This is a genomic window from Streptomyces sp. NPDC040622 (assembly GCF_055593965.1).
This window is the reverse complement of the sequence record NZ_JBVIXD010000030.1, coordinates 1-41,803: the sequence shown is the minus strand read 5'-3', so window position 1 is coordinate 41,803 and position 41,803 is coordinate 1. Positions and strand designations below refer to the sequence as shown.

Sequence of the window (41,803 nt, the reverse complement as noted above, 5' to 3'; positions counted from 1 at the left end):
CCCCCCCCCCCCCCCCCCTCCCCCCCCCCCCCCCCCCCCCCCCCCCCCCCCCCCCCCCCCCCCCCCCCCCCCCCCCCCCCCCCCCCCCCCCCCCCGCGGCCGGAATCACGTCACGCCGCGGAGCGGCGGCCTCCCTGCGCACCGCCACCGGGGCGCCCGCGACGGGCACGACCGCCACCGCTGCCACCGGCCCCTGCGGAGCCGCTCCTGGCCTGGCCGCCCTGGGCCTGGCCGCCCTGGCCCTGCCGCGGGACCTTGCGCTGCCCCTGACCCTGGCCCTGCGCCTGGCCGCCCTGCCCGGTGGCGGAACCGCCGCCACGGGGCCGCCGGCGTCGCTGCTGCTGCGAGGGTCGCGCGGCGGGCTGCTGCGGCTGCGGCGTCTCGATGACCACCGGCACCCCCGACGGCTCGCGCGCGCCGGTGATCCGCGTCAGCTCCTCGTCGGAGGAGGAGACGCGCGCCATGTTCGGCCGGATCTCCGCGTCCGACATGAGGCGCGTCATCTCGCGCTTCTCCTCGGGGAGGACGAGGGTGACGACGCTGCCCGACTCGCCCGCCCGCGCGGTGCGCCCGCCACGGTGGAGGTAGTCCTTGTGGTCGGTGGGCGGGTCGACGTTCACGACCAGGTCGAGGTCGTCGACGTGGATGCCGCGCGCCGCGACGTTCGTCGCGATCAACGCGGTGACCTGGCCGTTCTTGAACTGGTCGAGCGTGCGGTTGCGCTGCGGCTGCGAGCGTCCGCCGTGCAGCCCGGAGGCGCGCACGCCGTTGGCGAGCAGCCGCTTGGTGAAGCGGTCCACCGCCCGCTTGGTGTCCAGGAACATGATCACGCGGCCCTCGCGGGCGGCGATCCGCATGGCCACGGCCTTCTTGTCCGTCTCGTCGGCGACGTAGAGCACGTGGTGCTCCATCGTCGTCACCGCGCCCGCCGACGGGTCCACGGAGTGCACGACGGGGTCGGTCAGGAACATCCGGACGAGCCGGTCGATGTTCTTGTCGAGCGTCGCCGAGAAGAGCATCGTCTGGCCGCCCTGCTCGACCTGCTTGAGCAGCGCCGTGACCTGCGGCATGAAGCCCATGTCGGCCATCTGGTCGGCCTCGTCGAGGACCGTCGTACGCACCCGCGACAGGTCGCACTCGCCGCGCTCGATCAGGTCCTTGAGGCGGCCGGGGGTGGCCACGATGACCTCGGCGCCGCGGCGCAGCGTGCCCGCCTGCCTGCTGATCGAGAGGCCGCCGACGACCGTGGCGAGGCGCAGGTTCACCGACGTCGCGTACGGCGTGAGGGCGTCCGTCACCTGCTGGGCCAGCTCGCGCGTGGGGACGAGGACCATGGCGAGCGGCGACTTCGACTCGGCGCGCTGCCCGGCCGTGCGGGCCAGGAGGGCGAGGCCGAAGGCGAGGGTCTTGCCGGAGCCGGTGCGTCCGCGGCCGAGGATGTCGCGGCCCGCGAGGGAGTTGGGGAGGGTGGCTGCCTGAATCGGGAAGGGGTCGGTGACGCCCTGGGCGGCCAGCGTCTTCAGGAGGGCCTCGGGCATGTCCAGATCGCCGAAGGCCTCGACGGCCGGCAGCGCCGGCGTGAGGCTCTCGGGCAGTGCGAACTCTCCGCCCTGGACCGGCCTCGGCTTACGGCCTCCGGATTTCCGCGCGGAATGCGGGGAATGCGCGGAGCCCTTCGCCTGGCCGTTCGGCCGGCCCTTTCCGGCTGCGTTGACGGGACGCTTGCGGGCGGGACGGGCCGGGCGTTCGGGGCGGTTCATTCAGTAATGCCTTCCTGGTCGCTGGACTTCCGGACCTCTGAGCCGGTGCGGCTTAGGGCCCGGTCGGGCCCGATGACAGCGCAAGCCGAGGCCCGCACCTTCCGGTGCGGGCCTCGGCTGTGAGGTTCGCGCGCTGCGACGATCAGGCAGGAACGATGTTCTCGGCCTGCAGGCCCTTCTGGCCCTGGGTCACCTCGAAGGAGACCTTCTGGCCCTCGAGGAGCTCACGGAAGCCGGAGGACGCGATGTTCGAGTAGTGGGCGAAGACGTCGGGGCCGCCGCCGTCCTGCTCGATGAAGCCGAAGCCCTTTTCCGAGTTGAACCACTTAACGGTGCCGGTTGCCATGTCAATCTCCTCAACAGGGGCAGAGTATGGAGAACCACCGAATTGTGAATCTCCAGCGCTGCAATGACCCCCATCCGGAGAGAACCGGAAAAACAATAATGCGCCCTCGGAGCATTCCCGTCAGGCGCACATAATGTTCATGGGTACCAAAACTGCAACACATAACCCTAACACGCTCGCGCCGACCCTTGTTCCCGCCCCCGGCGGCGACCACCCACCGCACCCACGCGCACACCCTCCGCCACGCGGCCCGCCCCCAGGCCCCCGCTCTACATATTTGACTAATCGTCAGCTTCTGGCGCGCACCCCTTCCTCCCGCGCGGGCGCGTCGCTACCTTCGACCAAACAATCGCTTGGTTGGGACCGAAGAGCGTCCAGCAGGCACCGCACCGCCACCGAAGCGACCACCTGGCACCGCTGCCGATGGGAAGGCGGACCGATGCGCACCTCTCGCACCCGTACCTGTACCCGGACTCGCACCCGTACCCGGACTCGCACCCGTACCCGTACCGCGACCGGACTCGTGATCTCCGCGCTCGCCCTGGGCACCCTGCCCGCCTGGGCCGCCCCCGCGGAACCCGTCGCACCCACCTCACCCACCGTGCTCACCGCGCCCCGGCACGCGTCGCACGCCCCCGCGTCCGACACCGTCCGCCAGATCCCGCTCCAGGGCGCGGTCAACGTACGCGATGTCGGCGGGTACCGGACCTACGACGGCGAGTACGTCCGGTACGGGCGGGTCTACCGCGCCGATGCCCTCAGCAAGCTCACCGACGCCGATCTGAGCGCGGTCTCGAAGCTCGGCCTGAAGAAGGTCATCGACTTCCGCGTGCCCGCCGAGGTGCAGTACGACGGCGCGGACCGGCTGCCCGACGGGCTCACCCCGGTCTCCAGGACCATCACCGACAACGGGCTCTTCACCCAGCTCCTCACCGCGATCGGCTCCAAGGACCCGGTCAAGCAGGAGGAGATGCTGGGCAACGGCAAGGCGGCCGCGTTCATGCGGGACGTCTACCGCACGTTCGTCACCGACACGGCCAACCGCGGGCAGTTCGCGGCCACCCTGCACGACATCGCCAACAGCCGCTCGCCGCTGCTGTACCACTGCACGTCCGGCAAGGACCGCACCGGCTGGACCACGTATCTGCTGCTGCGGCTCGTGGGCGTGCCGGAGCGGACCGCCGTCGGCGACTACCTGGCGTCCAACACCTACCGGGCCGCGTACGACGCGCGGCTGCGCGAGGCGCTCAAGCAGGGCGGGCTCATGCAGAACCCGGACCTGATCATCCCGCTCCAGGAGGTCCGCACCGACTACCTCGACACGGCGCTGGCCGAGGCCACGCAGCGGTACGGCGGTCTGCAGAGGTATCTGACCAAGGGGCTCGGCCTCGACGCGGGCACGGTCCTGAAGCTGCGCGAGCGCCTGGTCGGCTGAGCGGGACCTCCTCGACCAGGCGGCCGTCCACGGACGTCAGGCCACGATCCCCTGGCCCCGCGCCGCCGCGAGCCACGCGGGGAACTCCCCCACCAACCGGTCGTACAGCCGGTCGTCGGGTACGGCCAGGGGGTCGTTCCCCGCGTGGAAGAAGCCCGCGTTGTCGACCGCACGCTTGGCGGGGACGGCGAGTTCGTCGAGCTTCCTGAGGTAGTCGAACTGCTTGCTCCCCGGGTCGCCGAAGCCGATGAACTGCCAGAACATCGGCAGTTTCGCGGCCTTGCACAGATAGCGCTCGGCGGCGAGCTTGTTGATGGGGCCGCCGTCGGTCTGGAAGACGACGAGGGCGGGCGCGGTGGAGCCGCTGTCACGGCTGTCGAGATAGTGGTCGATGACGGCGTCCATCGCCAGGTGATAGCTGGTCCTGCCCATGTGCCCGAGCCCGGCGACGATCTCGTCGATCCGGCCGCGGTGGTTGTCCAGGGCGATGTCCGTCTCCGCGTCGATGTCCGTGGAGAAGAAGACGGTGGGCACGGTCCCGTCGTCGTCGAGGTGCGCGGAGAGTCCGAGCACGCGGTCGGCGAGGGCCTGCACGCTGCCGTCCTGGTAGTAGGGCCGCATGGAGCCGGAGTAGTCGACGACGAGGTAGACGGCCGCCCGCTCCCCGTCCAGGCCGTGTTTGCGCAGGGACACCCCGGCGCTCTTGTAGAGGCTGACCAGCGCGGGCGCCGAGTCCTCCACCTTGCGCAGACTGATGGCCGGTCCCATGCGCGACTCCGTTCCTCCGTGCCGGACCACCACCGTGCGGGCCCGTCAGCGGCCGAGGGTACGCGCCGCACCGCTCCTTCCACCCCGCCGAGGTCTTCTTCCTTGCACGTATGACTGCTAGAGATGTGCCGATCAGTCACAGGGCAGCGCGAAGCACGCACGGGAGGCACGGCATGGGTTCCCGGGAGATCTCCTACGGCCTGGACGGCAGGACCGTCCTGATCACCGGCGCGGGCCGCGGCCAGGGCGCGGCGGAGGCGCGGCTCTTCGCCGGGGCCGGGGCGCGGGTCGTGGTCACGGACGTGCGGGAGGAGGAGGGCCGGGAGGTCGCCGGTTCCCTGGGCGGGCAAGGGGTGTTCGTACGGCACGACGTCACCGACGCGGGCAGCTGGGCGTCGGCCGTGGCGGGCGCACTCGACGCCTTCGGGCGGCTCGACGTCCTGGTGAACAACGCCGCGCTGTGGCGCACGGCGTCCGTGGAGGACGAGACGTACGAGAATTTCGAGGCCCTGGTCCGGGTCAATCTCCTGGGGCCCTTCCTGGGCATCCAGGCGGTGCTGCCCGCGCTGAAGGAGGCGGGCGGCGGTTCGGTCGTGAACGTGTCGTCGACGGCGGGCCTGATCGGCATCCCGGGCCACGCGGCGTACGGCTCGACGAAGTTCGGCCTGCGGGGGCTGACCCGCTCCTCGGCGCTGGATCTGGCGAAGTACCGGGTGCGGGTCAACTCGGTGCACCCGGGGGCGGTGGACACCCCGATGATCTCCGCGGCCTCCGCCGGGCGGGACTGGTCGCACCTGCCGCTGGGCAGGATGGGCCGCCCGGAGGAGGTCGGCGAACTGGTGCTCTTCCTGGCATCCGACGCGTCGTCGTACATCACGGGAGCGGAGTTCACCGTGGACGGCGGGTCGACGACGGGATGACCGCCGCGGGGGTCAGTGGCGGTCGGTGAAGAACACCGAGCGGAGCTTGAGGCGGTCCGTGGCGGGGTGCCCGTGCGGGCGCAGCGTCCAGGAGTCGCCGGTGCAGTCCTCCTCGGTGAACACCATCACCCAGGTGTCCGTGTCGTTGTGCGGGGCGAACGCGGGCTCGGAGGCGTCCGGGTCGGCGACCTCGGGGAGCGTGACGCAGGCGGGGCTCTGCGGGTCGTGCAGCGTGGCCGACCGGGGCGTGCCGTCCAGGCCGACGAACTTGTAGGAGAAGTCGCCGGTGGCGGCGCTCGCGGAGGTCGGCAGGGTGACGACGAGGGCGAGCGCGCCGAGGGCGGCGGCGACGGTGTGGCGAAGGCGCATGGAGTCCTTTTCCTTCGGGTTCCTTCGGGCGCGCCGGACGTGGGTCGTCCGGCACACGGGCTGGGCGGACCCGTCCGGGAGTCGACGGGCCCTGCTGCGCCCTGCCCCGCCCGGGACCCGTGGATGCGCGGGGTCACCCGTGCGGGGCTGCCGCATCGATCCTGCATACGCCGTGTGGGCTACCCGCCTCCCCGCACCGGCCCGCTCCGGACACGCCCCAGGCTCCACCTCCGGGCGAGCCCCAGGCTCCACCTCCGGGCGCGCCCGCCACAGCCCCCTACCCCGCCTGGTCCTGGAACGCCGGCAGGGCGAAGATCCGGGTCTTCGCCTCGTCGTCCATCAACTCGACCAGCGGCATGACCGGTTCCCAGAGGTCCTGCTTGTCGACCGCACGGGCGAGCGCGTCCAGGTCGGGCTCGGGCAGCGATCCCGCGGTGTCGGCGACGACCTTGCGGGAGGCGTCCGGCAGGACGCCCACGAGCGGCAGGAACTCCGCCCACAGGCCGGTGGCCACGACCGCGCGCACCACGCCGCCGAGCACGTCGGCGCCGCGCAGCGAGGGCAGTTCGGCCACCGCCCGCCGTTCGTCCTCGCCCAGCAGGGCGACCAGGGGCAGCAGGGACTCCCAGAGGTCCTGCTCGGCCACGGTCACCACCAGCGTGTCGAGCCGGTCCTGGGGCTGCCCCGCGGTGAGCGAGGCGATGCGGCCGCGCTGTTCCCCGGTGACCATGCCGGCGACGGCCAGCGCCTCGGGCCACAGTCCGCAGGCGGAGGCCGACCCGATGACGGAGGCGAGCCGTTCGGGTCCCATCAACTCGATGAGGTGGCCGAGCCGTTCGGGCTCGTCGATCGCGAACCCCGTCCGCAGGACGGCGGCGTCGTCGACCTGGGGCAGGATGCGGCGCAGCGCGGCGTCGGGCAGGTGGCCCACGAAGCGGCCCATGGTGAGGTGGTCGCCCCGTTCGGCGAGGGCCACGGCGATGCGGACGACCAGGTTCTCGTCGAGGCGGTCGACGATGCCGCGGATGCGGCGCGGGTCGAGGTGGGCGCAGGACTCGGCGGTGAAGGGCACCGGGAGCTTTTCGATGATGTCGGCGGCGCGTGCGGGTTCGAGCCGTCCCGCGACGGCGGCGGCCAGGCGCGGGCCGAGGGCCTTCTGGGAGATGGCGGCGGCGACCCCGGCCGGCACCAGTCTGGTCGCGGACGCGATCCGGTCGAGCATGTCGGGGGCCCGGTCGAAGAGCGCCGCGACGCTCTGCGTACGGAAGCGGCGTACGTCCTCGACGGGCAGCGCCCCGAGGAAGGCGAGCGTGTCCGGTTCGACGTCGAGCAGGTGGGCGATCTTGAGGGTCTCGGCCCTGCCGCGCAGTTGGTCCATGCTGAACTCCTCGCTCGTCTCGGAAGGGCTGGGCTGGGCTGGGCTAGCGGAAGAGGATCCGGCGGACGGGGCCTCGGGCCAGTGCGGGGACGAGCTTGAGCGCTTCCTCGGCGGCCTCGTTGAGGCCCGCGGCCCGGCTCTCGCGCTGCCGCTCCAGGGCGTCGGCGAGCGTCGCGAGCTGCGGGGACGTCAGCCGGCCGAAGGACTCTGGCGGTTCGTCGCGCAGTTCCGTGGCGAGTCGTTCGCGCTGTCCGCGCGCTTCGGGTTCCCGTGCTTCGGTGGTCACGTCGCCTCCCGGGGCCGGTTCCACGGCTGGATACGGGTCCCGAGACTGGCGCCGAATTGACTTTTAGTCAATACAGGATGCAGAGGTGCCCGCATGACGGAAGGGAGGCGTTCGAGGAGCCGTGGCTCCCCGAACGCCTCCCTTCCGTGCGACCGGTGAACAGCCGCGTGCCGGCCGGTGACCGGTCCCGCGCTCAGCCCTTGACGGCGCCCGCCGCCAGGCCCGAGCCCAGCTTCCGGTGGACGATCACGAAGAAGATCATGACCGGCACGGTGACCAGCGTGGAGCTGGCCATGACCGGACCCCAGGCCGTGGAGTTCTCACCGAAGAACTGGTAGATGCCCACGGCCGCCGTGTACTTGTCGCTGCCCTTCATGAAGGTGTACGCGAAGACGAACTCGTTCCACGCCGTGATGAAGGCGAAGATCGACGTGGCGACCAGGCCGGGCGCGACCAGCGGGAGCAGCACCGACCAGAACATCCGCGGCCAGGACGCCCCGTCGATGTACGCGGCCTCCTCGACCTCCTTGGGGATGGTGGCGACGAAGCCGCGCAGCGTCCAGATGGCGAACGGCAGCGAGAGGGCGATGTAGACGATGCTCAGGCCCAGCAGGGAGTTGAGCATGTCGTAGTCCCGCATCTGGATGAAGAGCGGGATGACCAGCGCCTCCAGCGGCACCATCTGCACGATCAGGATCATGATCAGCACGGAGGTGCGGAAGCGGAACTTGAACCGTGCCACCGCGATGGCCGCGAAGAGCGAGAGCAGCGCGGCCGCCGCGATCGTGGCGAGGCCCACGATCGCCGAGTTCAGCAGGTACGTGCCGAAGTTGCCCTTGTCGAAGACGTACGTGAAGTGTTCGAAGGTGATTCCGCTCGGCAGCACGTCCGAGCCGCGCAGGGCGGCCTTCGGGTCGAGCGCCGTGGAGATCATCCAGTACACGGGGAAGAGCGTGAAGACGAGGAGCGCGACGACCGCGGCCGGCAGTCCGATGCGCGAGGCGAGAGTGGTGCGACGGGTGCTCACAGGTCCTCCTCCCCCTGGCGGAACAGCGTGCGGATGTAGACGACGGTGATGATGAGGAGCAGCACGGTCAGCAGCACCGCGGCCGCGGCGCCCGTGCCGTAGTCGTTCTTGGCGAAGGCCTGGATGTAGGAGAAGACGCCGAGGTTGTAGACCTCTTCGTTGGAGCCGTCGCCGCCGGGTTGCAGGTACACCTGGGTGAAGACCTTGAAGTCCCAGATGGTGGAGAGGATGGTCACCACGAGGAAGACGGGCTTGATCGTCGGCACGGTGATGTTCCAGAACCGCTGCCAGGCGTTGGCGCCGTCCAGTTCCCCCGCCTCGTACAGCTCCTTGGGGATCGTCATGAGTCCCGCGAGGACGGTGATGGCGACGAACGGGAAGCCGTGGTGGATGACGTTGAGCGTGGCGATCGCGTAGAACGGGCCCCGCTCGGTGAACCAGTTGGTGGTCTCGGGGTCGATCAGGCCGATCGAGCCCGCGATCTGGCTGACCATGCCGTCCTGCGGCTGGAAGAGCCAGATCCACACGTACGTGCCCGTCACCGCCGGCATGGCCCAGGCGGCGAGGATCGCGATGGAGCAGATCAGCCGCCAGGTGCCGCCGAGGCGGTTGAGCAGCAGCGCCACCAGGGTGCCGAGCGCGACGGTGAGGCCGACGCAGGCGAGGGCGAAGAAGACGGTGTTGGGCAGGACCGTCTTCCACAGCAGGCCGCTGGAGAGCAGGTCGCTGTAGTGGTCGAAGCCGGTGAACGTCCCTACGCCGCCGCCGAACTTCACCTCGTAGTCCTGCAGGGAGAGCTTGCCGACCTGGATCAGAGGCCAGAGCAGCAGTCCCGCCAGGACCACGAGGGAGGGCGCGAGCAGGAGCCAGGGACGGGTGAGGGTGATGAGTTTCTTCCGACGGCGGGCCGCCTCGGCGGCGCCGTCCGGCTGCCGGGGGCCGCGGCGGACCGGGGACTCCGGTCCGCCGCTGACGAGCGTGTCTTTCACGGTGTCGTGTCTTTCACGGAGTCGTGGCTTTCGGAGACGCGGCCCCCGGTCGCGGGGGTCGCGTCCTGCACAGTGCCGAACTCGCCCTCGGCTACTCGTCCTTGGCGAAGATCGCGTCCATGTCCTTGGCGGCCTTGTCCGCCGCCTCCTTCACGGACGACTTGCCGGTGAGGATCGACTGGACCATGCCGGGGATGACCTTGGAGGCCTGGATCTCGCCGTAGGACTTGGTCTTGGGAACCGTCGCACCGGCTTCCAGCATCTGCTTGGCGAAGGGCTCGACCAGCGGGTCCTTCTTCGCCTCGATCTTCTTCAGCTCGGAGTTCTGGCCGGGGAAGTAGTTGGTCTGCTCGGCCCACTCGGCGGCGAACTTACCGGTGGTCACCAGCTTCACGAACTCCCACGCGAGGTCCTTCTTGTCCGTGTTGAACGTGGACAGGTAGGACCCGCCGAGGAAGGACTTGCTCATGCCGCCCTTCTCCCCCGGGATCGGGATCGCGCCGAGCTTGCCCTTGAGGTCCGGGTTGTTGTCGACGATGGCCTTCGGGGTCCAGTTGCCGCCGACGGCCATGGCGATCTCGCCCTTGTTCCAGGCGTCGCCGACCTCCTTCTCCGTCCAGGTGTTGACCTTGGCCGGGGAGACCTTGTCCTTGGTGGCGAGGTCCGTGTAGAACTCGATGCCCTTGATGGCCTCGGGCGAGTTGACGCCGGACTTCCACTTGCCGCCGGACTCGGTGGCGAGTTCGCCGCCCGCGCCCCAGATGAAGGGGGCCGCGAACATCTCCGCGCCGCCCGCCACCGGGAAGGAGACCATCTTCGGCTCCTTCTCCTTGAGCTTCTTGGCGGTCGCCCGGAGCTCGTTCCACGTGGTCGGGGGCTTCAGGCCGTGCTTCTCGAAGACGTCCTTGCGGTAGACGATGGAGCGGACGCCCGCGTACCAGGGCATGCCGTACTGCTTGCCGTCCAGCGTCCCCGCGTCCTTGAGACCCTCGACCAGGTCGCCGCCGAGGCCCGACTCCTTGACCTTGTCGGTGACGTCGACGAGCGCGTCGGTCTCGGCGAACTGCGGCACCCAGGTGGTGCCGACCTCCGCCACGTCGGGCACCTGGTCCTCGCCGCCCTCGATGGCGGTCGTGAACTTCTTCTGGGCGGTGGCCCACTGCTGGTACTCGACGTGGATCTTGGCGCCGGTCTTCTTCTGGAAGGCCTTCTCGGCCTCCTTGAAGAAGGGACGGGCGTCGGGGTTGGTCCCCTCCATGATCCATACGGTCAGGGTCTTGCCCTTGCCGTCGGCGGCCTTGTCGCCCGAGTCGCCGTCATCCCCACCGCACGCCGTGGCGGTCAGTCCGATACTCATGGCGATACAACCAGCGGCGATGACACGTCGATTCATGCCGGCCCCCTCCAGGTTCCGATTGGTGGGAGCGATTGTGGTCACACCAGACCGAGGCGGTCTAGACCCATTGGGATAAGCGGCCGAACCGTAATGACGGTTGCGGGTGACGCAACATGCGCTCACGCCATTGCGCCCCATGCAACGCAGGCGTAACGGTGAGGGGCGCCGAAGGCCCCGGAACGCGACGACGCCCGCCTCCGTCCGGTCGGGGACAAAGCGGGCGCCGCGTCAGTTCCGTACTCCGTTGTACGGGACGTATGAGGGGTGGTACGAACCGGTGTGCGGACCGGGTCGTACCGGAATCAGACCGTGAGGGAGCGGTCGGTCGGGCGGATCGGGGACGGAAGATCACTCGCACCGGTGAGGAAACGGTCCACGCCGCGTGCCGCCGAACGGCCCTCGGCGATCGCCCACACGATGAGGGACTGACCGCGGCCCGCGTCGCCGGCCACGAAGACGCCGGGGACGTTGGTCTGGAACTCGGTGTCCCGCGCGACGTTGCCGCGCTCGTCGAGCTCCAGGGAGAACTGGTCCACCAGGCCGTTCTCGCGGTCCGTGCCCGTGAAGCCCATCGCCAGGGTGACGAGCTGGGCGGGGATCTTCCGCTCCGTGCCCGGCTTCTGGGTCAGCTTGCCGTCGACGAACTCCACCTCGATGAGGTGCAGGAACTGGACGTTGCCGGCCTCGTCGCCCTCGAAGTGCGTGGTCGAGACGGAGTAGACCCGCTCGCCGCCCTCCTCGTGCGCCGAGGTGACCTTGTACAGCATCGGGAAGGTCGGCCACGGCTGGCCCGGCGCGCGGTCCTCGCCCGGCTTCGGCATGATCTCCAGCTGCGTCACGGACGCGGCGCCCTGGCGGTGCGCGGTGCCGACGCAGTCCGCGCCGGTGTCGCCGCCGCCGATGACCACGACGTGCTTGCCCTCGGCGGAGACGGGCGTGGTGACGTAGTCACCCTCCTGGACCTTGTTGGCCAGGGGCAGGTACTCCATCGCCTGGTACACGCCCCCCAGTTCACGGCCGGGCACCGGAAGGTCACGGGCCATCGTGGCGCCCGCGGCGATGACCACCGCGTCGTAGCGCCTGCGCAGCTTCGCCGCGTCGATGTCGCGGCCGATCTCCACGCCCGTGCGGAACTTGGTGCCCTCCGCGCGCATCTGCTCGATGCGGCGGTTGATGTGCCGCTTCTCCATCTTGAACTCGGGGATGCCGTAGCGCAGCAGGCCGCCGATGCGGTCGGCGCGCTCGTAGACGGCGACCGTGTGGCCGGCCCGGGTCAGCTGCTGGGCGGCGGCCAGGCCCGCCGGGCCCGAGCCGATGACGGCGACGGTCTTGCCGGAGAGCCGCTCGGGCGCCTGCGGCTTGACGTCGTTGGCGTCCCACGCCTTGTCGATGATGGAGACTTCGACGTTCTTGATGGTGACGGCCGGCTGGTTGATGCCGAGCACGCACGCCGACTCGCACGGGGCCGGGCACAGGCGGCCCGTGAACTCCGGGAAGTTGTTCGTGGCGTGCAGGCGCTCGGAGGCCGCCGACCAGTCCTCGCGGTAGGCGAAGTCGTTCCACTCCGGGATCAGGTTCCCCAGCGGACAGCCCTGGTGGCAGAACGGGATGCCGCAGTCCATGCAGCGCGAGGCCTGCTTGGAGATGATCGGCAGCAGCGAACCGGGAACGTAGACCTCGTTCCAGTCCTGGACGCGCTCGCCGACCGGGCGGGTCTGCGCGACCTCACGGCCGTGGTTCAGAAAGCCCTTGGGATCAGCCATTGGTCGCCGCCTCCATCATCTTCTCGGTGATCTCGGTCTCGGAGAGACCGGCTCGCTCGGCGGCGTCCTTGGCGGCGAGCACTGCCTTGTACGTGCTGGGGATGATCCTGCTGAAGCGCTGCACGGACGTGTCCCACTCCGCAAGCAGCTTCTCGGCCACCGTCGAGGCGGTCTCCTCCTGGTGGCGGCGCACGACGTCGTGCAGCCACTGCTTGTCGGAGTCGTCCAGCGGCTCGACGGCCGCCAGGTTTCCGGCGTTGACGTTGTCGCGGTCGAGGTCGATCACGTACGCGATGCCACCCGACATGCCGGCCGCGAAGTTGCGGCCCGTCTCGCCGAGGATCACCGCGTGGCCGCCGGTCATGTACTCGCAGCCGTGGTCGCCCACGCCCTCGGACACCACCGTCGCGCCGGAGTTGCGGACGCAGAAGCGCTCGCCGGTGCGGCCGCGCAGGAACAGCTCGCCGCCGGTCGCGCCGTACGCGATGGTGTTGCCCGCGATCGTCGAGTACTCGGCGAGGTGGTCGGCGCCGCGGTCCGGGCGGACGACGATGCGGCCGCCGGAGAGGCCCTTGCCGACGTAGTCGTTGGCGTCGCCCTCCAGGCGCAGCGTCACGCCGCGCGGCACGAAGGCGCCGAAGGACTGGCCCGCCGAGCCGGTGAAGGTGATGTCGATGGTGTCGTCGGGCAGGCCCGCGCCGCCGAACTTCTTCGTCACCTCGTGGCCGAGCATGGTGCCGACCGTGCGGTTGATGTTGCGGATGGCGACCTGCGCGCGGACCGGGTGGGCGTCCGTGGCGCTGGGCGCGGCGAGGGCGTCGGCGGCGAGCTTGACCAGCTCGTTGTCGAGCGCCTTCTCCAGGCCGTGGTCCTGGATCGCGATCTGGTGCCGCACGGCGCCCGCGGGCAGCGCGGGCACGTGGAAGAGCGGCTCCAGGTCCAGGCCCTGCGCCTTCCAGTGGGTGACGGCCTTCTCGGTGTCGAGGAGCTCGGCGTGGCCGACGGCCTCCTCGATGGAGCGGAAGCCCAGCTCGGCGAGGAGCTCACGGACCTCCTCGGCGATGAACTCGAAGAAGTTCACCACGTACTCGGCCTTGCCGGAGAAGCGCTCGCGCAGCGCCGGGTTCTGGGTGGCGATGCCGACCGGGCAGGTGTCCAGGTGGCAGACGCGCATCATGACGCAGCCGGAGACGACGAGCGGCGCGGTCGCGAAACCGAACTCCTCGGCGCCGAGCAGCGCGGCGATGATGACGTCGCGGCCGGTCTTGAGCTGGCCGTCGGTCTGCACGACGATGCGGTCGCGCAGGCCGTTGAGCAGCAGGGTCTGCTGGGTCTCGGCGAGGCCGAGCTCCCAGGGGCCGCCCGCGTGCTTCAGGGACGTCAGCGGGGAGGCGCCGGTGCCGCCGTCGTGGCCGGAGATCAGGACGACGTCCGCGTGCGCCTTGGAGACGCCCGCGGCGACCGTGCCGACGCCGACCTCGGAGACCAGCTTCACGTGGATCCGCGCCTGCGGATTCGCGTTCTTCAGGTCGTGGATCAGCTGGGCGAGGTCCTCGATGGAGTAGATGTCGTGGTGCGGCGGCGGGGAGATCAGGCCCACGCCCGGCGTCGAGTGACGCGTCTTGGCGACCCACGGGTAGACCTTGTGGCCGGGCAGCTGGCCGCCCTCGCCGGGCTTGGCGCCCTGGGCCATCTTGATCTGGATGTCGTCGGCGTTGACCAGGTACTCGGAGGTCACACCGAAGCGGCCGGACGCGACCTGCTTGATGGCGGAGCGGCGCGCCGGGTCGTACAGGCGGTCCGCGTCCTCGCCGCCCTCACCGGTGTTGGACTTGCCGCCCAGCTGGTTCATGGCGATGGCGAGGGTCTCGTGCGCCTCGCGGGAGATCGAGCCGTACGACATCGCGCCGGTCGAGAACCGCTTGACGATGTCGGCGGCCGGCTCGACCTCGTCGACGGAGATCGCGGGGCGGTCGCTCTTGAAGCCGAAGAGTCCGCGCAGCGTCATCAGGCGCTCGGACTGCTCGTTCACGCGGTCCGTGTACTGCTTGAAGACGTCGTAGCGGCGGCTGCGCGTGGAGTGCTGGAGGCGGAAGACCGTCTCGGGGTCAAACAGGTGCGGCTCGCCCTCGCGGCGCCACTGGTACTCGCCGCCGATGTCCAGGGCGCGGTGCGCCGAGGGGATGCCGGTGGCCGGGTACGCCTTGGCGTGCCGGGCGGCGACCTCCTGGGCGATGACGTCGAGGCCGGCGCCGCCGATCTTCGTCGTCGTGCCGCTGAAGTACCGCTCCACGAAGGCCTGGTCGAGACCGACGGCCTCGAAGACCTGCGCGCCTCGGTAGGAGGCGACGGTCGAGATGCCCATCTTGGACATGACCTTCAGGACGCCCTTGCCGAGGGCGTAGATCAGGTTGCGGATGGCCTGCTCGGCCTCCATGCCGGGCAGGAACGTTCCCGCGCGGACGAGGTCCTCGACGGACTCCATCGCCAGGTAGGGGTTGACGGCCGCGGCGCCGAAGCCGATGAGGAGGGCCACGTGGTGGACCTCGCGCACGTCGCCCGCCTCGACCAGCAGGCCCACCTCGGTGCGCTGCTTGGTGCGGATGAGGTGGTGGTGGACGGCCGCGGTGAGCAGCAGCGAGGGGATCGGCGCGTGCTCGGCGTCGGAGTGCCGGTCGGAGAGCACGATCAGGCGGGCGCCGGCCTCGATGACGCCGTCGACCTCGGAGCAGATCTCCTCGATGCGGGCGGCGAGGGCGTCGCCGCCGTCGCTGACGCGGTAGAGGCCGGAGAGCGTGGCGGCCTTCATGCCGGGCATGTCGCCGTCGGCGTTGATGTGTATGAGCTTGGCCAGCTCGTCGTTGTCGATCACCGGGAAGGGCAGGGTGACCGAGCGACAGGAGGCCGCCGTCGGGTCGAGCAGGTTGCCCTGCGGGCCCAGCGAGCTGTGCAGCGAGGTGACGAGCTCTTCACGGATGGCGTCCAGCGGCGGGTTGGTGACCTGCGCGAACAGCTGCGTGAAGTAGTCGAAGATCAGCCGCGGGCGCTCGGAGAGGGCCGCGATCGGCGTGTCCGTGCCCATGGAGCCGAGCGGCTCGCCGCCGGTCTTGGCCATCGGCGCGAGGATGATGCGCAGCTCTTCCTCGGTGTAGCCGAAGGTCTGCTGGCGGCGCGTGACGGAGGCGTGCGTGTGCACGATGTGCTCGCGCTCGGGCAGGTCGGAGAGCTCGATCTCGCCGGCTTCCAGCCACTCCTGGTACGGCTTCTCGGCGGCGAGCCCGGCCTTGATCTCGTCGTCCTCGACGATGCGGTGCTCGGCGGTGTCGACGAGGAACATCCGGCCGGGCTGCAGGCGGCCCTTGCGGACGACCTTCGCGGGGTCGATGTCGAGGACGCCGACCTCGGAGCCGAGGACGACGAGGCCGTCGTCGGTGACCCAGTAGCGGCCGGGGCGCAGGCCGTTGCGGTCGAGAACGGCGCCGACCTGGGTGCCGTCGGTGAAGGTGACGCAGGCGGGGCCGTCCCAGGGCTCCATCATCGTGGAGTGGAACTGGTAGAAGGCGCGCCGGGCCGGCTCCATGGAGGCGTGGTTCTCCCAGGCCTCCGGGATCATCATCAGCACGGAGTGCGGCAGCGAACGCCCGCCGAGGTGCAGGAGCTCCAGGACCTCGTCGAAGGAGGCGGAGTCGGAGGCGTCCGGCGTGCAGATCGGGAAGATCCGCTCCAGCTGCTCGGAACCGAAGAGGTCGGAGGCGAGCTGCGATTCGCGGGCCCGCATCCAGTTGCGGTTGCCCTTGACCGTGTTGATCTCGCCGTTGTGCGCGACGAAGCGGTAGGGGTGCGCCAGCGGCCAGCTCGGGAACGTGTTCGTCGAGAAGCGGGAGTGCACGAGCGCGACGGCCGTGGCGAAGCGGCGGTCGGACAGGTCGGGGAAGAAGGGCTCCAGCTGGCCGGTGGTCAGCATGCCCTTGTAGACGATCGTGCGGGACGAGAGCGAGGGGAAGTACGTCCCGGCCTCGCGCTCGGCGCGCTTGCGCAGGACGAAGGCCTTGCGGTCCAGCTCCAGGCCCTCGGTGTCGCCGTCGGCGACGAAGATCTGCCGGAAGACGGGCATCGTCGAGCGGGCGGTGGCGCCGAGCAGCTCGGGGGCGACGGGCACGTCGCGCCAGCCGAGGACCGTCAGGCCCTCCTGGGAGGCGATCGTCTCGATCTGTGAGACGGCGGCGTCGGTCGTACCGGCGGTGTCCACGGGCAGGAAGGCGATGCCGACGGCGTAGGCGCCGGCCGCGGGCAGCTGGAATCCGGCCACCTCGCGCAGGAAGGCGTCCGGCACCTGGAGCAGGATGCCCGCACCGTCGCCCGAGTCCGGCTCGGAGCCGGTGGCGCCGCGGTGCTCGAGATTGCGCAGTACGGTCAGCGCCTGTTCGACCAGTTCATGGCTGGCTACACCGGTCAGGGTGGCAACGAAGCCGACACCGCAGGCGTCGTGCTCGTTACGGGGGTCGTACATCCCCTGGGGGGCGGGGCGGCCATCCATGGGCGACCAGGCGTGGGTACGCATCGGCACTCCCGTCGTCGTCGTGGCATATGCAGTGGGCGAGGGACGACGTTGGCCCTGGCAAAATTTCGTGCAGGTTACATGATGGAGCGCTTCTCGGAAAGCGGATAGCTCATTCCACCATGTGGACACCGCCCGCTGAGGTGAGGAGCGGCTCGGAGGGGACCTTTGCGGACAGATCGGTGACCGGAGGTCCGGCGCGACACAGGCCTCATTGCCCGCAGCGCTTACGGCTCATGCCCGGTGGTTAACGACTCGAAACCGCCGAGTAACGGCTACTTATGCAAGGTCCCGCATAGGCCTGCACCGCCCTATCCTACGGCGGTCCCGAACACGCTGCCCAGGGCGTACGTCACACCGGCCGCCGCGCCGCCGAGCGCGAGCTGCCGCAGACCGCTGAACCACCAGGAACGCGCGGTCACCTTCGCCACCACCGCACCGCAGGCGAAGAGCCCGACGAGCGCGAGCAGCAGGGCCGGCCAGAGCGCGGTGGCGCCGAGCAGGTAGGGCAGCAGGGGAAGCAGCGCGCCGAGCGCGAACGCACCGAAGGACGAGACCGCGGCGACGGCCGGCGAGGGCAGGTCGCCCGGGTCGATGCCGAGCTCCTCGCGGGCGTGGATCTCCAGGGCCTGCTCGGGGTCCTTCGAGAGCTGCCTGGCGACCTCGCGGGCCAGCCCGGGCTCGACGCCGCGCGACGCGTACAGCTCGGCGAGCTCCCGCTCCTCGTCGGCGGGGTGCTTGCGCAGCTCGTGGCGCTCGACGTCCAGTTCGGCCTGGACGAGCTCGCGCTGCGAGGCCACCGAGGTGTACTCGCCCGCCGCCATGGAGAAGGCACCGGCGGCAAGGCCGACCAGGCCGGTGATGACGATGGTCTCCCGCGAGACCGCGCCGCCCGCCACACCGGTCATCAGCGCGAGGTTGGAGACGAGGCCGTCCATCGCCCCGAAGACCGCGGGGCGCAGCCAGCCGCCGTTCACGTCGCGGTGGGTGTGGTTGTCGCGGTGCGCCTCGTGCAGTGTCGCTTCGGTCTCGATGATCGCCATGGTGGGCCCCCTCTTGCGTGGTTGGACGACGTCGAAAGTACGCGCGAAAAAAATCTCCCGCCAGCAAGGAAGGCCGTACTTACCTGCGAAAACGCGCCGGGCGAAGGGTCCTCGCGGCCCCGGATCCGCACCGCACGACGCGGGCGAAGGGGTGATCTGAGCCCCTGCATGCTCGATTGAGCGCTCCGGCGTGGCAGGGATGCACCAAGCACCGCATCCAGCGGTCCGCGCACCTTCGCGCACGAGGGAGGCCTGTCATGGCATCCACAGCATGCGTTCCCCCGGTCCCGGCGCCCGGCGACGCCGACGACCTCCGCGAGCGGGCGCGCGGCGCACTGCTCGGCCTCGCGGTCGGCGACGCGCTCGGCGCACCCGCCGAGAACATGAAACCGTCCGAGATCCGCCGCCGTTGGGGCCGGATCACCGGATACGTCGCCGAACACCCCGCCGGCACGGACGACACCGAGTACGCGATCTTCTCCGGCCTGCTGCTCGCCCGGCACGGTTCCGCGCTGACGATCGCGCACGTCGAGACGGCCTGGCACCAGTGGATCGCCGACCTGGACGAGGGCCCGTTCCGGGGCGCGGGCTTCAGCGAGCGCGGCACCCTGGAGAACCTCCGCAGGGGCCTCGCCGCGCCCATCTCCGCCCAGCACCGGCACGCGTGGAGCGACGGCCTGGCCATGCGGGCCGCGCCCTTCGGCGTCTTCGCCGCGGGCCGCCCCGCGGAGGCGGCCCGGCTCGTCGCCGTCGACGGCTCCGTCAGCCACGACGGCGAGGGCATCTACGGCGGCCAGGCGGTGGCGGCAGGCGTCGCGGCGGCGATGGCGGGCGCCCGGGTGGACGCCGTCGTGGCGGCGGCGCTCGCCGTCATCCCCGAGGACTGCTGGACCTCCCGCTCGCTGCGCCGCGCGGTGGCGGTCGCGCACCGCGGCGAACGCGCGGTGCGCTCCGCCGTGGTGATCGGCGGATACCCCTGGACGGACCTCGCGCCGGAGGCGGTGGGCCTCGCGTTCGGGGCGTACGCGGTGGCCCGCGGCACCTTCTCCGCGGCGGTGCTCACGGCCGTCAACATGGGCCGCGACGCGGACACGACGGCGGCGGTGGCGGGCGCGCTCTCGGGCGCCACCTGCGGCGCCTCGGCGATCCCCCCGCCCTGGTCGGCGGCGATCGGCCCGGCCCGGGGCAGCTGCCTGCCGTCGATGCGGGGCCACCACGTCCTGGACGTGGCCGACCTCCTGACCCCGGCCACCCCCGACGCGAAGGAGGCGCCATGACCGCGCGCATCGCAGAAGACCGGCAGCGACGCCCCGCACCGGACACCCAAGACACACCCCCGACCGAAGAACACCCGCCCCACCCCGCCGCCGAACAACCCGCCGCACGCCTCCCGACACCACACCCCGACACGCAGGAGGCGCCATGACCGCACGCATCGCGGAACGTGGGGGCCGGCGCCCCACGCCCGGCGCCCCACGCCCGGACTCCCGCCCACAGCAGGCGCCCCCGGCCGAAGAACTCCACCTCAGCCTCGCCGCGGAACGGTCCACCGGCCTCCTGACACCACACCCCGACGCGCAGGAGGCGTCATGACCACGAAGCGCACCGGAAGTGGCGCGGACCGCGGAGGAGGCCAACGGCGACACCCCGCGCCCGGCGGCCAGTACCCGGCCCCCCGCCCACCGCAGCCGCCCCCGGCCGAAGGGCTCCTGCTCGGGCTTGCCGCGGGGGACGCCGCGGGGTGGCCCGCGGCACGGCACCGGGCGGCCCGCATGCCCGAGTGGACGCGGCGGCTCACGCGTGAGCTCGACACCTTCGCCGAGCAGAACGCCACGACCACCCTGCCCGTCCCCATCGCCCTGAACCAGCCTCCCGAACCGCTGCTCCTCGGCCCTTCGGACGACGCCGAATGGGCGGCCTTTACCGCGGAGTCCGTGCTGCGCGCGGCGGACGGCACCCTCAGCGGCGCGCTGGGACGGGACCGCCGCGTGCGCGCCGCGCTGGATCTCGCCTGGAACGCCCTCGCCGCCGAGATCGCCGCCGCGTCGGACCGCGCCCCCGAGGTCGAGTCCGCGGTCCTCCCGCTGCGCGCCCGCATCTCCGTGCGCGCGGGCCTCGGCAACCTCGCTGCGGGCCTGCGCCCGCCCGCCACCGGCCACGACAACCCGCACTACTTCGACGACGCGGCCTGCGTACGCGCCTGCGTGCTCGCCCTGGTCCACCCGGGCGATCCCGAACGGGCCGCCGATCTCGCGGAGTTCGACGCCCGCTACACCCAGGACGGCGACGGCACGCACGGCGCCCGCGCGATGGCCGCGGCACTGGCGGCCGCCCTCGGCGGGGCCGACGTCGACACCGCGGTGGACCGCGCGCTGGACCAGCTCCCCGGGCACACGGAGATCGGCCGCAACGCCCGGCACGCCGTGAAGATGGCCCGTGCCGAACCGGACGACGGCGCCTTCGCCCTCGTACCCCTTCTCGAACACCAGATCGTCGACCACGTCTACAGCTACGGCATCGCCGCCGCGGAGACCGTGCCGGTCGCCCTCGCCCTGGCCACCGCCGCGCGCGGCCGCATCCGCGAGGCGGTGCCCGCCGCCGCGTGCCTGTCGCGCGTCGCGGACTCCGCCCCCGCCCTGGCCGGGGCGCTCACCGGCGTCCTCGGCACCTCGGCCGCGATCCCCACGTCCTGGCGCGACGCCTGCCGGACCCTGTCCGGCTGCGCGCTGCCCCGCCTCGCGGGCACCGACCTGGTGGAACTCGCCGGACACCTGGCAGCCACGGAACTCGACCCACCGGATGGACAATCCCGACATGACGACCATGACGCCCCCCAGTGAGCCGTCCCTGTCCGACCGCATCGCGGGCAGCCTCGTCGGAGCCGCGGTCGGCGACGCGCTCGGCGGTCCCGTCGAGGGATACGCGCCCGAGCAGATCGCCGAGCGGCACGGCGGCCGCGTCCGGGGCATCGTCGGCCCCTGGAACGGCGACCGCTGGCGCACCGCCCGCCCCATCGCGCCGTACCACAAGGGCGACGGGCACGTCACCGACGACACCTTGCTGACCCACGCGCTCATCCGCGTGTACGCCACCGTCCGCGACCACCTCGACGCCTACTCCGTAGCCGACCACCTGGTCCCCGACCTGATGACGGTCCCGCGCTGGATCCCGGAGCTGGAGGCCGAGGCGATCCCCCTGCACCGCGTCTTCCTCGCCGAGAAGTGGCTCGCCGCCCGGCTGCACTACGGGCACGTCGACCCGCGCGAGGCCGGCAACGGCAACATCGTCAACTGCGGGGCGGCGATGTACATGGCGCCCGTCGGCCTGGTCAACGCGGCCAACCCCGAGGGCGCCTACGCCGAGGCCCTCGACGTCGCGGGCGCCCACCAGTCCTCCTACGGCCGGGAGGCGGCGGGCGTGTTCGCGGCGGCGGTGGCGGCGGCCTGCACACCGGGCGCCACCGCGGACTCGGTGGTCCAGGTCTGCCTCTCGCTGGCCAAGGACGGCACGCGCGCGGCGATCGAGGCGGTCGCCGAAGTCGCCGCGCGCCACCGGGACTTCGAGACGGCCCTCGCCCCGCTCCGCGCCGCGGTCGCGCCCTTCGACACGGTCGGCCCCGACTACCGTGCCCCCTCCCTCGGCGCCCGCCGCCCCTCCCGCCTGCACGCGATCGAGGAGCTCCCCGTCGCCATCGGCATGCTCCTGACCGGTGAGGCCGACTACCGCCGCACGGTGCTCGGCTCGGTCAACTACGGCCGGGACTGCGACTCCATCGCCACGATGAGCGGCGCCATCGTGGGCGCGCTGCGCGGTACGGCGGCGGTGCCCGCCGAGTGGGCCAAGCAGGTCGCCGAGGCCAGCCGGCTCGACCTGGACGCCCCCGCACAGGTTCTGACGGAGGTGGCGCGGGAGATCTTCGCCCGTGACGTGCGGCGCCGCCGCGCCCACGAGTCAGCGTTCGCCTCCCTCGACTCCCTCGCCTCCCTCACTCCTCTCACGCCACTCGCGGCCGAGCGGTGACGCGCCTGACGTGGGTGCAACCGGAGGACCTGGTGGGCCACGAGCTGCGCCAGGCACGGGAGGAGGGCCGCGACGTCACCGCCGTACGCGCGCGCTGGCTCGCGGCGGGCGGCCACGAGGCCCCGCCCCGCGCGGGCGCGTCCCCCACCCCGGCACCGGCCCGCCTCCGCGCCCTGGCGGAGCTGCTCCTGGACGAACTGGCGCCCCCGCCGTGGCACGACAGGCCCGGCCCCCCGGCCCCTGACCCGCTCCGGGCCACCGCGCACGTGAGCCCGGACGCCCTGCGCCACCGTCTGCACGCCGCCTGGCTCGGCCGGGCCGCCGGCTGCCTGCTCGGCAAACCCGTGGAGAAGCTGCCCCTCGCCGGTATCCGCGCCCTCGCCCGGGCGACCGGAAACTGGCCGCTCACCACGTGGTTCACCCAGCGCGGCCTCTCCCCCGAGCTCACGGCGGCGTACCCCTGGAACAGGCGCTCCGCGACGACCTCCCTCGCCGAGAACATCGACGGCATGCCCGAGGACGACGACCTCAACTACCCGCTGCTCAACCTGCTCCTCCTCCAGCGCCACGGGAAGAGCTTCACCACCGCGGACGTGGCGGGGCTCTGGCTCGACGAGCTGCCCGCCGGCCGCACCTTCACCGCCGAACGCATCGCCTACCGCAACCTCCTCCAGGGCATCGAGCCCCCGCACACCGCCACCCACCGCAACCCGTTCCGCGAGTGGATCGGCGCCCTGATCCGCGCCGACGTGCACGGCTGGACCAACCCCGGCGCCCCGCGAGCGGCGGCCGGACAGGCCCACCGCGACGCCGCCCTGACGCACACGGCGAACGGCGTGTACGGGGCCATGTTCGCGGCGGCCACGATCGCCGAGGCGGCGGGCGGCGCCGCCGACGTGCACGGCTGTCTGCGCGCGGGCCTGGCCGCCGTCCCGCCCGACTCCCGGCTGGCCCGCGCCGTCCTGCACGGCATCCGACTCGCCTGCGACACCAGGGACTTCGACGTGGTCGTGGACACCCTCCACGCCACCTACGGGCACCACCACTGGGTCCACGCGGTCCCCAACACCGCGCTCCTCGCCGCCGCCCTCACCCACGCCGACGGCGACTTCACCGGCTCCATCACGCGGGCCGTCTCCGGCGGCTGGGACACCGACTCGAACGGCGCGAGCGCGGGATCGGTCGCGGGCCTGCTCGCCGCCCGCGCCGACGCGCTCCCCGCCCGCTGGACGGCGCCCCTGAAGAACCGGCTCGCCACCTCCGTCGGCGACTTCGACGGCATCGGCTTCGACACCCTCGCAGAACTCACCGCCCGGGAGGCATCCCCCTCATGACCGCACCGACCCGCACGCCCCACATCGCCGTGCTCGGCAGCGCGAACATGGACCTCGTCGCGTACGTCGCGGAGGCACCGCGGCGCGGCGAGACCGTCACGGGCCGCGACTTCCGCACCGTCCCCGGCGGCAAGGGCGCGAACCAAGCCGTCGCGGCGGCCCGCGCGGGCGCCACCGTCTCCATGATCGGCGCGGTCGGCACCGACACGTTCGGCAGCCGCCTGCGCTCCGCCCTGGAACACTCCGGCGTCGACACGGACCTGCTGCGCACCGTCGAGACACCCACCGGCACCGCGCACATCGTCGTCGACGACGACGGCGGCAACGCGATCGTCGTCGTCCCCGGCGCCAACGGCACCCTCACCGATCTCGCCCCCGGCGACGAGGGCCTGATCGCCTCCGCCGACGCCCTGCTGCTCCAGCTCGAGGTGCCGCTCCCCGCAGTGATCGCCGCCGCGGAGGCCGCCCGCAGGCACGGTGTGCGCACCGTCCTCACCCCGGCCCCCGCACAGCCGCTGCCGCCCGAACTCCTCGCCGCCACCGACCTGTTGCTGCCCAACGAGCACGAGGCTGCCACCCTCACCGGCATCGCCGACGACCCACCGGCCGCCGCCCGCTCGCTGCTCTGTCAGGTCCCCGAGGTCGTCATCACCCTCGGTTCGCGCGGCAGCCTGTACGCGACGCGCGGCGCCGAGCCGGTCACGGTACCGGCCCAGCCGGTCACGGCGGTCGACACGACGGGCGCGGGCGACACCTTCGCGGGCACCCTCGCCGTGGCCCTGGCCGAGGGCAGCTCCGTACCGGACGCCCTGACCTGGGCGTCGTCGGCGGCCGCGCTCTCCGTGCAACGGGTGGGGGCGTCGTCGTCCATGCCGTACCGCAAGGAGATCGACGAAGCGCGGCCGCAGTCATGACCGGCCGGCCCGCTCCGGACCCCCAGAGTCCCCCGGCGCCCCTGACCGGCCTGCGCGTCCTGGACCTCGCCACCCTCTTCGCGGGCCCCCTCGCCGCCACGATGCTCGGCGACTTCGGCGCGGAGGTCGTCAAGGTCGAGCACCCCACGCGCCCCGACCCCTCCCGCGGCCACGGCCCGTCGAAGAACGGCGTCGGCCTCTGGTGGAAGCTGCTGGGCCGCAACAAGCGCACCATGACCCTCGACCTGTCCACGCCGGGCGGCCGCGCCACCCTGCTGCGCCTGGCCGCGAGCGCCGACGTCGTCATCGAGAACTTCCGCCCCGGAACCCTGGAGAAGTGGGACCTGGGCTGGCCCGAGCTGAGCGCGGCCAACCCCCGCCTGGTCCTCGCCCGCGTCACCGGCTTCGGCCAGTTCGGCCCCTACTCCCGCCGCCCGGGATTCGGCACGCTCGCCGAGGCGATGAGCGGTTTCGCCGCGATCACCGGTGATCCGGACGGCCCTCCGACGCTGCCCCCGTTCGGCCTCGCCGACTCGATCGCGGGCCTGGCGACGGCGTACGCGGTGATGGCGGCGCTCGCGGGCCGCGACCGCACGGGCGAGGGCCAGGTGGTGGACATGGCGATCATCGAGCCGATCCTCACGGTCCTCGGCCCGCAGCCGCTCTGGTACGACCAGTTGGGCCATGTACAGCCCCGCACCGGCAACCGCTCCACGAACAACGCGCCCCGCAACACCTACCGCACCGCCGACGGCACCTGGGTCGCCGTCTCGACCTCCGCCCAGTCCGTCGCGGAGCGCCTGATGCGCCTGGTCGGCCGCCCCGACCTGATCGCCGAGCCGTGGTTCGCCACCGGCGCGGACCGGGCCCGCCACGCGGACGTCCTCGACGCGGCGGTCGGCGACTGGATCGCCCGGCACACCCGCGCCGAGGTGATCGCGTCCTTCGAGAAGGCGGAGGCGGCGGTGGCACCCGTCCAGGACGTACGGGACGTCATGACGGACCCGCAGTACGCGGCGCTCTCCACGCTCACCACGGTCGACGACCCGGAACTCGGCCCCCTGCGCATGCAGAACGTCCTCTTCCGGCTCTCCGGAACGCCCGGCGCGATCCACTGGGCGGGCCGCCCGCACGGCGCCGACACCGACACGGTCCTGGCCGAACTCGGCCTGACGGAAGCGGAGATCACCACCCTGCGCGAGGAGGGCGCACTGTGACCGCCCCCTCCCCCCTGACCTGGCTGTACGTCCCCGGGGACCGGCCAGAGGTGGTCACCAAGGCCCTCCACGCGGGCGCCGACGTGGTGATCGTCGACCTGGAGGACGCGGTCGCCCCCGACCGCAAGGAGTACGCGCGGGCGGCCACGGCGGAGCTCCTCTCGCAGCCCCAGCCGCTCCCCGTGCACGTCCGCGTGAACGCCCTGGACGGCCCGCTGGCCGAGGCCGACCTCCGTGCCCTCGCCGCGCTCCCCGGCGTGGCGGGCCTGCGCCTGCCCAAGGTCACCTCCCGCGCCGAGGTCATCCACGTCGCCGAGCGCGCGGCCCCCGCCGACGGCGGCGCCGTCGCCCTGCACGCCCTCGTCGAGTCGGCGCTCGGCCTGGAGCACGCCTTCGCCATCGCCACCGCGCACCCCGCCCTGCACGGCATCTCCCTCGGCGAGGCCGATCTCCGCGCGGACCTCGGGGTGCGTGAGGAGGCGGGCCTGGACTGGGCGCGCTCCCGCCTCGTGGTGGCGGCGCGGGCGGCCGGTCTGGCCCCGCCCGCCCAGTCGGTGCACCCGGACATCCGTGACCTGGCCGGCCTCACCGCGTCCTGCGCCCGGGGCCGCGCCCTCGGCTTCCTCGGCCGCGCCGCGATCCACCCCCGTCAGCTCCCGGTGATCGAGCGGGCCTACCTCCCCACGCCCGAGGAGGTCGAGGAGGCGGAGGAGATCACCAAGGCCGCCGCGACGGACGAGGGCGCGCTGGCCCTGCCGGACGGCCGCTTCGTGGACCGGGCGGTGGTGGAGGGGGCGCAGCGGACGCTGGCGCTGGCGGCGCGGAGGCGGTGAGACGGACGGCCCCGCCCACGGGGAAGGGGCCGCCGGATCGGTGATCCGGCGGCCCCTTCCCCGTACGGCCCGAGGGCCTCAGCTCTTCTTCGCCGACTCGGCCTCGTCGGCCACGTCCGCCTTGTCAGGCTTCTCGGCTCTGTCGGCCTTCTCGGACTTCTCGGCCTTCTCAGACTTCTCAGACTTCTCAGTCTTCTCGGTCTCGTCGGCCTTGTCCTTGGCGGGCTTCGCCTGCGCGGACTTCGCGTCGCCCGGTGACTTCGTGTCGCCCGCCTCCGCGGCGTCCTCGTCCGCGCCCGGCTCGACGATCTCCTCGCGCCCGGGGCGGATCCGCGCGGAGATCACGAGGTAGGCGACGGCGAGCAGGAAGACCACGATGGCCGTCCACACGTTCAGCCGCAGGCCGAGGACGTGGTGCGCGTCGTCGACCCGCATGTACTCGATCCAGCCGCGCCCTGCGCAGTACGAGGCGACGTACAGGGCGAACGCCCGGCCGTGTCCGAGCTTGAAGCGGCGGTCGGCCCAGATGACCAGGACGGCGACGCCGATGCACCACAGCGACTCGTAGAGGAAGGTCGGGTGGTAGGTGCCGGGGACCCGGCCGTCGTCGGCCGAGGTGATCTTCAGGGCCCAGGGCAGGTCCGTGGGCTTGCCGTACAGCTCCTGGTTGAACCAGTTGCCCCAGCGGCCGATGGCCTGGGCGAGCGCGATGCCGGGGGCCAGCGCGTCGGCCCAGGCGGGCAGCGGGATGCCGCGGCGGCGGCAGCCGATCCACGCGCCGACGGCACCGAGCGCGATCGCGCCCCAGATGCCGAGGCCGCCCTCCCAGATCTTGAAGGCGTCCACCCAGTCGCGGCCGTCGCTGAAGTACAGCTGGTAGTCCGTGATCACGTGGTAGAGACGCCCGCCGACGAGGCCGAACGGCACGGCCCACACAGCGATGTCCGCCACGGTGCCGGACCGGCCCCCGCGGTCGATCCACCGCTTGTTGCCGAGCCAGACGGCTACGAAGACGCCGATGATGATGCAGAACGCGTAGCCGCGCAACGGAATGGGTCCGAGTTCAACCACACCGCGCGACGGACTGGGAATGAAGGCGAGGTCCATGACACGACCGACGCTACCGTGCCGGGCATCGGGGGCGGCAACCGGTCCGGCTACGGGTCTATAACAGGAATGCCGCCCCCCGCCGCCTCAGCTCCGGTTGGCGTCTTGCACCATCTTCTTCAACTTCTGGGGCGTCAGCGGGTTCTGCTGGTCGCCGAAGATGTCCTTGCCGTCGAGCCGCACGGTGGGCGTGCCCTGCAGCTTCGCGTCCTGGAAGGCCTGGTTGGACTTGTCGACCCAGCTGTCGTGCTTGCCGTCCTCGACGCACTTCTTGAAGGAGTCGGTGACGAGGCCGTCGACCTCACCTGCGAGCTCGATCAGCTTGCCGTTCTTGCTGAAGGCGTCGTCCGTCTCGGCGGGCTGGTTCTTGTAGAGCACGTCGTGGTACGGCGGGAACTTGCCGGCGTCCTGGGCGCAGCCCGCCGCGTTCGCGGCGCGGAGCGAGCCGCTGCCGCCGAGGTTCCGGTCGATGAGCGTCGCCAGGTGGTACTCGACCTTGAGCTGACCCTTGTCGGTGAGCTCGTGGATCGTCGTGCGATAGGTGTCCTCGAACTGCTTGCAGGCCGGGCAGCGGAAGTCCTCCCAGATGGCGAGGGTCGCCTTGGCGCTCTCCTTGCCCGCAGGCAGAGCCAGTTGATCCTTGCCGTTCGCCCCCTTCGGAACGACCACCGGGCCCGATGTGTCGCTCTTGTCGTCGCCGGAATTGGCGGCGAGCAGCCCCACCACGGCGGCGAGGCCGAGGACCCCGACCACCGCGGCGCCCACGACCAGCGCCCTGCGCTGCTTGTCGCGGGCCTTCTGCCGCTCTCGCTCTTCCGCCAGCCGCTCGCGGGCCGATCGCTTTGCCTCACGGTTCTTCTCGCTCACACCGGGCCAACGAACCGGGGAGGCACGAGCATGCCTCCCCGGTCACATATCCACCCGTACGGGTTACGCCTTGCCGCGTACGCCGTTCGCGAGATCACCGGCGAGGGCACGCACGGCGGCCAGCCCCGCGGCCTCGTCCGGCGCGTCCAGCATGCGCTGCACGAAGGCGGAGCCGACGATCACGCCGTCGGCGAAGCCCGCGACCTCGACGGCCTGGGCGGCGTTGGAGACGCCGAGGCCGACGCAGACCGGCAGTTCGGTGGTGGCCTTGGTGCGCCGCACCAGGTCCTGCGCCTGCTCGCCGACGGACGCGCGGGTGCCGGTGACGCCCATGAGCGAGGCCGCGTAGACGAAGCCGGAGCCCGCCGCCGTGATGGTGGCGAGCCGCTCGTCCTTGCTGCTCGGCGCGACGACGAAGATCGTCGCCAGGTCGTGCTTGCCGGCGTGCTCCCTCCAGAGCGCGGACTCCTGGACGGGCAGGTCGGGCAGGATGCACCCGGCGCCGCCCGCCTCGGCGAGCTCGGCGGTGAAGCGCTCCACGCCGTAGCGGTCGATCGGGTTCCAGTACGTCATGACGAGCACCGGCTTGCCGGTCGCCTCGTAGGCCTCGCGGACCGTGCGCATGACGTCGGCGATCTTCAGTCCCGCCTTGAGCGCGATGTCGTCCGCGGTCTGGATGACCGGGCCGTCGAGCACCGGGTCGGAGTGCGGCAGGCCGACCTCGACCACGTCCGCGCCACCCTCGAAGACGGCCTTGACGGCCGCGATGCCGCCGTCGACGGTGGGGAAGCCCGCGGGCAGGTAGGCGATGAGGGCGGACCGGCCCTCGGCCTTCGCGCCGGCGAGGGTCTCGTCCAACAGCCTGATGTTGCCGCTCACTTGGCGTCCCCCTCGATCTCCGCACCGGTGGCGGACGCGTCCGCCTCGACGGTGGCGTCCGTGTCGTACAGGCCGAAGTAGCGCGCGGCCGTGTCCATGTCCTTGTCGCCGCGCCCGGAGAGGTTGACGACGATCAGTCCGTCCTTGCCGAGCTCCTTGCCGACCTCGAGCGCCCCGGCGAGCGCGTGGGCGCTCTCGATGGCCGGGATGATGCCCTCGGTGCGCGAGAGGAGGCGCAGGGCCTGCATCGCGGCGTCGTCGGTGACCGCGCGGTACTCGCCGCGGCCGCTGTCCTTGAGGTAGGCGTGCTCGGGGCCGATGCCCGGGTAGTCGAGTCCGGCGGAGATCGAGTAGGGCTCGGTGATCTGGCCCTCCTCGTCCTGCAGGACGTAGGAACGGGAGCCGTGCAGGATGCCCGGCTCGCCCTCGGTCAGCGTGGCCGCGTGCTCGCCGGTCTCGACGCCGTGCCCCGCGGGTTCGCAGCCGATGAGGCGCACGTCCGCGTCCGGGATGAAGGCGTGGAAGAGGCCGATGGCGTTGGAGCCGCCGCCCACACAGGCGATCGCGGCGTCGGGCAGGCGTCCGGCGCGCTCCAGGATCTGGCGGCGGGCCTCGACGCCGATGACGCGGTGGAAGTCGCGGACCATGGCGGGGAAGGGGTGCGGTCCCGCGACGGTGCCGAACAGGTAGTGCGTGCGGTCCACGTTGGCGACCCAGTCGCGGAACGCCTCGTTGATGGCGTCCTTCAGGGTGCGGCTGCCGGACTTCACGGCGACGACCTCGGCGCCCAGCATGCGCATCCGGGCCACGTTCAGGGCCTGGCGCTCGGTGTCGATCTCGCCCATGTAGATGGTGCATTCGAGGCCGAAGAGCGCGCAGGCGGTGGCCGTGGCGACGCCGTGCTGGCCCGCGCCGGTCTCGGCGATGACGCGGGTCTTGCCCATGCGCTGGGTGAGCAGGGCCTGGCCGAGCACGTTGTTGATCTTGTGCGAGCCGGTGTGATTCAGGTCCTCGCGCTTGAGGAAGACGCGGGCGCCGCCCGCGTGTTCGGCGAAGCGGGGCACCTCGGTGAGGCTGCTGGGGCGGCCGGTGTAGTGGACGAGCAGGTCGTCCAGCTGGGCGGCGAAGGCCGGGTCGCTCTTGGCCTTGTCGTACTCGACGGCGACCTCGTCCACGGCGGCGACGAGCGCCTCCGGGATGAACTTGCCGCCGAACGCGCCGAAGTAGCCTTCGGCGCTGGGAATGTGACCCTCGGGGTCGGGGATGAAGTACTCGCTGGGCATGCGGGATCCTCGCGTCGGCATGGCATGGGCTCGGGCGGTGTTCGCCTTGGCGCCGTCGCTGGTCGGGTCCTGTGCGCGGCTGCGGCACGTGGTGGCTCGCTCGCGCGGTTCCCCGCGCCCCCTTTGCGGGGGCGTCTCAGCTCTCGGCGGCGCTCAGGCGCCGCCCTGCCATCGCATCCCGGGGATCTGGCCCGGCTCCGCACCGATGTGGTACCGCACCCGCCTGCCCCGGACGCGCCGTGCGGGCGCGCGGCAGCCGCGAGGGCGGCAGCCGGGGGCGAGGCGGGCGAAGGCGGTCATCGGGAAGGGTCAGCTCCGTCCGTGGCGCAGGGCCGGGTGGGCGCCGGCGGCGACCAGGTCGGAGACGGCGGACTTCGGGTCGCGCCCGGTGACCAGGGACTCGCCGACGAGCACCGCGTCGGCGCCCGCGTTGGCGAAGGCGATCAGGTCGTGCGGGCCGCGCACACCGGACTCGGCGATCTTGACGACGCTGTCCGGCAGCTCGGGCGCGATGCGCTCGAAGGTGGAGCGGTCGACCTTGAGGGTCTTCAGGTCACGGTTGTTGACGCCGATGACCCGGGCGCCCGCGTCGAGGGCGCGCTCGGCCTCGTCCTCGTCGTGCACCTCGACGATCGGCGTGAGGCCGATCGACTCGGCGCGCTCGATGAGCGATTCGAGGGCGGACTGCTCCAGGGCGGCCACGATCAGCAGCGCGAGGTCGGCGCCGTACGCCCTGGCCTCCCACAGCTGGTACGAGGTGACGATGAAGTCCTTGCGGAGCACCGGGATGTCGACCTTGGCGCGGACGGCCTCCAGGTCGGCGAGCGAGCCGCCGAAGCGGCGCTCCTCGGTCAGCACGGAGATGACGGCGGCGCCGCCCGCCTCGTAGTCGGCGGCGAGGCCTGCCGGGTCGGCGATGGCGGCGAGCGCGCCCTTGGAGGGGCTGGAGCGCTTCACCTCGCAGATGACCTGCACGCCGTCGCCGCGCAGGGCCGCCGCGCCGTCCTTGGCCGCGGGAGCGTTGGCGGCGCGCTCCTTGAGCTCGTCGAGGCTGACGCGCGCCTGCCGCTCCGCGAGGTCGGCACGGACTCCGTCGATGATCTCGTCGAGCACACTCACGCGAGCGGCCCCCTTCCCTGACGGTTGAGCTGACGTTCAAGCTGGTCACTGCGATGGTATCCGCAGGAGGGCGAAGGCCCCGCATCCGGTTGACGCCCGTCCCACGAACTGGACATCCATCCGGCCTGCCGCCTGCGCTTTCAGGGGTGCAGCCAGGACCCGAACGGCAGATTGCGTACGACGGTGAAGACCGCCACAAGAGCCCCGAAACCCCACAGCTGCGCCGGGCCCAACTCGATCCGCACGGACCGCCCCCGCACTGTCCTGACCACCCAGACGGCCCACAGGAGAGCGAAGAGGCCGTACCCGACGACGGCGAGCGCGTTGGCGCCGAGGGCGGCCGTGAAGTCGCCGTGGACGACGGCGTGGGCGCTGCGCAGGCCGCCGCAGCCGGGGCAGTAGATGCCGGTGAGGCGCAGCAGCGGGCAGGCGGGGTAGTGGCCGGGTTCGTTCGGGTCGACGGCGCCGACGTACGCGAAGGCGCCGGCGACCGCGGCGAGCAGGCCGGCCGGTACCAGCAGACGGGTCAGGACGGCGGGCGCGGCGCTCTCGGGTTCGGCGGTCACCCGTGCATTCTGCCGCGTGCCCGGGCGCGTCGCCCGGTGACCGGGCCAGGAAAGGTCCGGATACGCGAAGAGGCGGCCCCGGCTGCTGCCGGACCGCCTCCCGTCGTACGGCGAAGATCAGCCCTCGGAGCGGGCGACCTGGTGCTGCGGGCGCCTGGCCTGGCCCATGCCCGCCATGCGCATCGCGCCGCCCACGAGGCCGCCGATGGCGATGACGGCCATGCCGGCCCAGAAGCCGGGGACGTTGGCCATCACCATGAAGGCACCCGCGACGCAGAAGCCGATGAAGGCGATGATGGAACCGGTCCAGGCAGCCGGGGTGTGTCCGTGTCCCGCCATTGTTGTGCTCCTCGTTGCTGTTGCTCTGTGCGTGGTGGTGGGTGGGGAGCCCGCCACGCGTCGGACGCTCGCCGACATTGTCCCGTACTCGCGCGTATGGCGTGAGCGCGGGGTCACGTTTCGCGCGTCGGGTCCTCGCCGTTCTCGCGCGTCGGGTCCTCACCGCGGTCGAGGGCCTTCCACAGCTCCTCGGGGCGGTCCGGGTCCGGGGCGCGGCGGGCCTTGCGGGGGGTCGGCGTGCCGTCGCGTTCGTAGCGTCCCGACATCGCGGGCCACGAACGGCCGTAGGTGAGCGCGAGCAGGCCCGCGAGCAGGATCAGCACGCCCGCGCCGGCCGCCGCGTAGGGCCAGCCGGTGTGGGTCAGGTCGCCGATGGTGGCGGCCTTGTCGCCGGCGGCCGTCGCGGCCTTCTCGTCGAGGGCGCCGCTGTCGTCGGCGCCGAGCAGGGCTGCGGCCACGATGCCCGCGCCGCTGAGCGTGAGCAGCAGGGAGACCAGGACGCGGCCGGCGCGGCGGACGGCGAAGACGGCGACGAGGGAGGCGAGGCCCACGATCGCCAGCGCCGCGGGCACACCGGTGACGTCGCCGCCCTTGGCGGTCAGCGGCAGCTCGCCGCCGGCCACCGACGCGGTGCCGTGGGCCCAGGCCTGGCGGGACGCGAGCAGGGCGAGGGCCGCGCCGACGGCACCCAGCAGCAGCGCGACGGCGATGCTGCGTCTGCTGCTGCGCTGGGCCCGGCTCTCGGTCGGTGCCTCGGTTCGGGGCGGAGGTACGGCAGAAGTCACCCGTCCACTATCCCTCACGATCCGAACGCCCGTGCAGCCGGTTCGCCGTGTGGATGGCGCGCAGCACCGCGGCGGCCTTGTTGCGGCACTCGGTGTCCTCGGCGACGGGGTCCGAGTCGGCGACGACTCCGGCCCCGGCCTGCACGTACGCGGTGCCCTCGCGCAGCAGGGCGGTGCGGATGGCGATGGCGGTGTCGGAGTCGCCCGCGAAGTCGAGATAGCCGACGCAGCCGCCGTACAGGCCGCGCCGGGACGGCTCGAGCTCGTCGATGATCTGCATCGCCCGGGGCTTGGGGGCGCCGGAGAGGGTGCCCGCGGGGAAGCAGGCGGTGAGCACGTCGAAGGCGGTGCGACCGCCCGCGACCTGTCCGGTGACGGTCGAGACGATGTGCATCACGTGGGAGTACTTCTCGATGGACATGAAGTCGACGACCTCGACGGAGCCGGGCCTGCAGACCCGGCCCAGGTCGTTGCGGCCCAGGTCGACGAGCATCAGGTGCTCGGCCCGCTCCTTGGGGTCGGCGAGGAGTTCCTCGGCGAGCGCCTGGTCCTCCTGCGGGGTGGCGCCGCGGTGCCGGGTCCCGGCGATCGGGTGGACCATGGCGCGCCCGTCCTCGACCTTGACCAGGGCCTCGGGCGAGGAGCCGACGACGTCGAACCCGTCGAAGCGGAAGAGGTACATGTACGGCGACGGGTTGGTGGCCCGCAGCACGCGGTAGACGTCCAGCGCGCTCGCCGTGCACGGCGTCTCGAAGCGCTGCGAGGGCACGACCTGGAAGGCCTCGCCGGCCCGGATGCGCTCCTTGATGTCCTCGACGGCCTCCTGGTACTGGGGGCCGCCCCACAGGGCGGTGTACTCGGGGAGCTCGGAGGGCGGCAGGGCGGCAGGGGGCTGGGAGACGGGCCGGGAGAGGTCGGTCTCCATGGCGTCGAGGCGGGCGACCGCGTCGTGGTAGGCCTCGTCGACGCCGGTGTCGAGGTCGTTGTGGTTGATCGCGTTGGCGATCAGCAGGACCGAGCCGTCCCAGTGGTCCAGGACGGCGAGGTCGCTGGTGAGCAGCATGGTCAGCTCGGGCAGCCGCAGGTCGTCGCGCTCGCCGGGGCCGATCTTCTCCAGGCGGCGCACGATGTCGTAGCCGAGGTAGCCGACCATGCCGCCGGTGAACGGCGGCAGTCCGTCGGCGCTGACCACGTCCCGGGGGGTGTGCAGGAGCTCGATGGTGGCGCGCAGCGTGGCGAGCGGGTCGCCGGAGGTGGGCACGCCGACGGGCGGGGTGCCCAGCCAGTGGGTCTCGCCGTCGCGGACGGTGAGGGCGGCCTCGCTGCGGACGCCCACGAAGGAGTAGCGGGACCAGGATCGGCCGTTCTCCGCGGACTCCAGGAGGAAGGTGCCCGGGCGTTCGGCGGCCAGTTTGCGGTAGAGGCCGACGGGGGTGTCCCCGTCCGCGAGGAGCCTGCGGCTGACGGGGAGCACGCGGCGGTCGGCCGCCAGCTTGCGGAAGGTCTCGAGGTCCATGGCAGCAGACCCTACTGACCGGGCGCGGGGGTGCCGGGCACGGGCTGGACGGGCAGCACGTCGGTGTCGAAGCAGGTGCGGGTGCCGGTGTGGCAGGCCGGGCCGATCTGGTCGACCTGGACGAGGACGGTGTCCGCGTCGCAGTCCAGGGCCACCTCCTTGACGTACTGGAAGTGCCCGGACGTGTCGCCCTTGACCCAGTACTCCTGGCGGCTGCGCGACCAGTAGGTGCAGCGGCCCGTGGTGAGGGTGCGGTGCAGCGCCTCGTCGTCCATCCAGCCGAGCATCAGCACCTCACCGGTGTCGTACTGCTGGGCGATGGCGGGGACGAGGCCGTCGGCGCTGCGCCTGAGGCGCGCGGCGATGTCCGGGGCGAGGCTGCTGCTGGGCGGGGGCACGCGGGTCATGGGCCCATTGTGCCGCCCCGGGAAAGCCCTCCCGGCGGGCGTCCAGGGGATGAGAAGGCGGCGAGGAGGGGCGGCGCGGACCGGTGCGGTGCGATATGGGGGCCGGGAGACGGGTGGGCGGACCGGGCGTCCGGTCGTAGGCTGGGGGCATGTCGACCCATGCGAAGCGTGAACGACTTCTCCTCGCCGATCTGTTGGAGGCGGAGGGGCCCGAGGCGCCCACTCTGTGCGACGGCTGGAGGACCCGTGACCTCGCGGCCCACGTGGTGGTGCGCGAGCGGCGCGCGGACGCCGCGGGCGGGCTCCTGATCAAGCAGCTCGCGGGGCGCCTGGAGCGGGTGCAGGCCGAGTTCGCCGCGAAGCCGTACGAGGAACTGGTCCAGCTGATCAGGACGGGGCCGCCGCGTTTCTCGCCCTTCTCACTGAAGCAGATCGACGAGGCGTCGAACGCCGTCGAGTTCTACATCCACACCGAGGACGTGCGCCGTGCGCGGCCCGGCTGGACGCCGCGCGATCTCGACCCGGTCTTCTCGGACGCCCTCTGGTCCCGCCTGGAACGCTCGGCCCGCCTGGTGGGCCGCAAGGCGCCGGTGGGCCTGGTGCTGCGCCGTCCGGACGGCCAGACGGCGGTGGCGCACCGGGGCACGCCGGTGGTGACGGCGACCGGTGAGCCCGCCGAGCTGCTGATGTTCGTGTACGGCAGGCAGGAGGTCGCCGACGTCTCGCTGGACGGCGACAAGGAAGCGATCGCCACGCTGCACGAGACGAAGCAGCTGGGGCTGTAGCGCGCCGGGGCGCCGCGCCCTTCCGGGCGTTCGGGTCAGCCCGGGAGTTCGGCGCGGCGCAGGGGGCGTGAGCAGAGGCCGATGACGCCCCCTGCGGCCGTCAGCGCCCCGCAGGCCGCGAAGACCGGCTCGCTGCCCCACGCGCCGATGGCGGCGCCGACGACGGGGTAGCTGAGCGGGGCCACGCCCAGGCTGAAGAGGCTGGACACCGCGGTGACGCGGCCCAGGTAGGCGGCGGCGGTGACGGTCTGGACCAGCGCTCCGCACAGCGCGCCGCACATGCCGAGCAGCAGCCCCAGCAGGCACGCGGCCACGACCGCGCCCGCCACCGAGGGCACGAAGCCGAGTGCCGCGAGGGCCACCGTGCCCGGAAAGGCCACCCAGGACAGCACCGCCCCGGCGCGCGGCACCCGCCCGCGCACGGCCAGCAGCAGCGAGGCGAGGCCGGCGCCCACGCCGAACCCGGCGAGGATCCAGCCCTGCCCCGACGCGCCCCAGCCGCGCTCGTCGGCGAGCAGCACGAGGCCGATGTTGGCGGGCCCGGTGAAGCCGAGCTCGCCGACGGCGATCACGGTCATCAGCGGCAGCAGGACACGGTGGCCTCGGATGTACCGCAGGCCGTCGGCCAGATCGCGCAGGACGGAGGAGGGCTCCCCCGCCGGGCCCTTGGCCGCCACCGGGTCGTCGCCGGGCGGCTCCCGCAGCCGTACGGCGATCAGCAGCGCGAGCGATCCGGCGAACAGCACCCCGGCCACCCCGAAGGCGGCGGGCGAGCCGCCGGTCGCGACCGCGATGCCGCCCAGCGGGCCGCCGGCGACGGTGGCGATCCGGGCCGCGACCCCGCGCATCCCCTGGACGCGCGCGAGCTGGCCCTGGGTGGTGATGCGCGGCGGCAGGGCACCCACGCTGGGCAGGAAGAGCGCGTCGACCGCGCCGAAGACGAGGGCGACGGCGGCGAGGAACCAGATGCCCGGGGTGGCGAGGAGGAGCAGCGCGGCCACGGCGAGGATCACCAGGCACCGCACGGCGTCGCTGCCGATGACGACGCGGCGCGGCCCGAAGCGGTCGGCGACGACACCGCCGCCGAGCATGAGCACCGCCCGGGGCACGGCTCCCACGGCGAGCACGAGCCCGGCCTGGGCCGCGCTTCCGCTGCGGGCCGCGGCCCAGGAGAGCGCCACGAAGTAGACGCTGTCGCCGATCATCGAGGCGGTGTAGGCGCTGAGCCAGCGCAGGACGTTGCCGTCGCGGTGGGCGGGGCGCTCGACGGCGGCGGCCGGGGGTATGCCGGTGGTGGCCACGGCGGTCGGCCTCACAGCGACCGGAACGGGAACGAGTGCATGTACAGCATGACGCTCTCGCGCCCCTCCGTGTCGCCGGCGTCCTGTGCGGCCTGGGCGCGCTGCTCGTACGTGCGGATCACGGCGTGCAACTCCTTGGTCAGCGAGGCGAGTTCGGCGGCGGTGTAGCGGGTGAGGAAGTCCGAGCTGTCGGCCGCCGCGCGCCACTCGGGCCCCCAGACGGCGCGCTGGTCGAGCCAGACGCCGTAGAGGTCGGTCTGCTTCTCGTGCAGGGCGCGGGTCACGGCGGCGAGGGCGGCGGCCCGCTCCGGGGTGTCCTCGAAGTCCGCGGTGCGGAACGACAGCGTCTCCTGCGCCGTCGTCCACCACCGCTCGCGCCCGTCCCCGCGCTGCGCCTGCGGCGCCTCCTCGATCAGCCCGTGCTCGGCGAGCTTGCGCAGGTGGTAACTGACGAGCGAGACGGCCTCGTCGACCTCGTCGGCCAGCTGGGACGCGGTGGCGGTGCGGGCGATCTTCAGGGCGCCGTAGAGCCGCAGGCGCAAGGGGTGCCCGAAGGCCTTCAGGGTGCCGAGGTCGGTCACTTGGCGGCGTTGTTGTCTGGCCATGACCCCACCGTAGATACAAAAGAAGAGTTGCACAATTATTGTTGCGCAACTTTTCTTGTGCACTTCTGCTCGTGCTCCCGCGGGGAGCTGCCGGGCCCTGCGCCGCTCGGCCGCTCCTTCCCGGACCGCTCAGTCGCGGCGGAGGCGGTGCGCCTTCAGGGCGAGGACGAGCTCGACGAGGTCGGCGGGGCGCGTCAGGCCGCGGCCGGTGAGCTGCTCGCAGCGGCGGAGGCGGTTGAGGACCGTGTTGCGGTGGCAGTAGAGGCGGGCGGCGGCCCGCTGCGCCGACCCTTCGCACTCCAGCCACACCGTCAGCGTGTCGAGGAGCAGCGCCCGGTCGACGGGCGGCAGGGCGAGCAGCGGCCCCAGGACCCGGTCGGCGAGCAGGCCGCCGAGCGCGGGGGCGGCCGCCACCAGGGCCGTCGGCAGCTCCTCCTCCAGAAGTACGGTGCCGCCGTGCGCGGGGCAGATGCGCAGGGCGGTCTCGGCGAGGCGCCGGGCACCGCCCACCGCGGCGAGGCCGTCGACGGCGGGGCTGATGCCGACCCGCAGGGCCGCCGTACGCTCCGTCATCGCCCGGAACGCGCCCCCGACCCGGGCGATGTCGTGGTCGCCGAGCGCGACGATGCCGTGCTCGGCGTCGGAGCCGGTGTGCCACACGCCCCGCAGGCCGTCCGGCAGGTCCCGCACGGCTCCGCGCCCGCCCGCGACGAGCACCACGGCGTACCGGCCGCGTTCGGGCAGTCCGAGCGCGGCGGCGACGTCGGGCAGGTCGGCGATGCGGGTCGCGCCGTCCAGGAGCGTGGCGGCGAGCAGGCGGCGCCGGTTCTCGCGGCGCCAGGTCAGTTCGCGCTCGGCCCGCCGGTAGGCCTCGCTCACGCAGAGGCAGTGCTCGTCGACGAAGTCCCAGACGTCCGCGGCGAGATGGACGAGCAGGTGCGCGTCCTCGGGGTGCCGGCGGGTCACCTCGTCGACGAGGGCCTGCCAGACCAGGGAGCCGCCGAGCCGGAAGGCGTGCAGCAGGGCGTCGAGGGGAAGGCCGCGGGCGGCACGCTCCGCGCCGATCCGCGCCGAGCAGGCGCGGGCGGCCTCGCGGGAACGTGCGGGATCCAGGAGGGAGGCGACGCTGTGCCCCAGCGACCGCTGGACCTCCCGCCGCACATCGGCCGCGTCCGCCTCGATCGCGGCCCGGTAGGCGGGTTCCTGGTCCCGCAGGTCCGTCATCAGCCGGTCCGCGAGCGCGGGGAGCCGGTCCATGAGCGGCAGCGCGGCGCGGCGCAGCACGGCCACCGCGTCGGGCCCGACGAGGGTGCCGCCCGTCCGGGAGCGGGCTCGGGGACGTACCAGGTGCGCGGACATCACGGTCCTCCACGGGTCGGCTCACGCCGGGACGCGGCCACCCCGTCCCGGCGCCCGAAGAATGGCATACCGTCCGGTCGGTCTCCAGCCTTCGGGCGGAAACGGGGGTGAGGCGGGGGCGGAACGGGGTGCCGCCGGGCCCGAAACCGTCGAGGCGGAGCAGAGGCGGAAACGACGCGGAACCGACGTGGAGCAGGCGCGGAACACCTCACCGAAGGCTCTGCCGGGCGCCGCCCGCCTCACGTACGCGCCGCCGCCCCCTCCGCGCGGTCGACGAGGCGGGCCAGCTCCAGTCGGGAGCGGACTCCCAGGTGGGCGAAGACGTTGCGCAGGTGGTGGTCGACGGTGCGCGGACTCACCGAGAGGCGGCGCGCGACCTCGCGGTTGGTCGCGCCCTCCGCGACGCAGCGGGCGATGCGCAGCTGCTGCGGCGTCAGCCCGCCGAGCCTGCCCGGCGGTTCGCCCGACCCGGGCGCCTCCCCCGTGGCGCGCAGCTCGGCGGCCGTCTGGGCGGCCCAGACGGCCGCGCCGCACCGCTCGAAGGCGACCAGGGCGTCCCGCAACAGCACGCGGGCGCGGGCCGTCCTGCGGGCGCGGCGCAGCCACTTGCCGTACAGGGCGGCGGTGCGGGCCCGCTCGAAGTCACCCTCGGAACCGTCGTGGCGGGCCAGCGCCTCGGCGTAGCGTGCCTCCGCGCGAGGCGGGTCGTGGGCGGCCAGCAGGGCTTGGCAGCGGGCGAGTTGAGCGGGGGCCTGCGGGTCGTGACCGCGCCCCGCCCACGCCTCGAACTCCGTGACGGCGGCCCGGGCCGCCCCCGCCTCGCCCGCGCAGACGGCCGCCTCCACGAAGCAGGGCACGGCGAGCATGCGGACCGCGAAGTGCCCGCGCCGCGGCCCGGGGGCGACGAGCGGCCCGAGCCGGGCCGCCGCCTCCACCGCCCTGCCCCGCGCCACGTCCGCGCGGGCCAGCGCCCACTGGGCGAGCGTCGCCGCCTGGAGGAGGCCGTGCCGGGCGGCGATCTCCTGTGCGGCCCCGGCGTGGCGGGCGACGGTGGCCGCGTCGCTGTCGAGGGAGGCGACCAGGGCGAGGACGGCGTGCTGAGGGGCCAGGACGTTGCGCTGCCCCGTGGCGAGCGCGGCCCGCACACCCTCCTCGGCGTGGGCCCTGGCCCGCGCGTGCCGTCCGGCCCGCAGTTCGCCGTACGCGAGGAGTTCCAGGGCGCGCGGCAGCTCGGCCTCCGCGTCATGGGCCCGGGCGGCGGCGATGGCCCTGCTGCCCAGGCGGCAGGCGGCCGGCAGGTCCCCGGCGACCAGCGCGGCGGCACCGGCCCGCGACAGCGCGTCCGGCTCCCGCACCCCGGCCGCACCCAGCCCACGGGACCCGTCGTCGCCGGACCCGACCCCGCCGGACCCGACCCCGCCGGACCCGTCATCGCCGGCCCCGACCCCCCCGACCCCGCCGACCCCGTCCCCACCGGCGCCCGCGACCACCCGCAGCAGCGCCTCCCGCCCGGCCGCGAACCGGTCGCCGAGCGCGGCGGACATCCCGACGCCGTAGTCACGGACCGCGTCGGGGACAGCTCCCGCCCCCTCTCCCCCGCCGGGCAACCGCGCCCCCACCGCCTCCCGGTACGCCTCCGCGTCCCCCAGCGCCCACGACGCCTCCGCGGCGGCCAGGCGGGCGTGGAGCGCGTCGGCGGGTCCGCACCGCCGGGCCGCCAGGAGGAGTGACTCCCGGGCGTCGGCGACCGGGCCGTCGCGCAGCGCGAGCAGGCCGTGCACGAGGTCGGCGCGGCCCCCGACCGGATCGGGGGACGGCAACCGCCGGGCGCGGTCGAGGAGTTCGCGGGCCCGCAGCGAGCGCCCCGCGAGACGGGCGTGGTCCGCGGCCGCCACGAGCCGCCCGGCGCGCACGGCCGGGTCCGCGGCGAGCGCCGCCGCGTACGCGAGCGCCGTGGCCCGCTCGCCCCGGGTCGGCCCTGGCTCCCCCGCCGCGTCGGCGAGCTCGCGCCCGGCCCGCTCGTCCGGGTAGGCCGTCGCGAGTGCCCGATGCAGCCGACGGGTGAGCCGCTGCCGCTCGCCGGTGGCGGACCCGGCGAGCAGCCGGTGGGCCGCCCTGCGCTCGGCGGGCGACGCCGACCCGTACACCGCGTCCCGGTCCGGCAGCCGCAGGTGGCCGCCGGGGCCGCGCCGCAGGCCCGCGCGCTCGGCGGCGTCCAAGGCCTCGGCGCCGAGCCGGGCCGAGGCGGCTGCCCGCAGCACGAGTCCGGCGTCCGCGCCGGGCCCCTCGGGGTCGCTCTCGCAGGCGGCGGCGGTCAGCAGCAGGACGGTTCTCCCGGTCACCCCCGTCACGGTACGGAGGAACCGCCACGCAGGTGGTGGGGGGGGGGGGGGGGGAAAAAAAAAAAAAAAAAAAAAAAAAAAAAAAAAAAAAAACCACAGTCCCCTTAAAACCCCCCCACCAGAGACCAACACCGAGCGTCGTGATTCCCCCAAACCACCACAGAAGGAAAAAAAAAAAAACCCCTGA

Annotated in this window: 38 protein-coding genes; 11 read left to right on the top strand and 27 right to left on the bottom strand. The window is 72.8% G+C overall.

The window, feature by feature from the left end:
• Positions 1 to 110: 110 nt before the first annotated feature.
• A complete protein-coding gene (locus tag ACZ592_RS39905) occupies positions 111 to 1,760 on the bottom strand; it encodes a DEAD/DEAH box helicase (protein WP_471586678.1) in 1,650 nt (549 codons plus the stop codon).
• A gap of 142 nt (positions 1,761 to 1,902) precedes the next feature.
• Positions 1,903 to 2,106, bottom strand: a complete 204-nt coding sequence (locus ACZ592_RS39900) for a cold-shock protein (protein WP_030362889.1) — start codon at positions 2,104 to 2,106, stop codon at positions 1,903 to 1,905.
• A gap of 523 nt (positions 2,107 to 2,629) precedes the next feature.
• On the opposite strand from ACZ592_RS39900, the gene ACZ592_RS39895 reads away from it, so the two are divergent.
• Positions 2,630 to 3,541, top strand: coding sequence for a tyrosine-protein phosphatase (locus ACZ592_RS39895; protein WP_471586677.1), 912 nt, complete (start codon positions 2,630 to 2,632; stop codon positions 3,539 to 3,541).
• Positions 3,542 to 3,577: 36 nt separating this feature from the next.
• Here ACZ592_RS39895 and ACZ592_RS39890 read toward each other — a convergent pair whose 3' ends face one another.
• On the bottom strand, positions 3,578 to 4,309 hold the full coding sequence (locus tag ACZ592_RS39890) for a VWA domain-containing protein (RefSeq protein ID WP_471586676.1): 732 nt from the start codon (positions 4,307 to 4,309) through the stop codon (positions 3,578 to 3,580).
• A gap of 173 nt (positions 4,310 to 4,482) precedes the next feature.
• Between ACZ592_RS39890 and ACZ592_RS39885 the strand changes: the two genes are divergently transcribed.
• Positions 4,483 to 5,229 (top strand): SDR family NAD(P)-dependent oxidoreductase, encoded by a 747-nt coding sequence (locus tag ACZ592_RS39885; RefSeq protein ID WP_471586675.1) that lies wholly within the window; start codon positions 4,483 to 4,485, stop codon positions 5,227 to 5,229.
• A gap of 12 nt (positions 5,230 to 5,241) precedes the next feature.
• On the opposite strand, the gene ACZ592_RS39880 is transcribed toward ACZ592_RS39885, so the two are convergent.
• From ACZ592_RS39880 to ACZ592_RS39840, 9 genes are all read right to left on the bottom strand, one after another.
• A complete protein-coding gene (locus tag ACZ592_RS39880; RefSeq protein ID WP_471586674.1) occupies positions 5,242 to 5,598 on the bottom strand; it encodes a hypothetical protein in 357 nt (118 codons plus the stop codon).
• 277 nt (positions 5,599 to 5,875) lie between these two features.
• Positions 5,876 to 6,976 carry a hypothetical protein gene (locus tag ACZ592_RS39875; protein ID WP_471586673.1) on the bottom strand — a complete coding sequence of 367 codons (1,101 nt, stop codon included), beginning with the start codon at positions 6,974 to 6,976 and terminating at the stop codon, positions 5,876 to 5,878.
• 43 nt (positions 6,977 to 7,019) lie between these two features.
• Positions 7,020 to 7,262, bottom strand: a complete 243-nt coding sequence (locus tag ACZ592_RS39870) for a hypothetical protein (RefSeq protein WP_471586672.1) — start codon at positions 7,260 to 7,262, stop codon at positions 7,020 to 7,022.
• A gap of 193 nt (positions 7,263 to 7,455) precedes the next feature.
• Positions 7,456 to 8,289: a carbohydrate ABC transporter permease gene (locus ACZ592_RS39865; RefSeq protein WP_471586671.1), complete on the bottom strand. Its 834-nt coding sequence runs from the start codon at positions 8,287 to 8,289 to the stop codon at positions 7,456 to 7,458.
• Positions 8,286 to 9,278, bottom strand: a complete 993-nt coding sequence (locus ACZ592_RS39860; RefSeq protein WP_471586670.1) for a carbohydrate ABC transporter permease — start codon at positions 9,276 to 9,278, stop codon at positions 8,286 to 8,288. Before ACZ592_RS39860 ends, ACZ592_RS39865 begins: the two co-directional genes overlap by 4 nt.
• A gap of 91 nt (positions 9,279 to 9,369) precedes the next feature.
• Positions 9,370 to 10,635: a sugar ABC transporter substrate-binding protein gene (locus ACZ592_RS39855; RefSeq protein WP_471586669.1), complete on the bottom strand. Its 1,266-nt coding sequence runs from the start codon at positions 10,633 to 10,635 to the stop codon at positions 9,370 to 9,372.
• 341 nt (positions 10,636 to 10,976) lie between these two features.
• Positions 10,977 to 12,437 (bottom strand): glutamate synthase subunit beta, encoded by a 1,461-nt coding sequence (locus ACZ592_RS39850; RefSeq protein WP_471586668.1) that lies wholly within the window; start codon positions 12,435 to 12,437, stop codon positions 10,977 to 10,979.
• The gene (gene gltB / locus ACZ592_RS39845; RefSeq protein ID WP_471586681.1) at positions 12,430 to 16,947 is read right to left on the bottom strand and encodes a glutamate synthase large subunit; all 4,518 of its coding nucleotides are present in this window, start codon (positions 16,945 to 16,947) and stop codon (positions 12,430 to 12,432) included. Before gltB ends, ACZ592_RS39850 begins: the two co-directional genes overlap by 8 nt.
• Before the next feature lie 359 nt (positions 16,948 to 17,306).
• Positions 17,307 to 18,038, bottom strand: a complete 732-nt coding sequence (locus ACZ592_RS39840; RefSeq protein ID WP_471586667.1) for a VIT1/CCC1 transporter family protein — start codon at positions 18,036 to 18,038, stop codon at positions 17,307 to 17,309.
• A gap of 257 nt (positions 18,039 to 18,295) precedes the next feature.
• On the opposite strand from ACZ592_RS39840, the gene ACZ592_RS39835 reads away from it, so the two are divergent.
• The 8 genes from ACZ592_RS39835 to ACZ592_RS39800 all read left to right on the top strand — a co-directional run bounded on the left by ACZ592_RS39835 (position 18,296) and on the right by ACZ592_RS39800 (position 26,356).
• Positions 18,296 to 19,315, top strand: a complete 1,020-nt coding sequence (locus tag ACZ592_RS39835) for an ADP-ribosylglycohydrolase family protein (RefSeq protein WP_471586666.1) — start codon at positions 18,296 to 18,298, stop codon at positions 19,313 to 19,315.
• 145 nt (positions 19,316 to 19,460) lie between these two features.
• Entirely contained in the window at positions 19,461 to 19,631 is a 171-nt protein-coding gene (locus tag ACZ592_RS39830; protein ID WP_471586665.1) for a hypothetical protein, read from the top strand.
• Positions 19,628 to 20,878 (top strand): ADP-ribosylglycohydrolase family protein, encoded by a 1,251-nt coding sequence (locus ACZ592_RS39825; protein ID WP_471586664.1) that lies wholly within the window; start codon positions 19,628 to 19,630, stop codon positions 20,876 to 20,878. The genes ACZ592_RS39830 and ACZ592_RS39825 overlap by 4 nt, the downstream gene beginning before the upstream one ends.
• Entirely contained in the window at positions 20,862 to 22,058 is a 1,197-nt protein-coding gene (locus ACZ592_RS39820; protein WP_471586680.1) for an ADP-ribosylglycohydrolase family protein, read from the top strand. Before ACZ592_RS39825 ends, ACZ592_RS39820 begins: the two co-directional genes overlap by 17 nt.
• The gene (locus ACZ592_RS39815) at positions 22,055 to 23,392 is read left to right on the top strand and encodes an ADP-ribosylglycohydrolase family protein (protein ID WP_471586663.1); all 1,338 of its coding nucleotides are present in this window, start codon (positions 22,055 to 22,057) and stop codon (positions 23,390 to 23,392) included. Before ACZ592_RS39820 ends, ACZ592_RS39815 begins: the two co-directional genes overlap by 4 nt.
• Positions 23,389 to 24,306, top strand: coding sequence for a ribokinase (rbsK, locus tag ACZ592_RS39810; protein ID WP_471586662.1), 918 nt, complete (start codon positions 23,389 to 23,391; stop codon positions 24,304 to 24,306). The genes ACZ592_RS39815 and rbsK overlap by 4 nt, the downstream gene beginning before the upstream one ends.
• Positions 24,303 to 25,523: a CaiB/BaiF CoA transferase family protein gene (locus ACZ592_RS39805; protein ID WP_471586661.1), complete on the top strand. Its 1,221-nt coding sequence runs from the start codon at positions 24,303 to 24,305 to the stop codon at positions 25,521 to 25,523. The genes rbsK and ACZ592_RS39805 overlap by 4 nt, the downstream gene beginning before the upstream one ends.
• Positions 25,520 to 26,356 (top strand): HpcH/HpaI aldolase/citrate lyase family protein, encoded by an 837-nt coding sequence (locus tag ACZ592_RS39800; protein ID WP_471586660.1) that lies wholly within the window; start codon positions 25,520 to 25,522, stop codon positions 26,354 to 26,356. The genes ACZ592_RS39805 and ACZ592_RS39800 overlap by 4 nt, the downstream gene beginning before the upstream one ends.
• 78 nt (positions 26,357 to 26,434) lie before the next feature.
• Here the strand turns inward: ACZ592_RS39800 and lgt are convergent, their stop codons facing one another.
• The 11 genes from lgt to hisI all read right to left on the bottom strand — a co-directional run bounded on the left by lgt (position 26,435) and on the right by hisI (position 35,224).
• A complete protein-coding gene (gene lgt, locus ACZ592_RS39795; protein WP_471586659.1) occupies positions 26,435 to 27,463 on the bottom strand; it encodes a prolipoprotein diacylglyceryl transferase in 1,029 nt (342 codons plus the stop codon).
• Positions 27,464 to 27,550: 87 nt separating this feature from the next.
• Positions 27,551 to 28,330 carry a DsbA family protein gene (locus ACZ592_RS39790; protein ID WP_471586658.1) on the bottom strand — a complete coding sequence of 260 codons (780 nt, stop codon included), beginning with the start codon at positions 28,328 to 28,330 and terminating at the stop codon, positions 27,551 to 27,553.
• 63 nt (positions 28,331 to 28,393) lie between these two features.
• A complete protein-coding gene (trpA, locus tag ACZ592_RS39785; RefSeq protein ID WP_471586657.1) occupies positions 28,394 to 29,209 on the bottom strand; it encodes a tryptophan synthase subunit alpha in 816 nt (271 codons plus the stop codon).
• Entirely contained in the window at positions 29,206 to 30,492 is a 1,287-nt protein-coding gene (trpB, locus tag ACZ592_RS39780) for a tryptophan synthase subunit beta (protein ID WP_471586656.1), read from the bottom strand. The genes trpA and trpB overlap by 4 nt, the downstream gene beginning before the upstream one ends.
• A gap of 153 nt (positions 30,493 to 30,645) precedes the next feature.
• Entirely contained in the window at positions 30,646 to 30,792 is a 147-nt protein-coding gene (gene trpM / locus ACZ592_RS39775) for a tryptophan biosynthesis modulator TrpM (RefSeq protein WP_199843006.1), read from the bottom strand.
• A 9-nt stretch (positions 30,793 to 30,801) separates the two neighbouring features.
• Positions 30,802 to 31,611 carry an indole-3-glycerol phosphate synthase TrpC gene (gene trpC, locus ACZ592_RS39770; RefSeq protein ID WP_471586655.1) on the bottom strand — a complete coding sequence of 270 codons (810 nt, stop codon included), beginning with the start codon at positions 31,609 to 31,611 and terminating at the stop codon, positions 30,802 to 30,804.
• A gap of 140 nt (positions 31,612 to 31,751) precedes the next feature.
• On the bottom strand, positions 31,752 to 32,177 hold the full coding sequence (locus ACZ592_RS39765) for a DUF2752 domain-containing protein (RefSeq protein WP_471586654.1): 426 nt from the start codon (positions 32,175 to 32,177) through the stop codon (positions 31,752 to 31,754).
• A 117-nt stretch (positions 32,178 to 32,294) separates the two neighbouring features.
• Positions 32,295 to 32,516, bottom strand: a complete 222-nt coding sequence (locus ACZ592_RS39760) for an HGxxPAAW family protein (protein ID WP_471586653.1) — start codon at positions 32,514 to 32,516, stop codon at positions 32,295 to 32,297.
• 113 nt (positions 32,517 to 32,629) lie between these two features.
• Complete coding sequence (locus ACZ592_RS39755; protein WP_471586652.1) at positions 32,630 to 33,301, bottom strand: TIGR02234 family membrane protein; 672 nt, start codon at positions 33,299 to 33,301, stop codon at positions 32,630 to 32,632.
• Between the two features lie 7 nt (positions 33,302 to 33,308).
• On the bottom strand, positions 33,309 to 34,817 hold the full coding sequence (locus ACZ592_RS39750; protein ID WP_471586651.1) for an anthranilate synthase component I: 1,509 nt from the start codon (positions 34,815 to 34,817) through the stop codon (positions 33,309 to 33,311).
• Positions 34,818 to 34,828: 11 nt separating this feature from the next.
• Positions 34,829 to 35,224, bottom strand: coding sequence for a phosphoribosyl-AMP cyclohydrolase (hisI, locus tag ACZ592_RS39745; RefSeq protein ID WP_471586650.1), 396 nt, complete (start codon positions 35,222 to 35,224; stop codon positions 34,829 to 34,831).
• Positions 35,225 to 35,373: 149 nt separating this feature from the next.
• On the opposite strand from hisI, the gene ACZ592_RS39740 reads away from it, so the two are divergent.
• Complete coding sequence (locus tag ACZ592_RS39740) at positions 35,374 to 36,009, top strand: TIGR03085 family metal-binding protein (RefSeq protein WP_471586649.1); 636 nt, start codon at positions 35,374 to 35,376, stop codon at positions 36,007 to 36,009.
• A gap of 35 nt (positions 36,010 to 36,044) precedes the next feature.
• Here the strand turns inward: ACZ592_RS39740 and ACZ592_RS39735 are convergent, their stop codons facing one another.
• The 4 genes from ACZ592_RS39735 to ACZ592_RS39720 all read right to left on the bottom strand — a co-directional run.
• Positions 36,045 to 37,310, bottom strand: coding sequence for an MFS transporter (locus tag ACZ592_RS39735; protein WP_471586679.1), 1,266 nt, complete (start codon positions 37,308 to 37,310; stop codon positions 36,045 to 36,047).
• An 11-nt stretch (positions 37,311 to 37,321) separates the two neighbouring features.
• Positions 37,322 to 37,915, bottom strand: a complete 594-nt coding sequence (locus ACZ592_RS39730; protein WP_471586648.1) for a winged helix-turn-helix domain-containing protein — start codon at positions 37,913 to 37,915, stop codon at positions 37,322 to 37,324.
• Between the two features lie 129 nt (positions 37,916 to 38,044).
• On the bottom strand, positions 38,045 to 39,274 hold the full coding sequence (locus ACZ592_RS39725) for a PucR family transcriptional regulator (protein ID WP_471586647.1): 1,230 nt from the start codon (positions 39,272 to 39,274) through the stop codon (positions 38,045 to 38,047).
• A 239-nt stretch (positions 39,275 to 39,513) separates the two neighbouring features.
• Positions 39,514 to 41,803, bottom strand: a 2,290-nt coding sequence (locus ACZ592_RS39720) for a helix-turn-helix transcriptional regulator (protein WP_471586646.1), incomplete at its 5' end; no start/stop codon positions are given.

Bases quoted from the DNA above. Each gene is read 5' to 3' on its own strand.
- lgt (WP_471586659.1), bottom strand. From the start codon at position 27,463: ATGGACCTCGCCTTCATTCCCAGTCCGTCGCGCGGTGTGGTTGAACTC.
- ACZ592_RS39835 (WP_471586666.1), top strand. From the start codon at position 18,296: ATGGCATCCACAGCATGCGTTCCCCCGGTCCCGGCGCCCGGCGACGCC.
- ACZ592_RS39885 (WP_471586675.1), top strand. From the start codon at position 4,483: ATGGGTTCCCGGGAGATCTCCTACGGCCTGGACGGCAGGACCGTCCTG.
- ACZ592_RS39840 (WP_471586667.1), bottom strand. From the start codon at position 18,038: ATGGCGATCATCGAGACCGAAGCGACACTGCACGAGGCGCACCGCGAC.
- ACZ592_RS39825 (WP_471586664.1), top strand. From the start codon at position 19,628: ATGACCACGAAGCGCACCGGAAGTGGCGCGGACCGCGGAGGAGGCCAA.
- ACZ592_RS39760 (WP_471586653.1), bottom strand. From the start codon at position 32,516: ATGGCGGGACACGGACACACCCCGGCTGCCTGGACCGGTTCCATCATC.
- ACZ592_RS39730 (WP_471586648.1), bottom strand. From the start codon at position 37,915: ATGGCCAGACAACAACGCCGCCAAGTGACCGACCTCGGCACCCTGAAG.
- ACZ592_RS39850 (WP_471586668.1), bottom strand. From the start codon at position 12,437: ATGGCTGATCCCAAGGGCTTTCTGAACCACGGCCGTGAGGTCGCGCAG.
- hisI (WP_471586650.1), bottom strand. From the start codon at position 35,224: ATGACCCGCGTGCCCCCGCCCAGCAGCAGCCTCGCCCCGGACATCGCC.
- ACZ592_RS39740 (WP_471586649.1), top strand. From the start codon at position 35,374: ATGTCGACCCATGCGAAGCGTGAACGACTTCTCCTCGCCGATCTGTTG.
- trpB (WP_471586656.1), bottom strand. From the start codon at position 30,492: ATGCCCAGCGAGTACTTCATCCCCGACCCCGAGGGTCACATTCCCAGC.
- ACZ592_RS39890 (WP_471586676.1), bottom strand. From the start codon at position 4,309: ATGGGACCGGCCATCAGTCTGCGCAAGGTGGAGGACTCGGCGCCCGCG.
- ACZ592_RS39725 (WP_471586647.1), bottom strand. From the start codon at position 39,274: ATGTCCGCGCACCTGGTACGTCCCCGAGCCCGCTCCCGGACGGGCGGC.
- ACZ592_RS39900 (WP_030362889.1), bottom strand. From the start codon at position 2,106: ATGGCAACCGGCACCGTTAAGTGGTTCAACTCGGAAAAGGGCTTCGGC.
- trpM (WP_199843006.1), bottom strand. From the start codon at position 30,792: ATGACCGCCTTCGCCCGCCTCGCCCCCGGCTGCCGCCCTCGCGGCTGC.
- rbsK (WP_471586662.1), top strand. From the start codon at position 23,389: ATGACCGCACCGACCCGCACGCCCCACATCGCCGTGCTCGGCAGCGCG.
- ACZ592_RS39905 (WP_471586678.1), bottom strand. From the start codon at position 1,760: ATGAACCGCCCCGAACGCCCGGCCCGTCCCGCCCGCAAGCGTCCCGTC.
- ACZ592_RS39855 (WP_471586669.1), bottom strand. From the start codon at position 10,635: ATGAGTATCGGACTGACCGCCACGGCGTGCGGTGGGGATGACGGCGAC.
- ACZ592_RS39805 (WP_471586661.1), top strand. From the start codon at position 24,303: ATGACCGGCCGGCCCGCTCCGGACCCCCAGAGTCCCCCGGCGCCCCTG.
- ACZ592_RS39880 (WP_471586674.1), bottom strand. From the start codon at position 5,598: ATGCGCCTTCGCCACACCGTCGCCGCCGCCCTCGGCGCGCTCGCCCTC.
- ACZ592_RS39820 (WP_471586680.1), top strand. From the start codon at position 20,862: ATGACGCCCCCCAGTGAGCCGTCCCTGTCCGACCGCATCGCGGGCAGC.
- ACZ592_RS39750 (WP_471586651.1), bottom strand. From the start codon at position 34,817: ATGGACCTCGAGACCTTCCGCAAGCTGGCGGCCGACCGCCGCGTGCTC.
- ACZ592_RS39875 (WP_471586673.1), bottom strand. From the start codon at position 6,976: ATGGACCAACTGCGCGGCAGGGCCGAGACCCTCAAGATCGCCCACCTG.
- gltB (WP_471586681.1), bottom strand. From the start codon at position 16,947: ATGTACGACCCCCGTAACGAGCACGACGCCTGCGGTGTCGGCTTCGTT.
- ACZ592_RS39830 (WP_471586665.1), top strand. From the start codon at position 19,461: ATGACCGCACGCATCGCGGAACGTGGGGGCCGGCGCCCCACGCCCGGC.